Origin of the sequence: Hymenobacter sp. (genome assembly GCF_036387835.1) — a bacterium.
In the GTDB taxonomy this organism is placed as follows: Bacteria; Bacteroidota; Bacteroidia; order Cytophagales; family Hymenobacteraceae; genus Hymenobacter.
Genome location: NZ_DASVSY010000023.1, coordinates 1 through 40,593, shown reverse-complemented (window position 1 = coordinate 40,593; position 40,593 = coordinate 1). Strand labels below are relative to the sequence as shown.

The 40,593-nt window shown below is 57.5% G+C and carries 27 protein-coding genes and 1 pseudogene; 10 read left to right on the top strand and 18 right to left on the bottom strand.

Features of this window, described 5'->3' with window-relative positions:
* Positions 1 to 116: pseudogene (locus VF639_RS25455) on the bottom strand (IS701 family transposase); the annotation flags it as partial.
* A 194-nt stretch (positions 117 to 310) separates the two neighbouring features.
* On the opposite strand from VF639_RS25455, the gene VF639_RS04855 reads away from it, so the two are divergent.
* From VF639_RS04855 to crcB, 5 genes are all read left to right on the top strand, one after another.
* Positions 311 to 553, top strand: coding sequence for a hypothetical protein (locus VF639_RS04855; RefSeq protein WP_331144759.1), 243 nt, complete (start codon positions 311 to 313; stop codon positions 551 to 553).
* Between the two features lie 490 nt (positions 554 to 1,043).
* Entirely contained in the window at positions 1,044 to 2,036 is a 993-nt protein-coding gene (hemB, locus tag VF639_RS04850) for a porphobilinogen synthase (protein ID WP_331144758.1), read from the top strand.
* 58 nt (positions 2,037 to 2,094) lie between these two features.
* Complete coding sequence (locus VF639_RS04845; RefSeq protein WP_331144757.1) at positions 2,095 to 2,601, top strand: GNAT family N-acetyltransferase; 507 nt, start codon at positions 2,095 to 2,097, stop codon at positions 2,599 to 2,601.
* An 83-nt stretch (positions 2,602 to 2,684) separates the two neighbouring features.
* Entirely contained in the window at positions 2,685 to 3,098 is a 414-nt protein-coding gene (locus tag VF639_RS04840) for an EamA family transporter (protein ID WP_331144756.1), read from the top strand.
* A gap of 115 nt (positions 3,099 to 3,213) precedes the next feature.
* A complete protein-coding gene (gene crcB, locus VF639_RS04835; protein ID WP_331144755.1) occupies positions 3,214 to 3,591 on the top strand; it encodes a fluoride efflux transporter CrcB in 378 nt (125 codons plus the stop codon).
* Positions 3,592 to 3,624: 33 nt separating this feature from the next.
* On the opposite strand, the gene VF639_RS04830 is transcribed toward crcB, so the two are convergent.
* Both VF639_RS04830 and VF639_RS04825 read right to left on the bottom strand, forming a co-directional pair.
* Positions 3,625 to 4,215 carry a hypothetical protein gene (locus tag VF639_RS04830; RefSeq protein WP_331144754.1) on the bottom strand — a complete coding sequence of 197 codons (591 nt, stop codon included), beginning with the start codon at positions 4,213 to 4,215 and terminating at the stop codon, positions 3,625 to 3,627.
* Positions 4,216 to 4,254: 39 nt separating this feature from the next.
* Positions 4,255 to 5,685, bottom strand: coding sequence for an APC family permease (locus tag VF639_RS04825; RefSeq protein WP_331144753.1), 1,431 nt, complete (start codon positions 5,683 to 5,685; stop codon positions 4,255 to 4,257).
* 308 nt (positions 5,686 to 5,993) lie between these two features.
* Between VF639_RS04825 and VF639_RS04820 the strand changes: the two genes are divergently transcribed.
* The 3 genes from VF639_RS04820 to VF639_RS04810 all read left to right on the top strand — a co-directional run bounded on the left by VF639_RS04820 (position 5,994) and on the right by VF639_RS04810 (position 9,240).
* Positions 5,994 to 6,956 (top strand): cation diffusion facilitator family transporter, encoded by a 963-nt coding sequence (locus VF639_RS04820; RefSeq protein WP_331144752.1) that lies wholly within the window; start codon positions 5,994 to 5,996, stop codon positions 6,954 to 6,956.
* Positions 6,957 to 7,168: 212 nt separating this feature from the next.
* Positions 7,169 to 8,371: a glycoside hydrolase family 1 protein gene (locus VF639_RS04815; RefSeq protein WP_331144751.1), complete on the top strand. Its 1,203-nt coding sequence runs from the start codon at positions 7,169 to 7,171 to the stop codon at positions 8,369 to 8,371.
* A gap of 131 nt (positions 8,372 to 8,502) precedes the next feature.
* A complete protein-coding gene (locus tag VF639_RS04810; RefSeq protein ID WP_331144750.1) occupies positions 8,503 to 9,240 on the top strand; it encodes a phospholipase D-like domain-containing protein in 738 nt (245 codons plus the stop codon).
* 118 nt (positions 9,241 to 9,358) lie between these two features.
* On the opposite strand, the gene VF639_RS04805 is transcribed toward VF639_RS04810, so the two are convergent.
* The 3 genes from VF639_RS04805 to VF639_RS04795 all read right to left on the bottom strand — a co-directional run bounded on the left by VF639_RS04805 (position 9,359) and on the right by VF639_RS04795 (position 12,863).
* On the bottom strand, positions 9,359 to 10,033 hold the full coding sequence (locus VF639_RS04805) for a carboxypeptidase-like regulatory domain-containing protein (protein ID WP_331144749.1): 675 nt from the start codon (positions 10,031 to 10,033) through the stop codon (positions 9,359 to 9,361).
* A gap of 297 nt (positions 10,034 to 10,330) precedes the next feature.
* Positions 10,331 to 10,759, bottom strand: coding sequence for a hypothetical protein (locus VF639_RS04800; protein WP_331144748.1), 429 nt, complete (start codon positions 10,757 to 10,759; stop codon positions 10,331 to 10,333).
* Positions 10,760 to 11,381: 622 nt separating this feature from the next.
* Entirely contained in the window at positions 11,382 to 12,863 is a 1,482-nt protein-coding gene (locus VF639_RS04795; protein ID WP_331144747.1) for a PA14 domain-containing protein, read from the bottom strand.
* A gap of 783 nt (positions 12,864 to 13,646) precedes the next feature.
* On the opposite strand from VF639_RS04795, the gene VF639_RS04790 reads away from it, so the two are divergent.
* Positions 13,647 to 15,986, top strand: coding sequence for a patatin-like phospholipase family protein (locus tag VF639_RS04790; RefSeq protein ID WP_331144746.1), 2,340 nt, complete (start codon positions 13,647 to 13,649; stop codon positions 15,984 to 15,986).
* A gap of 93 nt (positions 15,987 to 16,079) precedes the next feature.
* On the opposite strand, the gene VF639_RS04785 is transcribed toward VF639_RS04790, so the two are convergent.
* From VF639_RS04785 to VF639_RS04770, 4 genes are all read right to left on the bottom strand, one after another.
* The gene (locus tag VF639_RS04785) at positions 16,080 to 16,991 is read right to left on the bottom strand and encodes an MIP/aquaporin family protein (protein WP_331144745.1); all 912 of its coding nucleotides are present in this window, start codon (positions 16,989 to 16,991) and stop codon (positions 16,080 to 16,082) included.
* Positions 16,960 to 17,736, bottom strand: a complete 777-nt coding sequence (locus tag VF639_RS04780) for an alpha/beta fold hydrolase (protein WP_331144744.1) — start codon at positions 17,734 to 17,736, stop codon at positions 16,960 to 16,962. The genes VF639_RS04785 and VF639_RS04780 overlap by 32 nt, the downstream gene beginning before the upstream one ends.
* A 195-nt stretch (positions 17,737 to 17,931) precedes the next feature.
* Positions 17,932 to 20,385: a T9SS type A sorting domain-containing protein gene (locus VF639_RS04775; RefSeq protein WP_331144743.1), complete on the bottom strand. Its 2,454-nt coding sequence runs from the start codon at positions 20,383 to 20,385 to the stop codon at positions 17,932 to 17,934.
* 382 nt (positions 20,386 to 20,767) lie between these two features.
* Entirely contained in the window at positions 20,768 to 21,697 is a 930-nt protein-coding gene (locus VF639_RS04770) for a LysR substrate-binding domain-containing protein (RefSeq protein ID WP_331144742.1), read from the bottom strand.
* Between the two features lie 151 nt (positions 21,698 to 21,848).
* Here VF639_RS04770 and VF639_RS04765 point away from each other — a divergent pair, with 151 nt between their 5' ends.
* On the top strand, positions 21,849 to 23,360 hold the full coding sequence (locus VF639_RS04765; RefSeq protein WP_331144741.1) for a catalase: 1,512 nt from the start codon (positions 21,849 to 21,851) through the stop codon (positions 23,358 to 23,360).
* Positions 23,361 to 23,607: 247 nt separating this feature from the next.
* On the opposite strand, the gene VF639_RS04760 is transcribed toward VF639_RS04765, so the two are convergent.
* The 8 genes from VF639_RS04760 to VF639_RS04725 form a co-directional block, all read right to left on the bottom strand.
* Complete coding sequence (locus tag VF639_RS04760) at positions 23,608 to 24,126, bottom strand: M16 family metallopeptidase (protein ID WP_331144760.1); 519 nt, start codon at positions 24,124 to 24,126, stop codon at positions 23,608 to 23,610.
* 22 nt (positions 24,127 to 24,148) lie between these two features.
* Positions 24,149 to 25,486 carry a family 1 glycosylhydrolase gene (locus tag VF639_RS04755; protein ID WP_331144740.1) on the bottom strand — a complete coding sequence of 446 codons (1,338 nt, stop codon included), beginning with the start codon at positions 25,484 to 25,486 and terminating at the stop codon, positions 24,149 to 24,151.
* Positions 25,487 to 25,753: 267 nt separating this feature from the next.
* Complete coding sequence (locus VF639_RS04750) at positions 25,754 to 27,448, bottom strand: GMC family oxidoreductase (RefSeq protein WP_331144739.1); 1,695 nt, start codon at positions 27,446 to 27,448, stop codon at positions 25,754 to 25,756.
* Positions 27,449 to 27,549: 101 nt separating this feature from the next.
* Complete coding sequence (locus tag VF639_RS04745; RefSeq protein WP_331144738.1) at positions 27,550 to 28,158, bottom strand: gluconate 2-dehydrogenase subunit 3 family protein; 609 nt, start codon at positions 28,156 to 28,158, stop codon at positions 27,550 to 27,552.
* Positions 28,159 to 28,268: 110 nt separating this feature from the next.
* A complete protein-coding gene (locus tag VF639_RS04740) occupies positions 28,269 to 29,798 on the bottom strand; it encodes a M20/M25/M40 family metallo-hydrolase (RefSeq protein WP_331144737.1) in 1,530 nt (509 codons plus the stop codon).
* A gap of 248 nt (positions 29,799 to 30,046) precedes the next feature.
* Complete coding sequence (locus VF639_RS04735) at positions 30,047 to 31,051, bottom strand: SDR family oxidoreductase (protein WP_331144736.1); 1,005 nt, start codon at positions 31,049 to 31,051, stop codon at positions 30,047 to 30,049.
* 183 nt (positions 31,052 to 31,234) lie between these two features.
* Positions 31,235 to 32,224, bottom strand: a complete 990-nt coding sequence (locus VF639_RS04730) for an NAD(P)/FAD-dependent oxidoreductase (RefSeq protein ID WP_331144735.1) — start codon at positions 32,222 to 32,224, stop codon at positions 31,235 to 31,237.
* A 173-nt stretch (positions 32,225 to 32,397) separates the two neighbouring features.
* Positions 32,398 to 40,593 (bottom strand): right-handed parallel beta-helix repeat-containing protein (locus VF639_RS04725; RefSeq protein ID WP_331144734.1); only part of this gene is annotated, 8,196 nt, incomplete at its 5' end.

The window sequence follows — 40,593 nt, the reverse complement described above, 5'->3', positions numbered from 1 at the left end:
GTGATGTGGTCGTGGCTGAGTGCCCCGTCCAGTAGTCCCGACAAGCCCGTGGCCGTGGTCGCCCCCGTCGAACTCAGCAAATAATCCGTGTACAGGTCCAGTGTGCAACTCATCATAAGGTTCCTAAACGAATGAACTGTCTCTGCGACTGCGTAACATCAGATAATAACTATGTTTTATTTTATTAAATCTTGTTAGATTCGCTTTGTCTCCTGAAGATATTATTACTCTCTCATAAATTCCACCCAGATATTGGGGGTATAGAGGTCAACTCTGAGATATATACGCTTATCAGGCCAAAGACTTTCTAGTGATTCCTGATGTAGATCGGACAAATAACTTTGTCTTTCTAGGTCTTCTGGTTTCCCAGAAGGGCGTTGCGATGGCTATTCAGGCTTTTCACAAGGTATTAACAACACTAACCAACGCCAGAGAGCATATAGAAAAACCTTCTCTGACTATCATTGGGGTATTCTCCATGATCCTAATCTGGCGCTTGAACCTCGGCGGGCAGCGCCTGCGCACCTATCTGCTCATCAGCCCGAAGTGGTAACGGCCCGCTACTTGCGCGTTCTGGAAGTTGCAGCTGGGTACAGACAACTAAATTCGCTTAGCGAAATGATGACTTCTGCAATATCTGTTAGCCAGTAAAGCTTACCATTCAGTACTCAACACTATTCTTGACAACCTCAGCAGCCTTTCTTGATTTCTGGGGTTATTTTTTGTGATACATGTTTATGGCTGGAGCTGTTACCAACTGCATATGCTACAGTGTTGCAAGCAATTACGCTAGCGTTGATTGCATGTGTTGGAGATACACCCAATTCGCTTTCTAGCTACACCTAACGTCATGAAGCTGCCACAATGGACTATCTAGCGTAGGGGTCACTGAACTACTTCTAGGAACGGTTATTTGCTTGACAGGCGCATCACTTCTTCCCCGCGGTTATGGCGGGCCTTGGAAGTAGCATAACCAGCTACCTCGGCCGCAACCTTACCTTCGTGCCAGTTGTTCTAACTCGTCTTACCAACTGACCACACCAATGCCCAACATCCCCACGCACCGTCCGCGTCGCAACCGCAAATCAGCCGTTATCCGCGACATGGTGCAGGAAACACGACTCACCACGCACGATTTTATATATCCTGTCTTTCTTATTGAAGGCGAAAACCAAACGCTTGAAGTTAGCTCGATGCCAGGCATTCACCGCTTCACAGCGGACCGGCTACTTGATGAAGTCGGCCGCTGCGTGGAGCTAGGCATCAAGAGCTTCGCGCCCTTTCCGAGCATCAACGATAGCCTGAAAGACCGACTGGCCAAGGAGTCAGCCAACCCGGAAGGGCTGTACCTGAAAACCGTAGCCAACATCAAGCGTCAGTTTCCGGACGTGGTTATTATGACCGACGTGGCTATGGACCCTTACAGCTCCGACGGCCACGATGGCGTGGTGGATGCCGAGTCTGGCGAAATCCTGAACGATGCCTCCCTGGAAGTACTCGGCCAAATGGCCTTGGCCCAAGCCCGCGCGGGCGCTGACATCATTGGCCCCTCTGATATGATGGACGGCCGCGTGGCCTGGATCCGGGACGTGCTGGATAGCAATGCCTTCAGCCACGTCAGCATCATGAGCTACACGGCCAAGTATGCATCGGCATTCTACGGACCTTTCCGCGACGCTTTGGATTCGGCGCCAAAAAAAGGTGACAAGAAGACCTACCAGATGAACCCCGCCAACCGCCGCGAAGCCCTGCGCGAACTAGCTCTGGACGAGCAGGAAGGCGCCGACATGGTGATGGTGAAGCCTGCCCTAAGCTACCTCGACGTGATTCTGGACGTGAAAAACCACACCAACCTGCCCGTAACGGCCTACAACGTATCGGGGGAATACGCCATGGTGAAAGCCGCCGCCCAAAACGGCTGGCTCGACGGCGAGAAAACTATGATGGAAGTGCTGACCAGCATCAAGCGCGCTGGCGCTGATGCTATCCTTACCTACTTCGCCAAAGAGGCTGCCGAAGTACTGCGCCGGGGGTAATACCAAGTTTTGGGAAGTTCCGCTTAGATTCGTCAGATGTTAGAAACGCTGCCGTGTTATGCCTTTACTTCGTCCTGCCACTACCGCCGACCTGCCTGCCATCCTTGCAATTGTTAGCCGTGTGGTGCCGCTAATGCAGGCCAGCGGGAATCAGCAATGGTCGCCGGATTATCCGAACGAGGAGGTTTTCCGGCGTGATATTGGGCGGCAGCATTTGTGGGTGGCCGAGTTGGAGGGCCAGGTAGCTGCTGTAGCGGCTCTTACTCACAACGACCAAGACCCCGAATACGACCAAGCTGACTGGGATGTCACGGAGCCAGCTCTCGTTACGCACAGGCTGGCCGTCGACCCGGCCGCCCAAGGCAATGGTCTGGCGGCAGCGCTGTTGCAGCAAGCTGAAGTACTGGCCGTTGAACAAGGTCTGAAGATGTTGCGCGTGGACACCAACTCCGAGAACGTAGCCACGCAACGTCTTTTCCCCAAGCTTGGCTACCGGTTCGCCGGCGAAATCACGTTGGCTTTCCGGCCAGGACTGCGCTTCTTTTGCTACGAGAAACAGCTGTGAACTGCCAGTTGCCAGTTACCAGTGTACGCTTCTATTGCTGAACCGTACACTGGTAACTGGCAACTGCTAATTGGCAACTCATAATGTGGTGGACGTACGCCTTACTCTCGGCAGTTTTTGCCGCTCTTACCGCCGTGCTGGCCAAAGTGGGCATCAAGGGCGTTAACTCCGATTTGGCCACTGCTATTCGCACGGTTGTGATTTTGGTGGTGGCTTGGGGTATTGTGTTTGCCCGCGACAGTGCTACCGACTTCAATGCGCTTACGCCGCGTAACTGGCTGTTTCTGGTGCTATCAGGTATGGCAACGGGCTTGTCGTGGATATTTTACTTCAAGGCGTTGCAGCTCGGTAAGGTGTCGCAGGTGGCTCCGGTTGACAAGCTAAGCGTGGCTATTGCCATTGTGCTGTCGGTGCTGTTTCTAGGCGAGACGCTTACACTGAAAGCCGCTTTGGGGGCGGCTCTTATCATTGGTGGCACGTTGGTATTGATTCTGTGAGGTGGATTGGCAAGAAACTGCTAGGCGTTGGGGTGATGGATTTTAGTTTGTGGCGGTGCTAATTGCAGCAGCGGACCAGCAACTTCCCCACCTTTCCCATTTTACAACTTCACTTATGCTTCGTCTTCTAGCTGTTATTGCCGTGGGTGGAGCCGTAGGCAGCGTAAGCCGGTATTTGGCGCAACAAGCTGTAGCCCGACATTTCGCCCACCCATTTCCGTTGGGTACCCTGCTGGTCAATGTGGTGGGCTGCCTGCTCATTGGCTTGTTCTACGCGCTGGCCGAGAAAGGCACACTGGCCTCGCCGACGCTACGCTTGCTGCTTACTACTGGCTTCTGCGGCGGCTTCACTACGTTCTCTACCTTCTCCTATGAAACCCTAGGCCTGCTTGAGAGCGGGCGCTATTTGCTGGTGGCGCTCTACGTGACGGGCAGCGTGCTGCTTGGCTTGCTGGCTACGTTTGCCGGCGTAGCACTGGTGCGGACTTTGTAGATACCTAGTTGTTGCAATTCGGTTTCAGTGGCCTTACTCATTGGAAGCCTTATACGCCTGTAAGGCCTGCAGTTCCTCCTGAATCTTTGCCTCCCATACGGCCTGAGTGCCTGGCAACGTACCATAATCGGTTTCATCAGCATATTCTGCCTGGCGTACCTGTGAAGCTTTCATCAACTCATTTAGCAGCTCATTGATATCAGGCTTACCAATGAGCAGCATCTTTTTAGCTCCGGCGCGAGCCTGCTGCCTGAAGCGCCGAACGTATATTTCCTGAATGTCGAACAGGGTTTGTTGAAATAGAACTTGCTGTGCCACATCGGCCGGGTTGTTTGTATCCACCCACGAGGCGGAGCGCAGCATCTGGTTGAAGACGATGTCGTTGCTATGTTTACTGAACAGGTCGTAGATGCGGCCGTCCATACTAAAGCTAAATGCGGCGTTGCTACCCTTCAAATTATTGTGAGGCTTAAGCGGCATTTGAAAATCGGCGGCAGTGAGGCGACGAGTGGCACTCCACTGCAGATAGTCTGCATCAGACGCAGACGTAGTTGGTTTTTGTGCGCAGACAGGACGCACTAATAGAACTGAGAAGGTTAAAAAAAGATAAAATAAACGACTCATAAGACTACCAGGAAATGATTATCCTAGCAAAAATATAATTTACTTTTGAAACGGCCACCGCCCGAGCCGGCGGCTCCAGAGCAGGAACACGATGCTGCCCAGGGCCATCATCAGCAAGGCTGCGACCTGGAAGGGCACAAAGATGCGCGTGCTGGCATCTTCGTAGAGCAAGGCCCCATCCTTGATGCTCCCGAACACCCACAGCCACACCACCACCGCCACTACCACGGGCAGCGGATAGAGCGGCATCTTGAACGGGAGGCCCGCCGTGCCGCGCCGCCGCCGGAGCAGCACCAGCCCCACGGCCTGCCCCACGAACTGCACCAGAATCCGCATGGCCAGGATGGCACTGATTACCTCGCCGAGCCGGAACAGCAAACTGAACACGAAGCCCACGCCGCCCAGAATCAGGAGGGACACGTGCGGGAAGTGCTTGGTAGGATGCGTTTTGGCGAAGACGGGCAGGAATTCACCATCAGCGGCGGCGGCATACGGAATACGCGAGTAGCCCAGCAGCACCGCGAACAAGGACGCAAAGGCTACCCACAGTACCAGCGCCGTAGCGGCTTTGGCGGCCGTGGCGCCGTAGAGTTTCTCTACAAAGGAGCTAACAATGAACTTCGACTGGCTGGCTTCCTGCCAAGGAATAACGGTGCCCACGCTCCAGTTAAGCAGCAGGTACAGAGCCATAATGCCGAGAATGCTCAGGAAAATGCTGCGCGGAATTACTTGCTGCGGGTTCTGAATTTCGCCGCCCAGGTGGCACACGTTATAGTAGCCCAGATAAGAGTAAATAGTTTTAACGGCGGCCTGCCCCAGGGCGGCGGAAAGTAGCAGGCCGGTTAGCTGCCCATCCTTCCACGAAAGCAAAGCGCCAACACCGCCAGCAGGCAGCCAGGCTACCGGGTACGTGGAATGGGTAAGGCCGCCGAAGATCAGCCAGCCCATCAGCCCCAGTACACCCACCCACAACAGAACGCCGAGCCGCCCAATATCGTCGATGCGGCGGTAGAGCAGTGCCATCAGCAGCAGCACGACCACGCCCGACACTAGTTTGGGCTGCCAAGTTTCGTTGAGCGGCACGAGGTAGCCGAAGTATTGCGCGAAACCGATAGCGCCCGACGCTACCACCAGCGGGGCTTGCACCAACGTCTGCCACACGTACAGAAACGACATCAGCCGACCCCATTTCTGCTCGCCATACGCCAGCTTTAGAAACCGATAGGAACCGCCCGCTTCGGGGTAGGCCGCACCCAACTCGCTCCAAATCAGGCCGTCTATTAAGGCAAGCACTGCCCCGGCCAGCCAACCCAGCAGGAAGTTTGGCCCCATAAAGCCCATTACCAACGGCAACGTGACGAAGGGGCCAATGCCCACCATGTCAATCATGTTGAGCGCTGTGGCCTGCACCAGTCCCAGACGGCGGCGCAGCGGAGCAGTAGCAGTAAGATCAGTAGAAGCTTCAGCCATAGAGGCGTAAAAGTCGAATAAAAGCAGATTGTTCGGAGTGAAAGATAGAGCAATGGAGAATAGAGAAATAGGAACGTCCTGCAAAAGCGCCGCAGCAGCAGCTCGCGTGCAGCGGTTGCGGATAGCAAATGATCTTACCGCTAGCAAGACGCCTCGGTTCCTGGCTTGAGGCGCCACAGGCCTTGGTAGGACGGTCTTATGGCTCGCTCTTCCTCCTTCCTTCCTTGTTCTTCTAACCCCGCCTTACTAGCCTGCGTACCACAGACGGCCTGCTTAAATTATCTTGGGCCGACTAAACCACGTTTTTCATGTCTGCAGGAGGTTCTAAAATTGCCATCTACGGGGCCATTGGCGCCAACGTCGCCATTGCCGTTTCCAAATTTGTGGCTGCTTTCTTTACGGGCAGTTCGGCCATGCTTTCTGAGGGTATTCACTCGCTTGTTGACAGTGGCAACGGGATTCTGATCTTATACGGCGTGAAGCAGGCCGAAAAGCCCGCCGACACGCGTCACCCCTTTGGGCGCAGCAAAGAGCTGTATTTCTGGTCGTTGATTGTAGCCATTCTGGTGTTTTCGGTGGGTGGCGGCATGTCGTTTTACGAAGGCGTCGAGCACTTGCGGCATCCTTCACCCATCACTGATCCTACCTGGAACTACGTTGTATTGGGCCTCTCGCTCGTATTTGAGGGCATTTCCTGCTTCCTGGCCTTCCGCGAGTTCAATAAAGACCGGGGTGATGCTGGTTTTTGGGAAACGTTGGGCCGCAGCAAAGACCCTTCGGTGTTTGCTATTCTGATGGAAGACTTAGCGGCTTTGCTGGGTTTGGCTATTGCACTAACGGGCGTGTACTTCGGGCACCTGCTCGACAATCCTTACTTTGATGGGGGCGCTTCCATCTGCATCGGCGTCTTGCTGGTGACGGTGGCTATATTCTTGATTTACAAAACCAAAGGCCTACTGGTAGGCGAAGGCGTAGACGACGAGACGCTGGATGGGCTTGAAGCTTTGGCCCGCGAAGACCACGCAGTAGAAGCTATTCGCCGCCCGCTCACCATGTACCTCGGCCCGCACGATGTGGTACTGGCGCTCGATGTGGAGTTTCAGGATCATCTTTCCGCCAACGAAGTGGAGCAGGCCGTAAAGCGACTGCAAGAAAAGGTGCGGGCCCGGTACCCGGACTTCAAGCGCATCTTCATCGAGGCCAAGTCTATTGCCGGCAAGCAACGCGCCCCGTTGGCGTCCGACTCGTCGGCCGTGTCGCCGCAGATATAAGTAGTTGAGGAGCACTCAAGCGCTGGCTGCTACGGCGAGTAACTGCGTGGTTGCGTCAGTCGGCTTTTCGGTTGATAATCTATAGTACTTATAGTTTTAACGCCGTTTTGCCCACCCAATCTTAACCCAACAACTCAAGCTCGGCTTTTGCGGTAAAAGGCAGTGCGCTAACTCGACCACTCTAGCGCGTGTTCTTCCACAACTCCGCACCTATGTCCCTTGCTTCCATGCAAAGCCCCTTCCAATCGTTTTGGATGGCCGGCTACGAATGCACCGACCAACTCAATTGCTTTGGTCACCGGGTAGATTTTCTGCCTCTGACCGGCCACCTACAATTACTCGATCAGGACTACCAAGATATCCGGCAGCACAACCTAAGCACGGTACGCGAAGGAATCCGCTGGAGCCATATCGAGAAGATTCCGTATCAGTATGATTGGAGCACAGTACGCACTATGCTGGCTGCCGGCCGACGCCACGGAATTCAGCAGATTTGGGACATCTGCCACTTCGGCTATCCCGACGACTTAACGCCCTTGCACCCGCTGTTCGCGGAGCGCTTCACCGCCTTGTGCCGAGCCTTCGTACAGTTCTACCGCTCCGAGCAGCCTGAGGGGCAACTGATTGTGACGCCTATCAACGAAGTCAGCTTCGTGAGCTGGCTGGGCGGTGATGTGCGCGGAACGTCGCCTTATTGTGTGCACCAAGGCTGGGAAGTGAAGTACGGGTTGATGCGGGCCTACATCCAGGGCGTAGCGGCTATGCGCGAAATTGACCCAACCGTGCGGATTCTTACCACCGAGCCGCTTATCAATATCATCCCCCGTGCGGGCGCTACCCGCGACGAGAAGCTGCGTGCGGCCCAGTACCACGACAACCAGTTTCAGGCGGTGGATATGCTAACAGGCCGCATGTGCCCTGAACTCGGCGGCCGCCCCGAATACGTAGACATGCTGGGCTTCAATTTCTACTACGACAACCAGTGGGACATGGAGCCTCGCACCCGCATTCCGTGGGCCGACCAACCCGCCGACCGTCGTTGGCGCCCGTTGCGGCATCTGCTGGCTGCTGCCCACAAGCGCTACAACCGCCCCGTCGTGCTCACCGAAACCAGCCATCCCGGCCACGACCGTCCGCACTGGATGGCCATGATTGGGCGCGAATGTGCTGCTGCCTTGCGCATGGGTGTACCGCTGTGGGGCGTGTGCCTCTACCCCATCCTCGACCGGCCGGACTGGGATTTTCTGGACCAGGACTGGCACCGCTCGGGGCTTTGGGATGCCGTACCGCAGCCTGATGGGCCACCGTTGCGGGTGTTGCATGAGCCTTATGCCAAGGCCCTACAGGAGGCGCAAGTTCGCGTAGCACGTGCTCTTGTTAAGTCAGACCTTCCGGCAGAGCTTACGCTGCTGTAAGGCAAGAAGGACAGCACACCAAACACCGGGCACAGAGTTGACGGAACCTGACGCGGACTAATGCGGAAGGCTGTATTTTGCTTGTCGCCAGCCGGTATAGGGTACTACGCTGGTTTTAACGCCTGTTACCTATGTCGCAGCACCTGCACGGAACGAGCCGTTTAGCAACGGCTACCATTGATTTGCTACATCATTTCGAGCGGGCCTTTGCTGATTCCACCTTGTCGGTGGAAGAGGCGCGGCAGTTGCGGCAGCGCCTAGCCGAGCACGGCCAACACGGTACCGACTTGCACGACTTGCGGCACGAGCTGTTTGCATTGGCCCGGAGCCGCTTCAACAGCTTCCAAGACAAAGCGGTGGTGGAGTGGTTGGAAGCGGCTAGCGCGCTGCTCTTACCGCCGGCTGTGCCGCCCGCTCGCCCTACCCGCGCCGAGGTGCACTTCAGCCCCGGCACCGAATGCGTAGCCGCTATTCAACGCTTCATTGGGCAGGCCGCGCGGCAGCTGGATATATGCGTGTTTACCGTAGCCGACGACCGGCTCACGAACGCCTTACTTTCCGCTCACCGCCGCGGCGTACTCGTGCGCCTGCTCACCGACAACGACAAACTCCTGGACCGGGGCTCCGATGTGCATCAGCTTTTCGAGGCGGGTATTCCCGTTCGCACCGACCGGACTGATTACCACATGCACCATAAGTTCGCCATTGCCGATAAGCGCACTATCCTAACTGGCTCCTACAACTGGACTCGCTCCGCCGCAGAACACAACCTTGAAAACCTGTTGATTACCGACGAACACGCCACAGTACAACCCTTTGTCAGGGAGTTCGAGCGGCTATGGCCGCAGATGAGCGTATTTACCGGGTAAAACCTAAACAGCTCAAGCTGTGAAGCCGCCACTACGGGGCTACTTCACAGCTTGAGTTACTTAATCAGCAGCAAGTAGACAGGAGCGTCTATTTAAGTGGTGTTACTTAAACGACAACTTAAAATAGCAGCCAACGGCGGTGCTTTTTGGGTGCTGGGCTATCGGCTTCCGTGCGCGGTACCAAAGTCATATTCTGGGTGTATCGTCCTTGCAGCTGTACTTCGTCGTCGGTGTAGCCGCCATAACCGAACTGCAGCTTGGCTGCGCGGGCTTGCTCGGCGGGCAAGTGCAGCGTGTAGTTTCCCTGAGCGTCGGTACCTACCCCCCGGCCCGACGTTTTATCGATAACCGTGGCGCCAATCAACGGACGACCGTTTTCGTCGAGGATGCGGCCGCGTACGGTTACGATACGCATGCTGCTAGCAGTACTAGCTTCTGCGGTAGCTTCAGGGGTGGCGGTTTCGGTGGGCAGGTTGGTAGCGGCCATCGAAACGCCCGCCAGCAGGGCAGCGCCGGTTATCAGGCTGGCAGCCCGCCGCCGAAAGCGCTTTGGTTCGGTGCGAATCAGTTCGAACTGCCGTTGCACCCAGCCCACGGGGCGCACCTGCTCGCCGTCCTGCTTCATCTCATTGAAGCGAGCCAGCGTTTCGTCGGCCCGGTGCCGATGGTGCTTTAAATAATCGTCCACGGCCTTGATGTTGGCACTCGATAAGTCGCCACGCAGATAGGCATCGCGGTAGGCAGGTACCAACTCGCCCGTAGCGGGATTGAAGGGGGAAGCGGTTAATTTCATGTTGTAATAGGGTAAGGGTTGAAAAATAATCAGAGCATGGCCAATCCGATACTAATTGCGCTACTGCCCCGGATCGTATAGGCAGCAGGTTCAAGTGTGCTATGGTTGCTTAAGTGATCTGCCGCTGGCATTGCCAAGTGCGGAGCCAGCCACCTGTCAACTCAGTGTCAATCAAGGCAACAGCTACCAACAGTGGCAGACCGCAGCTCGTGACTTTCGCGTTTCACCGGCTCCGTTATCGGAGGTAGTGAGTATGCTATGCGTAAGAAAAGCAGGGTAAGCGCTCTTGCCAGGAACTTAGGCGCTATGAGCACGCAACACGGTACGCGCAATGGCTAAGTTGGTATCGTGGGTATTTACTACTAGGTAAAGTAGTTGCTGCCCATCCTGGCTTACACGCAGTAAATGCAGCTGTTCGCGCAGCGTGATGAGAATATCTTCTATTTTTTCGTTGGCAAGCCCAAGAGCTTCAAGCGCCCGTCGTTTCTGACGCACTACTTCCACATTATAGACAGCGGCTCGGGCCGGTGCCAGTTCACGCAGGCAACTAAAAGCAGCCAACGTCTTGCTGGTTTGAATATCAATAACTGCAACTGCCAGCAGTTCCGGCAGCTCTTGTCGTAATTTCTCGACGGTAGTAGCCGCCCGAACCTGTTCCGGCGTTTTGGCGGGTGCAATAAGAGGTGCAGCGAAGACCTGTAAACGGTTCAGTATCGAAAAAGACATGGTTGAAAAACTGTTATATCAATTCTTATTGCACTTAATCAATTTTATATGATTACAAATATATATTGTTTAACTTTTTAAGCAAAAATATTAAACAAATAATTCTATTTTTTAGATAAACGCCTCTAAAAAGGGGATGAACCAGGCATTATGCACGATAGCATAATTCTCACTTGTATTATAACTCGACAGTAGAAAATATACCTGGCAGCATAGTGGTCGCGTAGCGGCAAAAGGCTGACCGCCAGAAAAAGAGGCCCCACTACGCGCTAAGCGTACCCCTACTGGATAAGTGATTTGCTTCTAGCCTTTCGCCGCCGCGGGTCGCCTGACATGAAATAAGTTTGCTGATAGCTGTTACGCTTCAGCGTCGACTTACTTCGGATTCGGAACAAGAAAAGTTCGCGCAGTAAGAGGCCACAAAGACAAGCGCAGGGGCATCTAGTCCGGATGCCCCTGCGCTTGTCTTTGCGGCCAATATGAGCGGCTCCGGGACAGGTTTACTATTTGCAGTGTCGCATGCCTGGCGACAGAGAGCATATAATAACAGAAGAGCGCAAGGCTACCCGGTGACTTAAATCACTAGGTAGCCTTGCGCTCTTAAGCAAGCTTATACGATACGTTATTCCGTGGGCGTGGTAGCCGGAGGGGCGGCTTCCGCTGAGGGGCGCCGGATTTGAACCGGATGCTTGGTATTGACGGTGCCTACCGTCAGGTTCAGATAGTAGTCACCGGGGGGCAGGCTGCGGAAATCCAGGGTTTGGTGTTGAGCCCCCACATTCTGACGCCGATAATCGGAAACGCGCACTGCCACTCCCCGCTGGTTGTACAGCACCCACCCAATAGGTTGCTCGGAATTAAGTTGATACGCCATTTGCATCACGCCATTACTAGGGTTGGGGTACACGCTCAGCTGGTTGGCACCAACTCCCGGCGTGCTGCTCACCCCAGCGGCAATGGTTAGGGCCACTGGCGTAACAGCTTCCAGCTTCCACTGCTGCGTGGGCCGATTGGCGTAGCGGCGCTGTTGCAGGCCACCTTCCTCGGGTAGGTTGGCAGTAATAGCTTTGCCACTGTGTTTGGCGCTGATTTTATAAAAGCCTTCTTCCAGAGGTTCAATTGCCCAGAGCTGGTTGTTGCCGCTATAGAAAGGCCACAAGCTTAAGGGAGTACCGTTGGAGGTCTGGCTCCCGAGTACTTCCAGCACCTTCCTTCCGCCCTGCACTGCAATGCGGTAGAAGCCATTGCCGGCACTTTCTATGCTCCACTGCGGCAAGCCATTAGTGGCCAGCGCCGCCGAAGGATTTACGGCGACATTGGGCTGCGCCTGATCTTGCACTTCCAGCGCCTTACCATCGGAGCGGGCGACTAGCGTATACACCCCGGGCACAAAAGCAGTGGAGGCAGTAGGAGTTGCAGACTTAGCAGCCGGAGCGGGCTGGGCTTCTGGCGCAGCCGCGGGTGCTGGGGTTGCGGGGGCGGGAGTTGTTGCTACTTCGGGCTCTTTAGCAGCTTTCGGTTCTTTGGTGGTTTTGGGAACCTTCACTACGGCGGGCTTCACTTCCTTAGCTGCGGCTTTAGCTACCGGAGCAGGGGCTGGCATAGGCGCTGCTTGCGCAGTTGCGGGCGGACTACCAGCGCCAACCGGGTCGGGCGCGTTGGACGAGCCGAGCGGATACAGATTAGCCGTAGGAATAGTTTGAGCGACTTGGTTAGGCGGCGCCCATTGCAACTGAATCCGGGCGTCGCCCTCTTCGTCGTAGTATTCTAGCTTGATAGAGGTTTTCTCGCCGGCGGCCAGGTTGGCATAGGCCCCGACGATGTCCGCTTTTTTCCCGTCCCAGGTGTCGAGCACTTTCTTCCCGTTCACCCACAGCCGGACGCCTTCGGTGGTTGCAACCGTGAATTTGTAGCGGCCGGTACTAGGAGCTGCCAGTAAGCCTTCCCAACGCACCGAGAAATTATCGTTTGGCACTCCTGGTCCGGGCGAGTTAGGTCCCCACTGAAAATCAATGGCGGCATCAAGCCGCTTGAGAGCAGGTGCACCCGCCAAGGTGCCGTTGCTGAAGTACACAGCCGTGAGTCCGGTTCCGGCGCCTTGCACAGGTTCAGCATTTGAAACCCGACCGGCAAATAAAGGCCTGAGTTTAGCTATATGGTCCGGTTGACCAACATAACTGAGAGGAGCAGCGAAGGATGAGCCCGCCATTGCCCCGCTAAGTATGCCGAGTCCGAGTATAGAACGAAACAGAAGGTGTCGCACAGAATAAAATAGTTGAATGAATAAATTGGTAAAGTCCAAGAAGCAGCATACCGCACCACACAAGAAAAGCATTTGGCGCCGCTTCCTCTTCCCGACCAAACGAGCCCAATTACTGAGGCCGCTACAATATAAAGCATTTCTTACAGCATCTATTCCACCTACTCCATAGACCTGATTTGATTTACAACTTTTATTAGCATAGTACAATAACCTCGCGCTTTTGTATGGCCGCTTTGAAGAGGCCATGGGTTCAACGTGCTGGCCGCCTTTGCCAGTCCCCTTCTTGTGTTTGGGGCGGGAGAAGAATTGCATGGGTGGCTTACCAGGCAGCCGCGGCGCTACTCCCTGCTGTACCAGCCCTGGGTTGGCTGGAGCGTAGTTGTCTTTACCTTCCTTTTTACGGTGCTCCGCAACTTGCCAGGGCCTCTGGGCAAGTGGCTAGCGCCGTGAACCAGCTAAGCCAGAATATGCGTTTACGTTTGTCTACCTTGGCTAACGCGAATTGGCAGGTAGCATTCATTATTGTCTTATTTCAATAGACTTTATCTTTTAAGGCAACTTGCCTTGAAGGGCTACGTAGGAAACGCGCTGCCGTAGGGTGGAGCTTGTTACTTTCTTTATTATATGCGAAAAACTCGCCGTATCCTCGAATTCCTGCTGTTTTTGCTGCTCGGAAGCGGCCCGGTAGCTCAAGCTCAGAAAATAGGTTTAGTGCTCAGTGGCGGGGGGGCCAAAGGCCTAGCCCACGTAGGCGTGCTGGAGGTGTTGGAAAAGAACCGCATTCCTATTGACTATATCGTCGGGACGAGTATGGGGGCTATTGTGGGGGGCATGTATGCGGCCGGCTACTCGCCACGCGAGATAAGAGAGATTGTACTGCGGCCCGAGTTTCAGAACTGGGTTTCGGGCGAGCCCCTGGAAGGCAAGGTGTACAACTACTACGACAGCGACTACGACCCTGCCGCCCTGCACCTGCGTTTGGCAATAGACTCAACGTTCAAGGCCCGCGTAACGCCTAAGCTCGTGGACGATGTAACCCTCAACTACGTGCTGGCCACCATGCTGGCTCCGGCCGGTGCGGTTTCCGGCTACAACTTCGACAAACTACTGGTACCCTACCGCAGCGTGGCTTCAGAGGTATTTACGCGCGAGAAAGTGGTACAGCGCAGCGGCTCTTTGTCTGATGCCGTTCGCAACTCCATGGCGTTTCCGCTGGCGTTCCGTCCTATTCGGCAGCCCGATGGGCGCTACCTTTTCGACGGCGCCGTAGTTGACAACTTCCCGACCGATGTGATGCGCGAGGAATTCAAGCCCGATATTATTATCGGGGTGAACGTCGGCGATGTGGCATTCAACCGGTATCCCAAAGAGAAAGACGATGCACTGCTGGCTAACACGCTGTTGTTCGTGGGTTTCAACGGTGCCGATACCACGTCGGTCGGCCGCAATGGTATCTTTATACAACCCAATTTAACCGGGTTTACGGCCGGCGACTTCAACCGGGTAAACCAGCTGGTTTCACTGGGCAAGCAGGCCGCCGAGCGCAAGCTTGATGAATTATTTGCCCGCATTCCCCGGCGCGAGGACACGCTGGCCTTGCAGCAACGCCGGCGGGCCTTTCAGGAGCAAGCTCCCCGCCCCGATTTCAAGCAGATAACGGTACAGGGCGTGCCACGCCAACAGCAGGAGTTTATCCGCCGTTTTTTTCAGCGTAGCGGCTCTAGCTACTCGCCCGGCGATATCGAGGAAGGCTACTACCGCCTGGTCAACAATGACTTTTTCAACAACGTGTACCCACGGGTGCGATACGACAGCAAGCAGGGGGGCTATGTGCTGAGCTTGGATGCCCGCCAGAACAGCAACCTTACCACCGACCTCGGGGTGCTGCTGTCGTCGCGCTCAATGAGTAATTTCTACCTGGGTGGGGCCTATCGCTACCTCAACCGCCTGCTGTATACCGTGCAAGCCGATGCCACTATTGGCCGGTTCTACAACGGGGCACAAGGCTCTTTCCGGATTAGTGTTCCCGGCAACACACCTTTTTACTTCGAGCCGATTATCACCTTCAACAATTTCAACTATCAGGATACCGGCGTGCTGCTAGGCAGCACCGCCCAGAACACACAGCTTCAGCAGCGCGACCTGAAAACGGGTTTTGTGGTCGGCTACAGTCCCAACTACCGTAGCCGCTTCATAGCAGGCGGGAGTTTGTTTACTACCCGCGACCGATTTGCTAACACCAACGAAATCAGCAGCGGCGCCGAGCTAGACCAGAGCCGCATGAACAGGGGCTTGACCGGAACGCTGGAATTTCAGCGCAACTCCCTGAATCGGCGGCAGTACGCCGTTAGTGGCCGGCGGGCCGAAGTGAAGCTGCGGGGCATATTGGCCCGGGAAGAGTACACGCCGGGCTCGACGGCGATAGGGCTGGTGCCCCGTACCAAAGACCACCAATGGCTGCAAGCGCGCTTCTACACCGAGCAGTATTTCACGTTTCACCGGGTAGATTCGGTGGGCCGCCGGGTGCACGCCTGGGGCTATACCGTCGATGCGGCGGCTTCCACGCAGGGCCGGTTTGCCACCTACCGCTCGTCGCTTACCTCGGCCCCCGCTTTTCTGCCCCTCCCCGACTCGCGCACCTTGTTCCTGGATCGTTACCGGGGCACGTCGTACGCCGCAGTGGGTTTGCGCTACATCAAGGCAGTGCTTGGTTCGTTGGAATGGCGCACCGAAGTGTACGTACACGCTATATACCGCCCGTATGAACGGTCGGAATCTAATCCTTTGCTTGCCGCGCGCGGCGCCTTCAGCCGCCCCTACCTAACGGCCATGAGTGGCTTTGTTCACCAAACCCCGGTAGGACCCGCCTCGCTCCAGTTCATTCATTACGACGACCCCGACCATAAATTCGGGGTGTTTGCCCACATCGGCTACGTCCTCTTCCGCGAACGAGCGCTGGACTAAGGGGTGAATGAGTGAGTGAATGAGTGAATTTGACGTCCCACTAGGCGCGGATTGTGCAGATCGGCCGTCAAACTCACTCACTCACTCACTCACTCACTCATCCGGGTATTGGGGTGGCTCGGCTTCGGGGGAGTGGGGGGAGGTGGTGCCGGGGCCGCAGCCGGCCAAGACCGCACAATCGAGGGCCTCACCATGATAGAAATGCCGGAACAGTACGGTGGCCAGCCACATAGCCAGAGGTGGGGCCACCCAATACAACCAGAGGCCGTGGTAGCTACGAGCGGCAAGGGCCGTGCCGAGGCTGCGCGCCGGGTTGAGGCTCATGCCTGAGTATGGACTCTCGAAGAGAATATAAAGGGCAATAAGCGCCCCAAGTAGCCAGCCGGTTAGCTTTTTGAGCTTGCTGGAATGTAAGCACCCAAGCATTACCAGCATCAAAATAAAGGATATGACAAACTCGGCGGCAAAGGCTAGCGCCTCGCCTCCTGGTTTGGGCATAGGCTCTGTTACTGCGTATTTCACGGCCGGGTGCGCGTACAGCGGGCCAAGTACCAAGGCCATGAGCTGCGCAGCCAGAATAGCGCCCACCACCTGTGCCAGCACGTACCACAGGGCATCGGGAAGGCGCATTTTACCTAACTGCCAGAAAGCTAGCGTTACGGCCGGATTGATGTGCGCTCCCGAGCGTTTGCCCCAGGGATTGTACACGATGGCTACAACTACCAGCAGCATAGCCATGCCCAGCAGGCCACGGCGTAGCGTTGAATCAGGTAAGGCCTGCCGCACCGGCGACGCCGGATGCTCCAGCAGCACCGTAAGCAAACTGGCGCAGCTAATGAAGAATGCCAGCCCAAACGCTTCAGCTACGTAGTGCGACCAGTGCCGCCGCCACGCCGCCGCCATCCGACCCGTGAATGTCACTGTTTGTTGAGGTTGCTGCACCTGTGCTCCAACGAAGCCGGCCCTCAACAGGTTAGTGTACAACGCCCCGAAGTTGCCGCGCAAATGTTTGCAGCAGCGTGGTAACTTCTTCGGGCGCTTCGTAGGGCAACAGATGGCCGGCCCCACCCACGAGTTCGAGGCGTGTGCCCGGGGGCAGCAGCGGCAGTGTTTCTAGCCCGTGTACCGACGGCGACAGCACCGCATCTTGGTCGCCGGCGAGTAGGGTACAGGGCACCCGGAGGTGGTGTAGCCGGGCAGCTATGTTCTCGCGACTACCGTGTTGTAGCCAGGCGCTCCAGGCAGCCTTGGTGCTACGCAAGTTGTCGGCAATGATTTGCTGCTGCACCGCCGGAGGGAGCGGCCGCGCCGTTATTTTTTGCAGCGTTTTTTCAGCTTCCGGGCGCTGCCCAAAGGCCCGTAGGCTGTCTTGCCGGTCTTCCTCGGTCATGGGTTCGGGGGTGGGCGGCGACGGAGTTAGCAGGGCCACGCCTACCAACCCAGGGGGCTGCCGGGCCGCCAAAGACAGGGCAATCTTTCCGCCCATGCTGTGCCCGACTAGCACGTACTGTTGCAGTTGCTGCGCCGCTATGTACTCGGCTACCTGGTCGGCATAAGCATCTACAGAGAACCCTCCCGTGGGCGCCGGCACGTCGCCAAACCCTCCGAGGTCAGGGGCTAGCAAGACGTAGTCCGGAGCCAGAAGGTCAGCAATGGCTTGCCACTCCCTACCCGAACCCGCCCAGTAATGCAAACACACAAAAGCGAGCGGCGCCGAGCCGGGCACACCAACAGCGGGAGGTACTAACATGGAGGCAAGAGTTAAGATAAGCGCCGAGCGCAATTCCAAGTTGCTTAACAGCCTAAAATTGCCTGCACTGGCTTACTCATAGCATACGCAGCCCACGGCGTTCTTAACGAACCTGAACATAAAAAAGCCCGGCTTGGGTAAAGCCAGGCTTTTCTTGAAGAAGCAGCCAGCATAAGCTGCCTTACTCTTACCCCATTACTCGATTACGACTTGCTTGGTAGCGAGCTGATCGGTGGTTTGGATCTGCAGCGTGTAGATGCCCGCGGCCAGGCCGCTGACGTTGAACTGCGTTTCCGTGCCACTGCCCCCGAGCACGAGCGTACGCATCTGCACCTGCTGGCCGAGCGTGTTGAGCAGCGTGAGCTTGGCCGTGCGCTGACCAGTCAGCGCCGGCAGCCGCAAGGCGAAGCTCTGGTGGGCCGGGTTGGGGTAGAGTTCGATGGCCTGGGCCAGCGCCGCGCTGGGCTTGGTCGAGAGCACCCGCGTGCTGAAGCCCACTTCAATACCAAGGCGGGTTTGCAGCGTGGTGGTATTTACATCCGTCCAAGCGCTAGTGGCGGAGATCTGGTAATAGAAAGTGCCGGACCGCAGAGGATTCTCCACCTGGTAGCCAATGCCCACGTTGCCTGAAACTTCTTTCAAGCCCACGAAGAAGGTACTAGTCACTGGAGTATTGGTGATGGGCACTGTAACTACCCCAGCAGCAGTCGGCCGGTTTAGTGTAGGCGAAGTGAAGAGCACGCTGCCAGGCAAACCCATTGCCGTGGCGTTTAGCACTACCACCTGATACGTTGACGTAGTGGTAGCACTTGCCAAGAAGCTCAGCTTCACTTCGCCAATGGCAGAAGCAGTGTTGATGGTGTATTTTGTCGCCAAAGTGCCACCAGGAGTTGTACCTGAAACGCCTACGCTTGCCGTAACAGGTTCACTATCGTTCAGATAGGAGAGGCTGTTAGGAGTAACAACCACCGGAAAAGTTTGCGTGTTGTTCGTAGTTACTGCGTCAGCTGGTAATGTCACCGTCAGCGTGTTATTGCCGACAGCGGTTGGCGTGTATGGGTCGAATGTAACAGTAGTAGAAGCACCGGGTGCTAGTGAGGCCACCAGTTTACCGTTTGTGAATGGGGAGGTACCCGCTACAGTCAGAATCACCGGAATGTTAGCTAGCGCAGCAGAACCAGCATTGCGTATCACCGCCTGTATCACCTGAGGCGCCGAAACCGGAGCCTTCCCTGTTGAATAAATAATCTGAACTGCCGCATCGTTGGCAGCTAATGGCGTCGCCGGAATTGCGCAAATAGTGAAATCTCCCTGCGTATCGTTGGAGCCGAAGCCGGCCACGAACACGTAGTACGTGGTATTGGCCGTAAGCGTGTTCACAGTTAAAGGAGCAGATACAGTATTATTGTTTCCTCCTGATGAGCAGGCTATTTCGGTGAACGGCCCGGTAGCTGCCCCGCCGGGCGAGGAAAACAAGCGTAAATAGCCAGCGGCCATTCCGGTTACTTGAATGGTAACAGCGGTACTGCCCGCGCCACTCGCGGCCGTGGTAAACTTATACCACACGTCCTTGGGATTAGCTGCAATGCCACAGGCGGCATTCGGGTTGGTGCCATTCACGTACCCGTTTACAGGAGTAGTAGTAGCGCTGGCATTCGTGCCGTTTAGCGGGGTGCAGGTGGCGGCAATAGGCAAGGTAATGGCCCCCGCCGGGTTATCGTTGGCGGGCGCAGGTGGGGGGATGGTCGCGCAAATACCAAACTGCCCAGTTGGGATAGACGAATCGTAACCGGATACACGAATGTAAATGGTGCTGCCCACAGTGAGGCCCGAAGCTATTGCACTGGAGAAGCCTGCTCCGCCCGCGTCGTCATTGCAAGCAACTGCGGTGAGGCTACTGCAAGTACCCGTGAACAAATCCACCACCGTATCGTCGAAGGCGCTACCGGCCACGGCACTGGTCGTAACGGCTATTCTGCCACCCGCTGGCACGACCGTGCTGTACCATACATCGTTATAAGCACCACCACCTCCGCAAGTCGGAGCCGGTCCAGGGCCGTCCGAGGCGCCTACAGTTGTGCCCGTTGTTACGGTGCAAGTTGCGCCCGTGGTCAGGGCAATGGCACCGGCACAGTTGTCGTTGGCAGGAGGCAGCGTAGCGCAAATACCAAACTGGCCGGTTGCTACGGTAGCATCGAAGCCAAACACCCGCACATAAACAGTGTTGCCAGGCGTCTGGCCCCTGACGGTCACGGAAGAGAAGCGCTCTTCTCCATCGATAATATCGTCGTTGCAGCCAATAGAGGTAAGGCTGCCGCACGTACCAGAATAAACTTCAACTACCGTATCATCGAAGCCGCTACCTGCTACTGCACTGGTAGAAACGTTGAAACTACCACCCGCTGGCACTACCAGACTATACCAAACGTCTTTGCTGGCTGGTATTGAAGTGTCGCCGCACGAAGGCACTGGTGTGGCGCCATCAGTTGCATTCACGTTAGTGCCTGTTGTCAGCGTACAGGTAGCGCCAACGGGCAATGGTATGGCGCCCGCGCAGTTGTCGTTGGCGGGAGCTTGTGCCCACGCGGCCGGAGCCAGCAGTAAGGCCGTTGCCAGGGCGCCTAATCGAAGCCGGAGCTCTTTTGACAACCAAGATCTACTTGAGTAAGAATTTGTTCTCATATAAAGGAAAGGAAAAGTGAAGAGGCTTGACGTGGCAAATCCAAATATCTTATTATGAACTATGCAAGTACATATTGTACTTTTAAAGTAACATTTTTGGCTTTTGTTTTTGCCTGGATCAATATATAAGCTTTTTCTAAATAACTAGTACTAATTACAGGGAGCCTGTTAACTGTATATTACAGAGGATTCAAAAAAAGAATTGTGGCTGCAAAAGACTTTACAACCTATGGCTGCTGTGGTAGGCAACTGCCGGTAACTTTTACTTTGTCCTTTTGATTTGAAGCTTGGCAATAACCAGAAAGAGTTAGCCTGCTTCTGTGCGCTATCTTGATAGCTCTTTATCGAATCACCTCCACCTGATTTTCTGATTAGACTTGCCGGCATGCAGCCGCTTGGGCACTTTGCGGATGATAATGTCGCGTAGAGACGTGAGCAGCGGCAGCCGCACAAAGCCCTGATGCACCACCAAGCTGACTTCGCGCACCGGCTCGGGCGCGGCGAAGCGCTTTACCATGGGGTTGTCGAGCTCCTGCAGCACCGACAGTTCGGGCACCAGCGTGTAGCCGTGGTTGTGGCGCACTAGTTCCTTCAGGGTTTCTATCGAGCCACTTTCGTAGGTGAAGGGGCGGGTGGTATCGACGGGGGCGGGGGCACAGATGTTGAGCACCTGGTGGCGGAAGCAATGCCCTTGCTGGAGCAGCCAAAGCCCCGGCGCCCCCATGTCTTGCGGCACAATAGTAACTTGTTGGTACAGCGGGTGGTCGGCGGCAATGTAGCCGAGGAAGGGTTCTTCCAGCACCGGAATTTCGCGCAGTTGCCGGTCGTCAAGCGGCGTGACGAGCAGGCCTACGTCGAGGGTATGCTCTTTGAGGCGCTGCACTATCTGGGCCGATTGCAGCTCCTCTACCTGCACCCGCAGCTGCGGATGCTGCTCCACCAGCTCCACCAGAAACAGCGGCACTAAGTAGGGCGCCAGCGTCGGGATGATGCCGAGCCGCAGCTCCCCCACCAGCTCGCCTTTTTCCAGCTGCACTACTTCGCGTAGCTGTTGTACCTCGCGCAGCACCTGCCGGGCCTGCTGCACCACCTTTGTCCCTACCGCCGTGGGCTGCACGCCTTTGTTGGTGCGATTGAAGAGCAGTACCCCTAGTTCGTCTTCCAGCTTTTGCAGCTGCATACTCAGCGTCGGCTGGGTGACGTGGCATTTTTCGGCGGCCAGCACAAACTGGCGGTGAGTGTCGAGGGCGACCAGGTATTCGAGCTGCTGTACGGTCATGCCCCAAATATAATCACAGCTTATACAACTATAAGAGCAATCGATTTTGTTTATATCCAAGTAACCTCAACCTTTACCGGGCCCATGAGTTACCGGAACCTCAATACCCCGGCTCGTCGGCCTTTTTTCGCTCCTTACTTTTCCCTGCCTTATGGAAGAATCAACCCAACCACAGAAGCTGACCACGGCTTCGGGTCGCCCCATTTTCGACAACCAGAACTCCCAGTCGGCTGGTGCCCGGGGCCCACTACTATTGCAGGACTACTTTCTGCACGAGAAGTCGGCCCATTTCAACCGGGAGCGGATTCCGGAGCGGGTGGTGCACGCCAAGGGCAGTGGCGCCTACGGTAAGTTCACCGTCACCCACGACATCACCCACCTGACCCGCGCCAAGCTGTTCAGCAAGGTGGGCAACGAGTGCAAGATGTTTGCCCGCTTCAGCACCGTAGGCGGCGAAAAAGGCTCGGCCGATACCGAGCGTGACCCCCGCGGCTTCGCGCTGAAATTCTACACCGAAGACGGCAATTGGGACCTGGTGGGTAACAACACGCCGGTGTTCTTCGTGAAGGACCCGCTGAAGTTCACCGACTTCATTCATACCCAGAAGCGCGAAGCCCGCTCCAACCGCAAGAGTCCCACGATGATGTGGGACTACTGGAGCCTCAACCCCGAGAGCCTGCACCAGGTAACCATTCTGATGAGCGACCGGGGCACGCCCTACGGCTACCGCCACATGCACGGCTACGGCTCGCACACCTTCTCGCTGATCAACGCCGCCAATGAGCGGACTTGGGTGAAATTTCATTTTCGCACGCAGCAGGGCATCAAAAACTTCTCCAGCGACGATGCCACCCGCATGAAGGGCGAAGACCCGGATTTCGCGCAGCACGACCTAGTGGACGCCATCGACCGGGGCAACTTCCCGCGCTGGACGATGTTTGTCCAAACTATGACCGAGGAGCAGGCCCGCGACTTCCGCTGGAACCCCTTCGACCTCACTAAGGTGTGGCCCCAGGGCGAGTTTCCGTTGCACGAAGTAGGCGTGATGGAGCTGAACGCGGTGCCCGAAAACTACCACGCCCACGTGGAGCAGGCTGCTTTTGCGCCGGCGCACGTAGTGGATGGCATCGGCTACTCGCCCGACAAGATGCTGCAAGGCCGCATCCTGAGCTACCCCGACGCGCACCGCTACCGTCTGGGTGCCAACTACGAGCACCTGCCCGTAAACGCCTGCCCCTTCGGCTTCAGCAACTACCAGCGCGACGGCCGCATGGCCCTCGGCGACAATGGCGGCCCCGGCCCGAACTACTTCCCGAACTCGTTCAACGGCCCCGTGGAAGACAAGACCCAGGGCGAGCCGGCGCAGGAACTGAACGGCTTCGCGGCCCGCTACGACCGGAACGAAGGCCCCGGCAACGACGACCACTACACCCAGGCCGGCAACCTCTTCCGCCTCCTCGATCCGCAGGCGCAGCGCAACCTCGTCCGCAACGTAGTAGGCGCTATGTCCGGCATCGACGGCCCGAAGAAGGACCTTATCACCCAGCGCCAACTCTGCCACTGGTTCCGCGCTGATGTTCGTTTGGGCATGGCCATTGCCAAAGGCCTCGGCGTTGATGCTGAAATTCCAATGGAGCACGCCCCGGCCGCGGCCGCGGTATAACAGCAAAAGAGTTGCCAAGTAAAAAGCCGCTCCGGATTACTGGAGCGGCTTTTTGTGTTTTGCTAATCGTTATGAGTCTCATAAGCCCATCATGCTGACGTTGTAGAGGTATTGTCATGCTGAGCATGTGGCGCATCAAGCCAGGGACCGAAGCATGACAGTTAGTTTGGCAACATCAGCACGCGAGATGCCTCGGCTTCGTTGCACTACGCTCAGCATAACGGGTTTATAACCAACGTCTGCTCGTTTATAGCGCTTTCTTGCGAGACGCTTGGAATTTCTTGATTTGGGGGTCGATGATTTTCTTGTCGCCCACTACCACCACGGTCATGGCCTCGGGGCGGACGTACTTGCGGGCAGTTTCGCTGACTTGCTGTGGCGTCACGGCGTTGATGTTTTTGACTTGCTCGGTAAGGTAGCTGTCGGGCAGGCCGTGCAGGTCTAGCGTGTTGAGTTGGTTGATGATACCGGCTGGCGTAGAGTTACGCAGTACAAACAAACCCAACTCGTAGTTCTGAATGCCTTTCAGCTCTTCGGCCGAAGGCGCCTCCTTTTGCAGGCGCTCGATTTCGTATACGATTTCCTTGAGCGAGTTACCGGTTTCCTGGGTGGTCACGTCGGCAATTTCGCTCCAACTGCCAGCGCGGTAGTGCGTTTCGATTACGCTGCGGGGCGAATAGGTGTAGCCCTTAGCCTCCCGAATATTGCGCGGGATGCGCGAGCCAAACGAACCACCCAACAGCGAATTAGTAACGCGCAAGCGCAGATAGTCGGGGCGGAAGTGAATATTATACTTTCACTTTGAGCACGGCGGGTTGGCTGGTTACGGCAAACATCTCGGCGTAGGGCACCATGGTTATCTGGCCGAACTCCTGGATCAACATCTTGTAGCTCTCCCCCACCGGCCTGATTTTGCGGTCGAGGTCGTAGAGACCACAGGCGTTGACGGAGAGACGCTTTTCGGCCAGCGAAATATCCCAATCCAACTGATCGAGCAGGGAATACCAAGTGAAGCCGATGACTGGGATACCATCTTGCCGGATGCGCATCACATTCACCCACTGCTTCCAGAGCCAGCATTCGGCGTCTTTGGCGTCGAAGGTGTTGGTTTCGGTGTGCATGACGGGCTTGCGGTACCGCTCGTAGTATTGGCGCGTCATGGTATACCAACCGAGCACGTCTTCGGCCTGGCAGAGCGTACCGTCGGGCTTGATAATCCGTTCGTTGCGGCCGTAGTAGTCGTTGCCCATCACCTGGTAGCCAGGTGGCTCGCCGGCCATAAACCAGTCGAGTTCCTGCCGGGTCATGCCGTTGTCGAGGCAGTAGAGCAGCACTTCCGAATCGAGCGGGTGGGCGTAGAGCAAGTCCAGGGACAGAAAGCGGAGCTTGTTGGTGAGGCAGATTTCGGGCGTGGGCACGGCCCGCATTTCGTGGATGTACTCGGCCGATTCGCTTTGCACAATCACGCAGTCGGGGCGGTGCCGGGCAATTTGCTGCGTGCCCATGATGCTGGCGGCCGTAATGTGCTTCATGGCCGTGATGAAGGCGCGGTCATCTTTCAGCTGCTCGTTCCAGATACCGTCTTTGGCGGAGGCGCGGGCCGTTACATATATCTCATTGACAGGGGTATAGAATCGCACCCACGGGTAGCGCCGGGCTACGGCCCCGCAATACTCGGCAAAAAATACAGGCAGCTCGGGGTTCTGGAAGTTGCCAATCCAGTCGGGCACCCCGAAGTGCATCAAATCCAAAATTGGGGTGATGCCGAGGCGCTGGATTTCGGCCATGGCCCGGTCGGCAAAATCCCAATCGTACTTACCGGGCGCTTTCTGGATGAGGTAGTACGGCAGGTTGTAGCGCAGCACCTTCAGCCCCATTTCCTTCACCAACCCGAGGTCTTCCTTGTAACGGTTGTAGTGGTCGGTTTCGGCGAGCAAGTCGCGCCGGATAGTGCCGCCCGCAATGGTAGGGTACGAGCACTCGATGCCGGTAGCGAACATGAAATTGCCGGGCGCACCGGTAGGCAAGCCGCTCCCGTCGTGGCCGGCGGCCCCGCCGAACTCGTCGCCCTCGTAGCTTCCGTCGCCAAAATGATCTGTAATATGGGTAAGGAAGCTCTTGGCCATGGATCACGAATTTTTCGGATTTGACGGATTACTCGGATTTTGTAGTCGATAGACAAGTAGGGTGCAGCTTCCGCCTCGCACTACTACATTGCTAGAGCGTGTTTCTGGCAGGTTGGCTGGTAGCACAAGAACTGAGGAAGAAGGGTTGCCCATCACTATTTTCTTGTGCTTTGGTGGTGCAGGCGCGAGTCGTTCAACCAGCCAACCACCCCCGTTCAGCCTAGCGGCTAAACGTCCCCTCCTCAACTGAGAGGCATTGGCGTTCAACTAGTTATTACCATCCAAGCGTGCCTGCGCCGCCAGAAATTTGTCGGCGGTGCGGAGGCTGAGGGCCATGATGGTGAGGGCGGGGTTGACGCTGAGGGCGCTGGGAAAAACAGAGTTGTCGCAGATGTAGAGGTTGGGCACGTCGAAGGCGCGGCCGTCGGGGTTGACGACGGCATCGTCGCCGCTGAGGCCCATACGGGCCGTGCCGATGACGTGGGCGTAACGCTCAAAGGACCACAGGTCGGTGGCACCGGCGGCGGTCCATATCTCACGCATTAGCTTCTCGGAGTGGACGTTCATGCGCAACTCGTTTTCTTGGGCCGTAAAATGCAGACGCGGTTTGGGGAGGCCGCGGGCGTCTTTCTCTTCGGCGAGTTCCAGGAAATTATCGGTGTGGGGCAGACAGTCGCCGAGGATGTTGATGCCGGATATGTGGTTGTAGTTGCGCATGTAGTCGCGCAGCTGCTGGCCCCACAGCTTGCGTCCCCGCGCCATTTGCGAGGCAAAGGTGACGGGCATCACGCCAATGCTTTGCAGCAGGTAACCTCCCGCAAAGTCGGCGTCTTTGGGCCGGTGCGTGTCTTCGGAAATCAGGCCGCCTGGTATGCCTTTGTGGGGCCGAATATCGTCGGAGAAAGTACCCCACACCTGCATACCCGGATGCGCCATGAAGTGCTTGCCAACTTGCCCACTAGTCAGCGCCAACTCGTTGAGCAAGAGCAAGCGCGGCGTTTCAACGGCACCCGCACACAGAAACAAGTGGCGGCAACGCTGCCGTACTGTCACGCCGTACTGCTCGTACACAACGCCCGTCACGCGGCCTTTCTCGTCGCGCTCAATCTCGGTTACAAACGCATCGGCCCGGATTTCGGCGCCGTGGGCTTCGGCCAGTGGCAGAAACGTAACGTCCATGCTGGCCTTGGCGCCCACGTTGCAGCCGGCCTGGCAGAAGCCGCGGTTGGTGCAAGCTTCGCGCCAGCCAACGCCTTCCTGATAATAACGCGCCGAAAGGGCTGCATTGGCTGCTGGCGAGGTCTGGATGCCCAACTGCGCACACGCCTGCTGCATCAGCAGCGCCGCACCGTTTAGTGGCAGCGGCGCCAGCGGATAGCCCTTGCTCCGCGGGGCGCTCCATGGGTACGGCGTCGGGCCCGAAACTCCCAAAAACTGTTCTATCTCACTATAATATGGCTCTAGTTCGTCGAGTCCGAAAGGCCAGTCCACTCCTACCCCAAAGTCGCGGTGCAGGTGCAGGTCGTCGTCTTGGGCGCGGGGCGTGTAGGCGGTGTAGTGCAACGTGGAGCCCCCTACCCCAGTGCCGGAATTGTTGTTGCCGAAGGCTACGGGGTTCTGACCAGCGGAGAGACGCTCGTCATTCCAAAACAGGAAGGCTTGGGCCTTTTCGTCGGTGGCATAGTCGGTGATGGGGTTGCGGCGCGGGCCGGCTTCCAGAGCTACTACCTTCAGGCCGGCCATAGCCAGACGGGCCAATAGTGGCGCGCCACCGGCTCCGGTGCCAATCACTACGCAGTCCACTTCCTCTACCGGATCGGGGAGCGGATCTGGCTGCTCTAGCCCGATGGGGGCTGTTAGGAGACTACTATTCTCTTCCAGGATGGCCTGCAGAAGAGGGTCCTGGATTTCAGTTTTTATCGGGTTCAGAACGCCTTCTTCGAGAACTTCTTCGTCGGGCATGTGCGGTGAATTAGTGATTGAGTGAAGTGCCTAGGAAGAGGGGGATTAAACGAGATAACCTGCGCGAATTACTGGATGTGCCATTCGCACCAGAGGCTACTTCACCCAATCACTAATTCACTCTCCGGCTCCCGAGGTTCCAGGTCGTTGGGCTGGAGGTGGGACCAGCCAGGCACGTCGGCCATGCCCACGTAGCCGATTTCTTCCTGCGCCAGTGGGTGGCAATAGTAGTTCTCGGTTAGCTCGGCCAGCATTTCCTCGAAAAACCGCCCGATGGGGAGCTGCTGCCAATTCTCGCCGGAAGCAGTGCCGTTGGCTACCGTTTCGAGCACTGCATCTTGTTGGGCTTCGGTGAGCTTCAGGAAAGGCTGTTGAAACAGTGCTTCGGCGGCTTGGTTGATGCCCCCCAGGCCTAGGCGGTAGGCCTCCCGGTCGGGGGGCATAGCGTCGTAGCGCCAGCCATCAGCTTTGCCTTCGGCGAGGCGCTTGTCGACGCCACCAGCTACGTTGATGGGTTCGGGCCGGTCGGGTTGCGGAATAAGGCGGGCGGCTACGGCCTGAAGCAGTGCATAGACCTGGGGCTCGAAGAATTCGGGCTCGTGTATGGGGGCGTCGAGGCGAGCTTGCAGCGCAGCGCGGGTGGCTTCCGTCACGAGGTCGGTAGCCAGCAAAGCGCGCACAGTGCCAGAAGGATAGACAGGAGAAGACATAGCGGAACAGCGAGGACAGCGCAATTGGTACTGTCGAGTTGTAAACCGCTTACGAGTGAAATCCTCCCGCCGACTGAAAAATTATCTGGATTATAACTGAGCTATCGGCGCTACTTCATTTGCATAATGGCCGCCATGGTTTCGAGGCCGTCCCATAGGTTGCCGAGGCGCAGATTCTCGTTTTCGGCGTGCTGGTTGTTGTCGTAGTTGGCAACCGGCACGGTGAGCGTTACGGCGTTTATCTTCTTGAAAACGTGCAGCGGCAGGCTACCGCCGGACGTAGGCAGTTGCACCACGGGCTGCGAAGTAGTGCGTTGCACGGCGGCTACCACTTCGCGGGCAATGGGCAAGTCCATGGGGGTGCGCTCGGCGTTGTAGCCGGTTTGGGGCTCTACGCGCACGATGCGTGGGTAGCGGGCCCGCTCGGCGTCGGTAGGCTCCTGCGTGGTCATGTAAAAGCCCTGCTTTTGAATGTGACGCACCACTTTCTCTACCTGCCGTTTGCTGTCGTTGCCGAGCACCAAGCGCAAATCCAGAGTTGCTTCGGCAATGGTGGGAATGACGTTGGCCGCTTGGCTGCCCACGTTGGCACTGCGCATGCCGTTGATGTTGAGGGAGGGCTGGTTGATTAACTCGTTTAAGGTCTGGCCATTGCCTTCGGGCCGGGCAAAACCAAGGCCTTGCTGAATGGTAGCATCGAGGTTGGGCACCCGGCCTAGCGCCTGGCGCTCGGTAGCAGTCAGTGGCACCACATCGTCGTAGAAATTCGCCACCGTAACATGGCCGGTACTGTCTTTCATCGAGGCCAGTAGTTGCGCCAGCTCCAGGGCGGGATTGGGCGCCCAATTGCCGTAGTGGCCGCTGTGCAAGGGCCGCTTGGAAGCGTAAACCGTGAGGTTGACGTTCACGTCGCCACGAGCACCGAACACCACCTGCTTTTGCCCGGACTGGTGCACGGGCCCGTCGCAGATAATCCAGAGGTCGGAGGCTAGCAGGGCGCGGTGGCCTTCCACAATTTCGCTGAGGTGAGGCGAGCCTTTTTCTTCCTCACCCTCAAAGAAAAACTTGATGTTGACACCCGGCTTGAGCTTGCTTTGCGTGAGGGCTTCGTAGCCGGCCAGAATAGCCATTACCCCGGCCTTGTCGTCGGAGCTGCTGCGGCCGTACAGGCGCCAATCGGGGTTGATGGGCTGGCCGGCTTGCACCATAGGAAGTAGCTGCCCACCCTGTGCCAGGGCCGCGCTGGCTAGCTGCGGCTGAAACGGCTTGAGGCCAGGCGCCCACTGCGCGGCGTTGACGGGTTGGCCATCGTAGTGCGCGTAAAACACGAGGGTGCGTTTGGCGCCGGGCGTGCGCACCTCGCCGTACACGGCAGGCGGTACGCCCGGCGTGGTGGCTGGCAGCAATTGCGCCCGAATACCGCGCTTCTCCATCATGCTGGCAATCAACCGGGCCGTTTGGCGGAGGTTAGCACTGTCGGCGGCCACATTGGGAACGGCCAGAAACTGCATGTACTCGGTGAGCAGCGGCAGTTCGTGCGCCTGCCGGTATTGCCGTATTTTCTGGATGGCAGTATCGGGGGCACTAAAACCCGCCAGCGCCATCAGAAAGACCAGACTCAATGCGTATCGTTTTTTCATAGCAAGCGCTGAGCTTTAAGCATTCAACCGCTCGTAAGATAGGTGCCGTCATGCAAACAGGAGCATTTAAAGCCTATTGCTGCCTCAGCAACGATGTAGAGACGCGAAGTGTCGCGTCTCTACATCGTTGCTGTTGTTTATTCGAACTGACCAAGCGGTGCGGACGCCGAGACGCGAAGTGTCGCGTCTCTACATGGTTCGCGAAACGGCTGTACTTACACGGTCATGCATGCTGTTAAACAGGCCTGTTACTGATCGGAGCTCATCTTGCCGCCCGTTACATGCACCAATGAACCGGTCATAAACGAGCCGTCTTGCGAGGCGAGCAGCACGTAGGCCGGGGCCAGCTCCTCGGGCTGACCGGGGCGGGCCAGCGCTACTTCATAGCCGAACTTCTCGATTTCTTCGCGCGGCATAGTGCCTGGAATATTGGGCGTCCAGACCGGGCCGGGCACCACGCAGTTAACCCGGATTCCTTTTTCGCCGAGGTAAGTGGCCAGGCTTTTGGTGAGAGCATGAATAGCCGACTTGGTGCAAGCATAATCCACCAGAATCGGGATGCCCGTCAACCCCACGATGCTGCCGGTATTGATGATACAGTCGCCTTGCTGGAGGTGCGGAATGGCGGCCTGCGCCATCCAGATGTAGCCAAGTATGTTGGTGTCGAAGGTGCGGCGGATTTGCTCTTCCGAAATGTCCTCGAACTTCTCGGCACTCATCTGGAACGCGGCGTTGTTGACGAGGATGTTCAGGCCGCCCAACTCGGCGCGGGTGCGGCGGATAGCTTGCTTGCACTGTTCAGGGTCGCGCACGTCGCTTTGGAGCAGGATGCAGCGGCGGCCTTGCGCCTCTACCAAGCGCTTGGTTTCTTCGGCATCCACGGTGTTTTCGTTGTAGAGCACGGCCACGTGCGCTCCTTCCATGGCAAACGCCACCGCCACGGCCCGACCAACGCCCGAATCGGCGCCGGTTATCAGCGCAATTTTGTCCTGAAGCTTGCTGGCGGCGCGGTACGTGCTGAAACTCATGCCGGGTTGGAGCTTCATATCAGCCTGTTTGGCCGGATAAGGCAGCTTCTCGGCGTGCTGCTTCATGTCTTTGGCCGTGGGGCGCTTCACCGGCTTGGGCGCGACGGTAGCCGCCGCGGCTTTTTTGGCAGCGGGCGTAGTGGCCGTGGGTTTGTCAGCGGCGGGCTTCTTGGGAGTAGCGTCTTTTGCGGCGGAGTCTTTCGGAGCAGCTTTTTTGGCAGCCATGAGGTCTACAGTAGAGGTTGGGTTCTGCTCTACGCAAAAGCTCGACTAGCGGTAATGAATAAAATGGGGATTAAGTGAGTAGGACGGGCGAGCCGTATGATAGTGACCAAGCGGTGCCAGGTGGTACCCAAAGAGCTTCATGGTACAAACCCGCGCCGGCAGAACAAGCAGCTCTCCCCTTCACTACTTAGGGCATTCCTCTCTCGTCAGTTGCTCATTGATACAGATGGCGGCCTGCCCACCTTTGGCGGCAGCTAGCAAAGCTTGCTGCGTACCGGGAGTGGCGTCGCCGGCGGCATAGAGGCCAGGGAAGGTAGTTTCGGCATTTTTGTTGACCCACACGCCGCCTTTCTTCGTGAACCGACAGCCCAATTGCTCGGCTAACTGGCTGCGCTGCTGCTGATGCGGGTGAATGAAAACAGCCGTCCGCTCCAGCTTTTCCCCATTCTCGAAAACAATATGCCGCAGCTTGCCGGTCTTGGTGCCTTCTAGCTGGCTGATCTTTTCTTGGCGCACCTTAATACCGTGTTGGCGTAAGCGGCGAAGAGCATTGGTGGTGAGGCAGGTCGAACCATCCGTACAGACGATTACGTCTTTGCTCCACCGGCTAACAAGCAGAGCCAAACCCGTTACTGTTTTGCTGTGTCCGAACACAGCCAGCGGCTCGTCGCGCACTTCCCACCCGTGGCAATACGGGCAATGAAGCACCCCTCTGCCCCACAACTCACGCATGCCTTCTACTTCGGGCAGCACATCCTGTACGCCTGTTGCCAACAGCACTTTGCGCGTGGTGCACACACTAGTTCGACCCGATTCTTCTTCTAGTGTGAGTTGAAACCCAGCCGGTGTTGCTTCCAGATTTACCACTCGCACAGTCCGCACTTCAACGGTTGTGTAAGGCCGCAACTGCTCGTGTCCGAGTCGCAGCAAATCGGCCGGCTTGATACCGTCGCGGGTGAAAAAGCTCTGTACGCCCGGCGAAGGAGCATTGCGAGGGGCACCACCGTCGCACACCAATACCCGCCGTAGGCAACGACCCAGTACCAACGCGGCGCTCAGGCCAGCGCTGCCCGCTCCTACTATCACTACATCGTAGTCAAGCAAAGGAGCGGCCGGCGGACGATGACGGCGCGGACGGGGGGAAACGGAGGCAGTGGAAGCGGCAACAGACATAGTGCGAGACAGCAAAGAAAACCAGCTTACGTATACCACCAATACTAGCCATATGTTAGGCATCGAAGTCAAGATTTTGTTGTAGCGCTACACTAGCAGCCCTTTGCTTTTACGCACAAAAAAGCCCTGCCGGATACCGACAGGGCTTTTCTTACCTAGTTGACTTTCGCTCGCTATTCCTTGATCAGGCGCTGGCTTAGGTTCAGGCCGTTGCCGCGTACCACGACAATGTAGGTACCCGTTGGCAGCGTCTGCACATCAACTTCTTTGTTCACACCACCCTCTACCGAGTAGGTGCGAATCAAACGACCCGTGGCGTCGAGCAACGAAGCCTGGTACGTGCCCTTGGGCAGCGTAGTCAGGTCAAGCGTTACCACCCGGTCGGAAGAAGTAGCTGGGTTCGGGAACACACTCAGCTTGGCAGTAACTGCGGCCTGCGCTTCGAAGCGCACCGTACGAACCGGCGAGTAAGAAACCGTACCATCCGTGTCTACCTGACGCAGGCGGTAGTAAACCACACCCTGCACTTTGGCGCCGATACCCGCGTCGGTGAAGGCGTAGGTGGTAGTTGTCTGGGTGGTGCCCTGGCCACGTACCGTACCGATCTTCTCGAAGGTTGTGCCGTTGAGGCTACGCTCTATTTCGAACCGGTCGCTGTTCTTCTCCGAAGCTGTGCTCCAGTCCAATAAGGCATTTACTTTCACAGCCCGTACGGCAAACTCTTTCAACTCCACCGGTAGCGGACGTTCTCCGATGGTGAAGGTTACGTTCTGCGTGTTGGTGCCCCCGTTCACGTCCACCGTAGTGATGGTTACGGTGTAGGAACCGCTGCGCAGCAACAACCGGTCGGAGACAGTGATGGCCCCTGTGGTTGAATTGAGCGTAACGCCCGCAGGCAGAGCATTGCTGCCCGAAGCCAGCGCAGCGGAGCGCACACCGCTGTCGGTTATGGCTGCGGCCATGTTGTAGCGGCCACCGTTCACGTCGAAGGCATTGCTAATGGCGTCGCCGTTCTGATAGCCATTATTGGTCGCAATACCTTTTGTGGGTTCGTTGGTGTACACCGAGTTGATGTCCTGAGCCACCGCGATAAGGAAGGTAGCCGGGGCCGAAACCGCACCCGCCGCATCCGTTGCCGAGAAGGTGAAGGAAGCATTACCCACGTAACCAGTTACCGGGTCAAAGGTCAGCTTGGCAATATCCGCCAGGGCAATAGGGTCACCCGCTCCCAGGGCAATGGTGCCCAGGCGGAGTACTCCTTGCGAGGGCAACGGAATGCTGTTGATGGTATACGTCCGGATGTCGGTGTTGCCATCGGCATCGGTGGCGCTCAAGGCAGAAAGCAGGAGCGGACCGGCCGTATTGCCTTCCGGCGTTTGCAGCGTGTTCATGGTATTAGCAGCTACCGGCGCGCTGTTGCGGGTGGTGGCCGTGTTCTGCGTGGACACGTTGTTACCCATCGTGCCCGCATCGCCGGTAGCGGTGACGTTGCTGGTCAGGGCGAAGCTCATGGCCGGGGCCGTAAAGCTTATCGTGTTGGTTACCGTGTTGGCGGTGCCGGGGTTGATGGTCGATGGAACCGGGATGGTTATCGTCGCACCCGCCGCTACTGTAATCGGTGCACCACCATTCAGCGAGTAGCTCGTAACACCGGCTGGCAACGTCAGCGTCTGGCTCACGTTGGTGGCCGGCGAGGGGCTGTTGTTGCGCGTCACCACCGAGTAGCTAACCGTGCTGCCGGGAGTGATAGTGGCCGGACCCGTTACGCTGGTCGCTACGTCCACGTTGGGCGTAATCGGCACGCTGAGCGGTGCCGTCGTGTTGTCGGCCACGTTCGGGTCCGACTCGTTGCCGCGCACCGAAGCTATAGCGACGAGTGGGTCCGTACCAGGGGCCTGGCTGATGATGATAGTGTTGGTTGCCGTCCGCGCCGCGCCAGTGTTTGGCAAGCTAACGGCCGGGAACGTTACCAGGCCAGTGGCATTGTCGTAGACACCAGTTCCGCTCACCGTTACCGTACCTCCGTTGCTGGTCAGGCCAGCCGGCAGCTGTACGGTCTGCACTACCCCCGTAGCCGCTCCCGTGCTGGTCGTGGCGTTGCTGGTCGTTACGGTAAAGGTTACCGGCTGCCCGGCCGTTTGCGTCGGCACGGAAGAAGTGATGATCGTCGACAGATCGTTCTGAGCCGTAGTGGCAGGCTGAACTGTGGTGGCCAAGCTTGCCGAGTTGTTGCCCGCCACTTGGTCCGTGGTGCCCGTCACCGTAGCGGTAGCCGTTGGCACCAGTAGATTGGTACCGGCCGGCGCGTTGAAGGTGATGGTACCCGACGTGGAGGCATCACTGCCTGCACTCTGGTTGGTTACCGCCGGGAAGCGAACAATACCATCGGCCGAGTTGTAACCCGAAGTAGTGGAGTTAGTCAACACGACACCCGCCGCATTCCGCACTACCACCCCGGCCAGGCCGGTAGGTAGCTGCACCGTAGTAGCCACGCTGCCTGCCACCGAAACCCCATTGTTGGTGGTCGTTACGGCATAGGTCAGCGGGTTGCCCGCTACGATGGTGGCAGGACCCGTGAGGGCAACCTGCACGTCGGAGCTGGTCATCAGCGTCGTCGATACGATAGCCCTGTTGTTGGCAACGCCGGTTTCGGCGGTGCTGGTCGTAACGGCGGCGGTGTTGGCAAGGCTGGTGTTGTTGTTGGCCGGCGCGTTGTACGCAATAACGTTAGTTACGGAGCTGCCGCCGGCCTGTGAGGCAATAGCCGGGAAGGTCACCACACCCGTGTTCGAGTTGTACGTGGCGCCGCCAGCGTAGGCAGCCACGCCACCGTTCACCGAGGTTGGCGCATTGCCGCCAATGGTGAGAGCGTTAACCCCACTGATAGCCAGTCCAGCCGGAACAGTAACGGTCTGGACTACGTTGCCGGCCGGAGCCGGACCGTTGTTGGTCGTTGTTACCGTGTACGTGAGTCGCTCACCCGGCATGGCCGAAGTTGGGCCGCTCAAGGTCGTGGCCACGTCGGTAGCAGCCGAGTTCACGGTTACCTGCGTGGTTGCTACGCTGTTGGCTGCCTCGCTGTCGGGCGTTGTTGCCGTTACGTTCGCCGTCGCTGTTACCACACCCGAAGCCGGGGTAACCAGCGTGATGGTATACGTATTATTGGCCGCACCGGCGCTCTGCGAAGTTATCGTCGGGAAAGTGACGATACCCGTGCTCGAGTCGTAGGTGGCACCACCAGCGTAAGTGGCTACCGTACCTGCAATAGAGGTCGGCGCATTACCACCAATTCTGACGGCATTGGCACCCGAGATAGGCAAGCCCGTAGGAATAGCCACCCGCGTTACCACACCAGTTGCCGCGTCTTTGCCAGCATTGCCCTGCGTTACGGTGAAGGTCACGGCCGTACCAGCAGTGGCGCTGGTGGCAGGCGTGGTTACCGTCACGAAGGTGTTGGCATTGGCTGCTGGCACGGGCGGAGCCGTTACGGCAGTGTTCACCGAAGCTGTGTTGTTGGCGGTGTTGGCATCGGCTGGCGCCGAGGCTACACTGGCTCCCACCGCATAGTTGGCGCCAGGCGCCGTGAAGCTCACCGTGTTGTTAACCGTCTGACCGGCGGCCAGCGAGCTGATAGCCGGGAAGGTTACCGTCGTGCCACTCACCGTAGCCCCATCCGTCACGAAGATGTTGGTGGCACCGGCTGGCAGCGTTACCGTCTGCGTCACGTTGGGTGCCGCCGAGGTTGCGCCGTTGTTAATGGTCGATACGTTGTACACCACCTGGTTGCCGGCCGTTACCGTGGCCGGGCCGCTGATGGCCGTTGTTACATCATACACCGCCCGGGTATTGTTGGTGGCGGCGGCTGAGTTGTTGGCGGTCTGGCCAGCTTCGTTGGACGTCGTGCTGATCGAAGCCGTTGCCGTTACGGCTGCCGCAGTTGGCTGGGTATACGTGATAATAGAAGACACCAACTGGCCGCTATTCAGCGACATGATGCCCGCATACGTCACCAAGCCGGTGCTGTTGTTGTACGAACCACCCGTGACGTCCACAATCCCCAGACCGGCCGGCAGCTGCACCATGGCTACTACGCCGTTGGCCGTTTGTGGGCCCGTGGCGCTGAGGTTACGGAACTCTACCGTGAATCTACCTTGCGCCCCGGCATTGATCGGACCATTGCCCGTTACCGTCGTAGCGACATCTGCTACAGGGTTCACGTTCAGGTTGAGCGTTGCCTGGTTGTTGGCCGTTATGCCAACCTCGTTACTGGTCGTCGTTACGTTACTGTTCAGCGTGTTTACACCAGTTAGAGTTCCTGTGGTAGTAGGCGCTGTGAAAGCAAAGCGGAACGAGTTTGTTGCGCCGCTCGCCAGCGTTGTAGTAGCTCCTGTGAAGTAAAGCTCGCGGGTAGCTGTCGAATACGTAGTGCCAGGGTAGGCATTCTGAATAACCGTCAACTGAGCGGATGTCAAAGTTGCTCCTGCTGGCAAAGTCACCTTCTGCGTTACGCCTTCGGCCACGTTAATACCGTTATTGGTAAATGTAGCCAAGTAGGTACCCGAGGGCTGACCAGCATTAAGCTCCTTCGGACCATTAACAGTCGTCGCTACGTCTGCCGTGGCTCCCACCGGAATGCGGTAAGTGGCCGGGCCATCCGTAATCGTGGTACCCGCTTCGTTGAAGTGCGTAGTGCTGACAATGCCATTGGCATCGGTAGCCGTGTACGTGAAAGTAGCCGTCGTAGTCGAGCCGGCTACCGGCTGATACGTCAGCTGGTTTAGGTTGGCGGCTGGTACTACCGTCGCAGCCGTTACAGCCGTGCCATTGAAGAACAGCGTACCAATGCTGGCTGGGCTCACCGTGTAGCTTGCAATCGTGTTTGTCACACCGTTAGCGCTACCGTTAGCCGTAGCCGTCAGGTTGGGGTTGAGAACCACCGGGCCGCTGTTGTTGGGCACCGTAACGTTGGCTACGTCCCGAGGAACGGGCGGCGTGTTTATAGGCGAATTGCCCGAGAACTCCGAAGTACCCACGTTGCCATTCACAGCCATAAGCAGCGTGGCAGTTGAGGTCAACTGAGCGCCGCTGGCTGTCAAAGCCGCCTGCTGCGCCGCCGTCAACGACGACAACGGAATCGAGAAGGAAAAGCGGTTCTGGTTGGTTTCCGCGCCCTGATTCCGTCCGTTGATGAGCCCGCTATACGGACCGGCAGTGTTGTCCAGGTCGTCGGCAGTAAGTCCTTCGGTTCGCATTGCAAAATACGTCTGACCTTCGCCGAAGCCGGAAGCATCAGGCGCCGCCACGAAAAACTCGATCCGAGCGCCGGCCGTCGCAAAACCCCGCACGAGCAAGTTACCGTTCTGAATAGTCGACGTAGTGATAACCGGGAAGTTCAACAAACCATTCGCGCCGCCGTCAGTGTCGCCGTTATCGTTGATGGTCACGAAAGGTCCGGTACCTAGATTGCCGTTATCAGTATCCCTGAGCAGGTCGATACCGATTTGCCCAGTGGCGACCGTACCATTGCCCGACAGGATGGTGCCGTTACCGAAAACAGCATTCTGGCTGATAACGCTCGCGGCGTTGCTTGTCACCTGTACCCCCGCGCCGTAATTGTTGCTGATAATGTTCAGGCTGATCGTGTTGCCGGTGCCAGTCAGGCGGATGCCCGCCGTTTCAAGAGGCGCGTTAGTGGCAAAACCGATACCGTTGTTGGTAATAGTATTGCCCGTTATGAGGTTGCTGCCCGCACTGTTGAAGGCATCAACGCCCTGCGCCGCGTTGTTGACAAACAAGTTGCCGCTGGCGGTAACACGACTGCCACGAATCTGCAAACCATCGTACCCTACACCATTGGCACTCTGCGAACTGCTCCGGATTTCGTTGTTGGTAACCGTTACGCCGGTACCGATGTCAAGCCCCATCCGGATACCCGAGAGAGCAGAGAATCCTACCAGGTTGTTGGTGATGGCAACATTTGAACCCGCTGTAATCCGAACGTTGGTGCTTAGGTTGGGGACGTTCGGCGTGGTGAAGCTGGTAGCCGAAGTACCCACCACGCTTCTGCTGAGCGAGAAGTTGTCGGCAGCGCTGATGATGTTGGCGGTACCATCATTGTCGCCCCCGCCCGCGTTGTTGCCGAAGCCGTACACCGCCAAGCCAATCAGGTTGGTGCCCGCGCCAGTAGTGGCTACGTTCAGACCAGTATTGATAACTGTAGTTGTGCTTCCTACCAGCTGCACTTCGGGGCCGTTCACCTGGCTCAGAGCCGTAGCAGCCGTACCCACTGTGCCACCCACGCCGAGCGTTACGTTGTTGGTGTTGCCGACGTTGAACGTCTGCGTCGAGCCGTCGATATACGTGTTCGGCCCGCTGATAATTGGCAGCGCCGTAGCTGGTGCAATTACCGCTACTCCACCAGTAAGACCACTAATCAGGCCCGCCCGCAGGCCCGCTACTGCATTGCCCGACGGAATCATGAAAATACTGGTTTCTTTGCCAGCTGGCAGGGTATTTACACTGTTGCTGCCGCTCTGCGCCAGTAAATTCTCGTCGCCCAAGGCGTTGGCATTGGTGATGAACTGCCGCAGTGAGCCCTGGCCCGCGTCGTTGGTGTTGGTCACCACGTCGAAGTTGAAGCCAAAGTCGGGGCCGGTGGTCGTGAGCGTCGTGCCGGTAGTAAGGCCAAACTGGCTTTGGGCGATGGTGGTGCCCGTGTTCAGGCTGGCCAGCGTGGTGCCGGTAGTGCCGGCCGGAGCATCCGCTTTCGTGGGGGCTTCGCCACCCACGCGGTCCGTAGTGCCGTTGTAGGTCTGCACGGCCAGCTGGTTGCTGGTGTAGCCAGTGGCCGCCGTGCCCGTGAACGTAGCACCCGTGCGGGCCGAGATAACTGTGTTATCTACTACCCGCACCGTGTAGGTCGTGCTGGCTAACACGGGTAGGGTATACTGTCCGTTGATGTCCGTGATAGCCGAGGTCACGAAGGTGCCCGTGTTGTCGTAGAGCTCGACGCGGGCACCAGCCCGGCCGACTGCTGCTGCACCCAGCGTGGCCCGGCTGCGGCCTGCGCCGCCACCGTAGTTAGCATCCTCATACACGTAGCCCGAAATACTGGGCACTGCTACCGGGATGGTGTAGGTAGCCGGGCCGTTGGTCACGGTGCCGCCGTTGTTGTTGGTTGCGCTCGTGACACCGTTGGCATCGGTGGCGGTGTAGGTGAAGCTCACCGAGCCGCCCATGAAGCCCGCTACGGGCGTGTAGGTCAGCAGGCCCGGGTTGGCAATCTGCGTGGTGGCAATGTTGCCCGTCGTCAGCACCGTGCCGTTGTAGGTGAGCGTGCCCGAGGCGGGCAGGCTGGTTACAGTGTAGTAGGCAATGCTATTGGCCGTGCCCGTCGAGAGCGTTCCATTGGCCGTGCCCGACAGGTTGGGGTTCAGCACCGTGGCGCCGTTGGTGTTTGGGATGCTCACGTTGGTGAGCGTATTGGGCACGGGGCCAGTATTCACGGCTACGTTGCCCGAGAACTCCGAGGTGCTGTTGCCTAGGGTAGCCGTGCTGGTAAGCACGCTGCCTGCGGCGATGCCGGCAAAGTTGCCGGTGAGCGGAATCGTGAACGTGAACAGGTTGGTGTTATCCGTGCCCTGGTTCAGGCCGTTCACGGTAGCGCCACCCACCCCGTAGCTGCCTGTACCGTTGTTCGTGTCAGTGCCGGCGGTGCCTTCCGTAAAGCTGCCCAGGTAAGCAGAGCCCTGCCCGAAGCCTTTGTTCGTATTCGTGGGGTCAGTGGTGAGCGGCGTAGCCAGGAACAATTCAATCAACGAACCGGGCCGGGCATAGCCCGTCACAACCAGGTTGGTGCCAACAAGGGTTGACGAGGTGATAACCGGGAAGTTCAACAAGCCATTGCCACCCGTGGCGGCTTCCCCGTTGTCGTTCGGGGTCACGTTCGGGGTAGCGCCCGTGTTGCCATTCCAGAAAGGGGTGCCGGGGGCCGTGCTACCTAGGTTGGTTTCGCCCGTGGTAAGCAGGTCGATGCCCAAACGGGTATTGCCGCTCATCGCGTTCTGCGAAATCGTTACTCTATTGGCCGTGCCCAGCAGGAGCACGCCCGAACCGTTGTTGCCGGTCAGGACGTTATTGGAGATGGTGGTGGTGTTGGTGGCGCCAAACACGCGCAGGCCCGAGCCTTCTTCGCCCGTGTTGGTGGCCACGCCCACCCCGTTGTTGCTGATGGTGTTGCCGGTAATGGTATTGCCGCCAATGGTATTGCCGAACGTGTCGATGCCGTGGCCGAGGTTGGCCGTAATCAGGTTGCCCGATACGGTGTTGTTCGTGCTGGCGCCTTGCAGCTCTATCCCGTCGAATACCAG

Bases quoted from the DNA above. Each gene is read 5' to 3' on its own strand.
- crcB (WP_331144755.1), top strand. From the start codon at position 3,214: ATGCTTCGTCTTCTAGCTGTTATTGCCGTGGGTGGAGCCGTAGGCAGC.
- VF639_RS04820 (WP_331144752.1), top strand. From the start codon at position 5,994: ATGTCTGCAGGAGGTTCTAAAATTGCCATCTACGGGGCCATTGGCGCC.
- VF639_RS04770 (WP_331144742.1), bottom strand. From the start codon at position 21,697: ATGACCGTACAGCAGCTCGAATACCTGGTCGCCCTCGACACTCACCGC.
- VF639_RS04810 (WP_331144750.1), top strand. From the start codon at position 8,503: ATGTCGCAGCACCTGCACGGAACGAGCCGTTTAGCAACGGCTACCATT.
- VF639_RS04750 (WP_331144739.1), bottom strand. From the start codon at position 27,448: ATGCCCGACGAAGAAGTTCTCGAAGAAGGCGTTCTGAACCCGATAAAA.
- VF639_RS04740 (WP_331144737.1), bottom strand. From the start codon at position 29,798: ATGAAAAAACGATACGCATTGAGTCTGGTCTTTCTGATGGCGCTGGCG.
- VF639_RS04830 (WP_331144754.1), bottom strand. From the start codon at position 4,215: ATGAGTCGTTTATTTTATCTTTTTTTAACCTTCTCAGTTCTATTAGTG.
- VF639_RS04780 (WP_331144744.1), bottom strand. From the start codon at position 17,736: ATGTTAGTACCTCCCGCTGTTGGTGTGCCCGGCTCGGCGCCGCTCGCT.
- VF639_RS04800 (WP_331144748.1), bottom strand. From the start codon at position 10,759: ATGTCTTTTTCGATACTGAACCGTTTACAGGTCTTCGCTGCACCTCTT.
- VF639_RS04755 (WP_331144740.1), bottom strand. From the start codon at position 25,486: ATGGCCAAGAGCTTCCTTACCCATATTACAGATCATTTTGGCGACGGA.
- hemB (WP_331144758.1), top strand. From the start codon at position 1,044: ATGCCCAACATCCCCACGCACCGTCCGCGTCGCAACCGCAAATCAGCC.
- VF639_RS04730 (WP_331144735.1), bottom strand. From the start codon at position 32,224: ATGTCTGTTGCCGCTTCCACTGCCTCCGTTTCCCCCCGTCCGCGCCGT.
- VF639_RS04840 (WP_331144756.1), top strand. From the start codon at position 2,685: ATGTGGTGGACGTACGCCTTACTCTCGGCAGTTTTTGCCGCTCTTACC.
- VF639_RS04735 (WP_331144736.1), bottom strand. From the start codon at position 31,051: ATGGCTGCCAAAAAAGCTGCTCCGAAAGACTCCGCCGCAAAAGACGCT.
- VF639_RS04765 (WP_331144741.1), top strand. From the start codon at position 21,849: ATGGAAGAATCAACCCAACCACAGAAGCTGACCACGGCTTCGGGTCGC.
- VF639_RS04805 (WP_331144749.1), bottom strand. From the start codon at position 10,033: ATGAAATTAACCGCTTCCCCCTTCAATCCCGCTACGGGCGAGTTGGTA.
- VF639_RS04790 (WP_331144746.1), top strand. From the start codon at position 13,647: ATGCGAAAAACTCGCCGTATCCTCGAATTCCTGCTGTTTTTGCTGCTC.
- VF639_RS04825 (WP_331144753.1), bottom strand. From the start codon at position 5,685: ATGGCTGAAGCTTCTACTGATCTTACTGCTACTGCTCCGCTGCGCCGC.
- VF639_RS04745 (WP_331144738.1), bottom strand. From the start codon at position 28,158: ATGTCTTCTCCTGTCTATCCTTCTGGCACTGTGCGCGCTTTGCTGGCT.
- VF639_RS04815 (WP_331144751.1), top strand. From the start codon at position 7,169: ATGTCCCTTGCTTCCATGCAAAGCCCCTTCCAATCGTTTTGGATGGCC.
- VF639_RS04845 (WP_331144757.1), top strand. From the start codon at position 2,095: ATGCCTTTACTTCGTCCTGCCACTACCGCCGACCTGCCTGCCATCCTT.